This is a genomic window from Pseudazoarcus sp. NS34 (assembly GCF_059703725.1).
The window spans coordinates 612862-669637 of sequence record NZ_BAAKIZ010000002.1 but is presented as its reverse complement, the minus strand read 5'-3'; the positions used below and the strand labels follow the sequence as shown (position 1 = coordinate 669637).

51 protein-coding genes and 1 tRNA gene (2 of these 52 running past the window's edge) are annotated in these 56776 nt (G+C 63.2%); 26 read left to right on the top strand and 26 right to left on the bottom strand.

Features of this window, described 5'->3' with window-relative positions:
* The 7 genes from flhA to AC6H0N_RS09665 form a co-directional block, all read left to right on the top strand.
* Window positions 1-259, top strand: the end of a protein-coding gene (flhA, locus tag AC6H0N_RS09695; protein ID WP_497573890.1) for a flagellar biosynthesis protein FlhA. 1844 nt of this gene lie to the left of the window's left edge; 259 of the gene's 2103 nt are visible here — the last part of the coding sequence; its start codon lies beyond the left edge, outside the window; the stop codon is at window positions 257-259.
* 123 nt (window positions 260-382) lie between these two features.
* On the top strand, window positions 383-1843 hold the full coding sequence (gene flhF / locus AC6H0N_RS09690; protein WP_497573889.1) for a flagellar biosynthesis GTPase FlhF: 1461 nt from the start codon (window positions 383-385) through the stop codon (window positions 1841-1843).
* A gap of 13 nt (window positions 1844-1856) precedes the next feature.
* Entirely contained in the window at window positions 1857-2660 is an 804-nt protein-coding gene (locus AC6H0N_RS09685; RefSeq protein ID WP_497573888.1) for a MinD/ParA family ATP-binding protein, read from the top strand.
* A gap of 124 nt (window positions 2661-2784) precedes the next feature.
* Entirely contained in the window at window positions 2785-3549 is a 765-nt protein-coding gene (locus AC6H0N_RS09680) for an RNA polymerase sigma factor FliA (RefSeq protein ID WP_497573887.1), read from the top strand.
* 11 nt (window positions 3550-3560) lie between these two features.
* Window positions 3561-4301: a flagellar motor protein gene (locus AC6H0N_RS09675; protein ID WP_497573886.1), complete on the top strand. Its 741-nt coding sequence runs from the start codon at window positions 3561-3563 to the stop codon at window positions 4299-4301.
* A gap of 7 nt (window positions 4302-4308) precedes the next feature.
* Window positions 4309-5130 (top strand): flagellar motor protein MotD, encoded by an 822-nt coding sequence (gene motD, locus AC6H0N_RS09670; RefSeq protein WP_497573885.1) that lies wholly within the window; start codon window positions 4309-4311, stop codon window positions 5128-5130.
* Between the two features lie 134 nt (window positions 5131-5264).
* Entirely contained in the window at window positions 5265-5996 is a 732-nt protein-coding gene (locus tag AC6H0N_RS09665) for a MauE/DoxX family redox-associated membrane protein (RefSeq protein ID WP_497573884.1), read from the top strand.
* Window positions 5997-6033: 37 nt separating this feature from the next.
* Here AC6H0N_RS09665 and AC6H0N_RS09660 read toward each other — a convergent pair whose 3' ends face one another.
* Entirely contained in the window at window positions 6034-6576 is a 543-nt protein-coding gene (locus AC6H0N_RS09660) for a peroxiredoxin-like family protein (RefSeq protein ID WP_497573883.1), read from the bottom strand.
* Window positions 6577-6661: 85 nt separating this feature from the next.
* Between AC6H0N_RS09660 and AC6H0N_RS09655 the strand changes: the two genes are divergently transcribed.
* Entirely contained in the window at window positions 6662-7519 is an 858-nt protein-coding gene (locus AC6H0N_RS09655; protein ID WP_497573882.1) for a helix-turn-helix domain-containing protein, read from the top strand.
* Here AC6H0N_RS09655 and acdA read toward each other — a convergent pair.
* The 4 genes from acdA to AC6H0N_RS09635 all read right to left on the bottom strand — a co-directional run bounded on the left by acdA (window position 7483) and on the right by AC6H0N_RS09635 (window position 10042).
* Window positions 7483-8691, bottom strand: a complete 1209-nt coding sequence (acdA, locus tag AC6H0N_RS09650; protein WP_497573881.1) for a 3-sulfinopropanoyl-CoA desulfinase — start codon at window positions 8689-8691, stop codon at window positions 7483-7485. The two genes, AC6H0N_RS09655 and acdA, sit on opposite strands and share 37 nt — an antisense overlap.
* Before the next feature lie 231 nt (window positions 8692-8922).
* A complete protein-coding gene (locus tag AC6H0N_RS09645; RefSeq protein ID WP_497573880.1) occupies window positions 8923-9462 on the bottom strand; it encodes a uracil-DNA glycosylase in 540 nt (179 codons plus the stop codon).
* A 73-nt stretch (window positions 9463-9535) separates the two neighbouring features.
* Entirely contained in the window at window positions 9536-9883 is a 348-nt protein-coding gene (locus AC6H0N_RS09640; RefSeq protein ID WP_497573879.1) for a YggL 50S ribosome-binding family protein, read from the bottom strand.
* Window positions 9884-9898: 15 nt separating this feature from the next.
* Window positions 9899-10042: a hypothetical protein gene (locus AC6H0N_RS09635; RefSeq protein WP_497573878.1), complete on the bottom strand. Its 144-nt coding sequence runs from the start codon at window positions 10040-10042 to the stop codon at window positions 9899-9901.
* A gap of 133 nt (window positions 10043-10175) precedes the next feature.
* Here AC6H0N_RS09635 and AC6H0N_RS09630 point away from each other — a divergent pair, with 133 nt between their 5' ends.
* Entirely contained in the window at window positions 10176-11213 is a 1038-nt protein-coding gene (locus tag AC6H0N_RS09630; protein ID WP_497573877.1) for a T6SS phospholipase effector Tle1-like catalytic domain-containing protein, read from the top strand.
* 122 nt (window positions 11214-11335) lie between these two features.
* Here AC6H0N_RS09630 and AC6H0N_RS09625 read toward each other — a convergent pair whose 3' ends face one another.
* Window positions 11336-12451: an LLM class oxidoreductase gene (locus AC6H0N_RS09625; RefSeq protein WP_497573876.1), complete on the bottom strand. Its 1116-nt coding sequence runs from the start codon at window positions 12449-12451 to the stop codon at window positions 11336-11338.
* Between the two features lie 185 nt (window positions 12452-12636).
* On the opposite strand from AC6H0N_RS09625, the gene AC6H0N_RS09620 reads away from it, so the two are divergent.
* From AC6H0N_RS09620 to AC6H0N_RS09600, 5 genes are all read left to right on the top strand, one after another.
* A complete protein-coding gene (locus AC6H0N_RS09620; protein ID WP_497573875.1) occupies window positions 12637-13737 on the top strand; it encodes an alkene reductase in 1101 nt (366 codons plus the stop codon).
* A 118-nt stretch (window positions 13738-13855) separates the two neighbouring features.
* Window positions 13856-15868, top strand: a complete 2013-nt coding sequence (locus tag AC6H0N_RS09615) for a hypothetical protein (protein WP_497573874.1) — start codon at window positions 13856-13858, stop codon at window positions 15866-15868.
* 342 nt (window positions 15869-16210) lie between these two features.
* On the top strand, window positions 16211-17434 hold the full coding sequence (locus AC6H0N_RS09610; protein WP_497573873.1) for an ATP-grasp domain-containing protein: 1224 nt from the start codon (window positions 16211-16213) through the stop codon (window positions 17432-17434).
* Window positions 17435-17651: 217 nt separating this feature from the next.
* On the top strand, window positions 17652-20972 hold the full coding sequence (locus AC6H0N_RS09605; RefSeq protein WP_497573872.1) for a PAS domain S-box protein: 3321 nt from the start codon (window positions 17652-17654) through the stop codon (window positions 20970-20972).
* Window positions 20969-21967: an HD-GYP domain-containing protein gene (locus AC6H0N_RS09600; protein WP_497573871.1), complete on the top strand. Its 999-nt coding sequence runs from the start codon at window positions 20969-20971 to the stop codon at window positions 21965-21967. The genes AC6H0N_RS09605 and AC6H0N_RS09600 overlap by 4 nt, the downstream gene beginning before the upstream one ends.
* Window positions 21968-22042: 75 nt before the next feature.
* On the opposite strand, the gene msrB is transcribed toward AC6H0N_RS09600, so the two are convergent.
* From msrB to gcl, 7 genes are all read right to left on the bottom strand, one after another.
* Window positions 22043-22525: a peptide-methionine (R)-S-oxide reductase MsrB gene (gene msrB, locus AC6H0N_RS09595; RefSeq protein WP_497573870.1), complete on the bottom strand. Its 483-nt coding sequence runs from the start codon at window positions 22523-22525 to the stop codon at window positions 22043-22045.
* Between the two features lie 16 nt (window positions 22526-22541).
* The gene (msrA, locus tag AC6H0N_RS09590) at window positions 22542-23168 is read right to left on the bottom strand and encodes a peptide-methionine (S)-S-oxide reductase MsrA (RefSeq protein WP_497573869.1); all 627 of its coding nucleotides are present in this window, start codon (window positions 23166-23168) and stop codon (window positions 22542-22544) included.
* A gap of 286 nt (window positions 23169-23454) precedes the next feature.
* Entirely contained in the window at window positions 23455-24315 is an 861-nt protein-coding gene (locus AC6H0N_RS09585) for an HDOD domain-containing protein (protein WP_497573868.1), read from the bottom strand.
* A 42-nt stretch (window positions 24316-24357) separates the two neighbouring features.
* Window positions 24358-24771, bottom strand: a complete 414-nt coding sequence (locus tag AC6H0N_RS09580) for a GlcG/HbpS family heme-binding protein (RefSeq protein WP_497573867.1) — start codon at window positions 24769-24771, stop codon at window positions 24358-24360.
* Window positions 24772-24792: 21 nt separating this feature from the next.
* On the bottom strand, window positions 24793-26052 hold the full coding sequence (locus AC6H0N_RS09575) for a glycerate kinase type-2 family protein (RefSeq protein ID WP_497573866.1): 1260 nt from the start codon (window positions 26050-26052) through the stop codon (window positions 24793-24795).
* A gap of 111 nt (window positions 26053-26163) precedes the next feature.
* The gene (gene hyi / locus AC6H0N_RS09570; RefSeq protein ID WP_497573865.1) at window positions 26164-26943 is read right to left on the bottom strand and encodes a hydroxypyruvate isomerase; all 780 of its coding nucleotides are present in this window, start codon (window positions 26941-26943) and stop codon (window positions 26164-26166) included.
* A gap of 125 nt (window positions 26944-27068) precedes the next feature.
* A complete protein-coding gene (gcl, locus tag AC6H0N_RS09565; RefSeq protein ID WP_497573864.1) occupies window positions 27069-28841 on the bottom strand; it encodes a glyoxylate carboligase in 1773 nt (590 codons plus the stop codon).
* A gap of 129 nt (window positions 28842-28970) precedes the next feature.
* Between gcl and AC6H0N_RS09560 the strand changes: the two genes are divergently transcribed.
* Window positions 28971-29891 carry a LysR family transcriptional regulator gene (locus AC6H0N_RS09560; protein ID WP_497573863.1) on the top strand — a complete coding sequence of 307 codons (921 nt, stop codon included), beginning with the start codon at window positions 28971-28973 and terminating at the stop codon, window positions 29889-29891.
* A complete protein-coding gene (locus AC6H0N_RS09555; protein WP_497573862.1) occupies window positions 29888-30091 on the top strand; it encodes a hypothetical protein in 204 nt (67 codons plus the stop codon). The genes AC6H0N_RS09560 and AC6H0N_RS09555 overlap by 4 nt, the downstream gene beginning before the upstream one ends.
* Here AC6H0N_RS09555 and AC6H0N_RS09550 read toward each other — a convergent pair whose 3' ends face one another.
* A complete protein-coding gene (locus AC6H0N_RS09550; protein WP_497573861.1) occupies window positions 30092-30559 on the bottom strand; it encodes a tellurite resistance TerB family protein in 468 nt (155 codons plus the stop codon).
* A 38-nt stretch (window positions 30560-30597) separates the two neighbouring features.
* Between AC6H0N_RS09550 and AC6H0N_RS09545 the strand changes: the two genes are divergently transcribed.
* Both AC6H0N_RS09545 and AC6H0N_RS09540 read left to right on the top strand, forming a co-directional pair.
* A complete protein-coding gene (locus tag AC6H0N_RS09545; RefSeq protein WP_497573860.1) occupies window positions 30598-31482 on the top strand; it encodes a DMT family transporter in 885 nt (294 codons plus the stop codon).
* A complete protein-coding gene (locus AC6H0N_RS09540; RefSeq protein WP_497573859.1) occupies window positions 31479-32408 on the top strand; it encodes a bile acid:sodium symporter family protein in 930 nt (309 codons plus the stop codon). Before AC6H0N_RS09545 ends, AC6H0N_RS09540 begins: the two co-directional genes overlap by 4 nt.
* Window positions 32409-32738: 330 nt before the next feature.
* Here the strand turns inward: AC6H0N_RS09540 and AC6H0N_RS09535 are convergent, their stop codons facing one another.
* Complete coding sequence (locus tag AC6H0N_RS09535) at window positions 32739-33680, bottom strand: competence protein CoiA family protein (protein ID WP_497573858.1); 942 nt, start codon at window positions 33678-33680, stop codon at window positions 32739-32741.
* 25 nt (window positions 33681-33705) lie between these two features.
* On the opposite strand from AC6H0N_RS09535, the gene AC6H0N_RS09530 reads away from it, so the two are divergent.
* Window positions 33706-34794, top strand: coding sequence for a hypothetical protein (locus AC6H0N_RS09530; protein WP_497573857.1), 1089 nt, complete (start codon window positions 33706-33708; stop codon window positions 34792-34794).
* Between the two features lie 79 nt (window positions 34795-34873).
* Here the strand turns inward: AC6H0N_RS09530 and gapS1 are convergent, their stop codons facing one another.
* The 9 genes from gapS1 to AC6H0N_RS09485 all read right to left on the bottom strand — a co-directional run bounded on the left by gapS1 (window position 34874) and on the right by AC6H0N_RS09485 (window position 47410).
* Window positions 34874-36394, bottom strand: a complete 1521-nt coding sequence (gapS1, locus tag AC6H0N_RS09525; RefSeq protein ID WP_497573856.1) for a GapS1 family protein — start codon at window positions 36392-36394, stop codon at window positions 34874-34876.
* Between the two features lie 32 nt (window positions 36395-36426).
* Complete coding sequence (locus AC6H0N_RS09520; RefSeq protein ID WP_497573855.1) at window positions 36427-37122, bottom strand: M48 family metallopeptidase; 696 nt, start codon at window positions 37120-37122, stop codon at window positions 36427-36429.
* Entirely contained in the window at window positions 37119-40442 is a 3324-nt protein-coding gene (locus AC6H0N_RS09515; RefSeq protein ID WP_497573854.1) for a type I restriction endonuclease subunit R, read from the bottom strand. Before AC6H0N_RS09515 ends, AC6H0N_RS09520 begins: the two co-directional genes overlap by 4 nt.
* 3 nt (window positions 40443-40445) lie before the next feature.
* Window positions 40446-41726 (bottom strand): restriction endonuclease subunit S, encoded by a 1281-nt coding sequence (locus tag AC6H0N_RS09510; protein WP_497573853.1) that lies wholly within the window; start codon window positions 41724-41726, stop codon window positions 40446-40448.
* Complete coding sequence (locus AC6H0N_RS09505; RefSeq protein ID WP_497573852.1) at window positions 41719-44127, bottom strand: type I restriction-modification system subunit M; 2409 nt, start codon at window positions 44125-44127, stop codon at window positions 41719-41721. The genes AC6H0N_RS09510 and AC6H0N_RS09505 overlap by 8 nt, the downstream gene beginning before the upstream one ends.
* Window positions 44128-44303: 176 nt before the next feature.
* Entirely contained in the window at window positions 44304-44723 is a 420-nt protein-coding gene (locus AC6H0N_RS09500) for a hypothetical protein (protein WP_497573851.1), read from the bottom strand.
* A 105-nt stretch (window positions 44724-44828) separates the two neighbouring features.
* On the bottom strand, window positions 44829-45512 hold the full coding sequence (locus tag AC6H0N_RS09495) for a hypothetical protein (RefSeq protein ID WP_497573850.1): 684 nt from the start codon (window positions 45510-45512) through the stop codon (window positions 44829-44831).
* A 328-nt stretch (window positions 45513-45840) separates the two neighbouring features.
* Entirely contained in the window at window positions 45841-47169 is a 1329-nt protein-coding gene (locus AC6H0N_RS09490; RefSeq protein ID WP_497573849.1) for a type II toxin-antitoxin system HipA family toxin, read from the bottom strand.
* Window position 47170: 1 nt separating this feature from the next.
* Window positions 47171-47410, bottom strand: a complete 240-nt coding sequence (locus AC6H0N_RS09485; protein WP_497573848.1) for a helix-turn-helix domain-containing protein — start codon at window positions 47408-47410, stop codon at window positions 47171-47173.
* A gap of 697 nt (window positions 47411-48107) precedes the next feature.
* Here AC6H0N_RS09485 and AC6H0N_RS09480 point away from each other — a divergent pair.
* Entirely contained in the window at window positions 48108-48518 is a 411-nt protein-coding gene (locus AC6H0N_RS09480; protein WP_497573847.1) for a hypothetical protein, read from the top strand.
* Between the two features lie 690 nt (window positions 48519-49208).
* On the opposite strand, the gene AC6H0N_RS09475 is transcribed toward AC6H0N_RS09480, so the two are convergent.
* Window positions 49209-50621, bottom strand: a complete 1413-nt coding sequence (locus AC6H0N_RS09475; RefSeq protein ID WP_497573846.1) for a DUF6538 domain-containing protein — start codon at window positions 50619-50621, stop codon at window positions 49209-49211.
* Window positions 50622-50706: 85 nt separating this feature from the next.
* A tRNA-Met gene (locus AC6H0N_RS09470) sits at window positions 50707-50783 on the bottom strand.
* Window positions 50784-50841: 58 nt separating this feature from the next.
* Between AC6H0N_RS09470 and miaB the strand changes: the two genes are divergently transcribed.
* The 6 genes from miaB to glyQ all read left to right on the top strand — a co-directional run.
* Window positions 50842-52179, top strand: a complete 1338-nt coding sequence (gene miaB, locus AC6H0N_RS09465; protein WP_497573845.1) for a tRNA (N6-isopentenyl adenosine(37)-C2)-methylthiotransferase MiaB — start codon at window positions 50842-50844, stop codon at window positions 52177-52179.
* Window positions 52179-53150 carry a PhoH family protein gene (locus tag AC6H0N_RS09460; protein ID WP_497573844.1) on the top strand — a complete coding sequence of 324 codons (972 nt, stop codon included), beginning with the start codon at window positions 52179-52181 and terminating at the stop codon, window positions 53148-53150. The genes miaB and AC6H0N_RS09460 overlap by 1 nt, the downstream gene beginning before the upstream one ends.
* Window positions 53151-53191: 41 nt before the next feature.
* Complete coding sequence (ybeY, locus tag AC6H0N_RS09455; RefSeq protein ID WP_497573843.1) at window positions 53192-53632, top strand: rRNA maturation RNase YbeY; 441 nt, start codon at window positions 53192-53194, stop codon at window positions 53630-53632.
* 65 nt (window positions 53633-53697) lie between these two features.
* Window positions 53698-54549 carry a CorC family transporter gene (locus AC6H0N_RS09450; RefSeq protein WP_497573842.1) on the top strand — a complete coding sequence of 284 codons (852 nt, stop codon included), beginning with the start codon at window positions 53698-53700 and terminating at the stop codon, window positions 54547-54549.
* Entirely contained in the window at window positions 54549-56039 is a 1491-nt protein-coding gene (lnt, locus tag AC6H0N_RS09445; RefSeq protein ID WP_497573841.1) for an apolipoprotein N-acyltransferase, read from the top strand. Before AC6H0N_RS09450 ends, lnt begins: the two co-directional genes overlap by 1 nt.
* A gap of 71 nt (window positions 56040-56110) precedes the next feature.
* On the top strand, window positions 56111-56776 hold the 5' portion of the coding sequence (gene glyQ / locus AC6H0N_RS09440; protein ID WP_497573840.1) for a glycine--tRNA ligase subunit alpha. Its footprint extends 261 nt past the window's final position; the window shows 666 of its 927 coding nt (coding positions 1-666); the start codon lies at window positions 56111-56113; its stop codon lies beyond the right edge, outside the window.

Here is a 56776-nt window from a genome sequence, read left to right as displayed (position 1 = left end):
GGCCATGGGCGCTGCCGGCGGCGATGGGGGTGCAATCGAGCCGGGCCTGGCCGACAACATGCTGCGTCAGACCGCCGAAGCCGCTCAACGCATGGAAGACGCCGGCCTGCCGCCGGTGCTGCTGGTGCCGCCGCAACTGCGTTTGCTGCTGTCGCGCTTCCTGCGCCGCGCCGTGCCGTCGCTCAAGGTCGTGGCCAATACCGAAGTGCCTGAATCGCGCACCGTGCGCGTCACCGCCATGGTCGGCGGGGCGGCCTGAGTCGCGAATTGAAGAACGGAATAAGCGGGAACATCCCCGTTTATTCCGCCCTCGCCACGACGGGAGGCGCGGGAATAATGGGCTCATGCTGCGCTACAGGCGCGGAAAGTCTGGAGAACCGGTATGAACGTCAAGCGCTACTTTGCCGCCACCGCCCGTGAGGCCCTGCGTGCCCTCAAGGCCGAACTCGGCGCCGACGCCATCGTGCTGTCGAACCGCGCCGTTGAAGGCGGCGTCGAGATCCTGGCCCTGCCGGCTGATGCCGTCGGTGCCGTATCGACCCCGCCGCGCCGCGCGCCTGCGCCCGTTACGCCGGTATCCGAGCACGAAGACGAGGATTGCCGGGTGAGCCTCGGCAGTACCCGGCCGCAGCAGGCTGAAAAGCCCGCGCAGCACATCCGCGCCTTCGAGCCGCCGCGCATGGAAACGCCCGACTACATCATCCGCAAGCGCGGCTACGAAGACGTCGCGCCAGCGCCGCGTCCTGCGCCGGCCCGTCCGGCCCCGGTGGCCGAGCGCCCCGCGGCGCCGATCGAGCGCGTCGAGCCGGAGATCAGGCAAGAGCTGGCACCGGTTGCCGAAACCGTCTCGCGTCATCTGGGCGAAAAGGCCGCGGCGCCTGCCGCCGACCCGCGCATCACCGAATTGCAGGACGCCAACGCGCGCCTGATGTCTGAGCTGGGCGGCATTCGCGGCATGATCGAACGCCAGCTCGCGGCCTTTGCCTGGGGCGATACGCGCCGCAATGCGCCGGGCGCCGCCGAGGTGCTGGGCGAATTGCTCGACGCCGGCTTCCCCACGCGCCTTGCACGCAAGCTCGTTGAATCTGTCGATGAGGCGCACAGCGCCGACGAAGCCCGCAACGTCGTGCGCAACACGCTCGGCCGCGACCTGCGCGCCATGTCGTCGGACGCCGACCTGATCGACCGTGGCGGTGTGTACGCGCTGGTCGGCCCGACCGGCGTCGGCAAGACCACCACCACCGCCAAGATCGCCGCGCGCTGTGTGATGCGCCACGGCGCCGACAAGATCGCGCTGATCACCACCGATGGGTACCGCATCGGCGCGCAGGAACAACTGCGCATCTACGGCCGCATCCTCGGCGTGCCGGTGTTTCCGGTGCGCGACGCCTCCGACTTGCGCCAGACCATTGCCGAACTGCGCGGCAAACACATGATCCTGATCGACACCGTCGGCATGAGCCAGCGCGACGAGATGGTCATGAAGCAGGCCGCCATGCTGTCCGGCGCCGGTAACGTGCATCGCCTGTTGCTGCTCAACGCCACGGCCAGCGGCGAGACCCTGGACGACGTCATCGACGCCTGGAAGGGCCCCGATCTGGCCGGCTGCGTGCTGACCAAGGTGGACGAGGCCGTGTCGCTGGCGCCTGCCGTCGGCGCCGCGATCTCGAACGGACTGGAAGTGTTCTACGTCACCAACGGCCAGCGTGTGCCCGAAGACCTGCACCTGCCGAACCGCGCCTATCTGCTGCACCGCAGCCTCAACGCCCGCGTGCGTGACCCGGCCTGGAAGCTCGACGCTGACGAAGCCGCCCTGAAGTTTGCCGCTGGTGCCGGTGCTTGAGCGGAGACCCGACATGATCGACAGCCACGAAGATCAGGCAGCCGGTCTGCGCCGGCTGTTCCGCCGCGCGCCGCCGACGGTGGTGGCGCTGTACACCACCGGCCGCGAACGCACGACGACCGCCGTACGCACGGCCTTCCGCCTTGCCGCGCGCGCCGAGCGCGTGCTGATTCTGGATGAGGCGCGCGGCGAACATTCACTGGCACCCGCGCTGGGTGTCGCCGATGGCAGCGACCTGCTCGGCGTGCTGGGCGGTCAGCTCGATGCCGCTTCGCTGGTTCAGCCCGTGCCGGGCCTGGTCGGCCGCGTGCCGGTCAGTGCCGCCGCGCTGGCGCTGCCGCTGCTCGACGAGGAGCGGCGCATGTGCTTGATCGACGCGTTGCGTGCCCTGCACCGTTACGCCGGTGTTGTGCTGGTGCATGCGGACAGCGAAGAGGCGGCAGACCCGTCGCCCTTCGTGTTCGCCGCGCCGCGCCGGCTGCTGGTAGCCGAGGCCAGTCGCAGCGGTGCAATCGAAGCCTATGCCGTCATCAAGGCGCTGGCTGCGGCCGGCGCTGGGTCCCTGCACGTGGCGGTTTCCGCCGCCCGCACGCGGAACGAGGCGCACGCCTTCTTCGCCAGCCTCGACACGCTGGTGCGCAACCACGTCGGCGTGCCGTTGGCCTGGCTCGGTGAAATCGAGCGTGACGATCTGGCCGGCGGGTTGACGGCCGACGTGGTCGAGTCTTCGCCGCGCGAACCCGAAGCGGCCTTCCTGCGTCGTCTGGCAGCGCTCGGTGGTGCGCGTCGCGCGGGCCCGCGCAGCGCGGCGTTGTGAGGATTAGACCTTCATGCTGACCACTGCCCGAAAAGTCGCTGCACCCATCGGTCAATCCCGCGCTCCCGGCGTGCATAATGTCGGCAAAGGGCGCGTTGCGCCCCGTAATACCCGGGCACTGTGGATGTACGATTCAGAAGGCAATCCTGACAAGGCGCAACTCGTCGAACTGTACGCACCGCTGGTCAAGCGCATCGCCTATCACCTGATGGCGAAGCTGCCAGCCAGTGTGCAGGTCGACGACGTCATGCAGAACGGCATGATCGGTCTGCTCGATGCCGTCTCGCGCTACGAAGACGGCCTCGGCGCGCAGTTCGAAACCTACGCCGCTCAGCGCATTCGTGGCGCCATGCTCGATGGCCTGCGCGAGGACGACTGGATGCCGCGCAGCCTGCGCCGCGACATGCGTCGCGTGGAATCCGCCGTGCAGACGCTGGAGCAACGCCTCGGCCGTCCGCCATCCGAGACCGAACTGGCCGATGAAGTCGGCGTGCCGCTGCCCGAATACCAGCAGATCCTGCAGGAAGCGCGTGGCCACCAACTGGTGTATTTCGAGGATTTTGGCGGCGGCGACGATGAAGACTTCCTCGAACGCCACATCGTTGATCAGGACGCCAATCCGCTCGGCATGCTCGAAGATGCCGATTTGCGCCGCAGTCTGGTCAAGGCCATCGAGAATCTGCCCGAACGCGAACAGATGGTGATGAGCCTGTACTACGAAGAAGAACTCAACCTGCGCGAAATCGGTGAAGTGCTGGGCGTCACCGAGTCGCGCGTGTGCCAGTTGCACAGCCAGGCCGTGGCCCGTGTGCGCGCGCACATCTTCTCTGACGGCGCGCCCCTGGCGCCGGCCAAGCGCCGCGGTCGTCCGCCGCGCGCCAAGAGCTGAGCAGGCAGGCGATGGATCGCATCAGCCTGTTCGGCCTCGTTCTCGGCATTGCCGCGATTGTTGTCGGGCAGGTGCTGGAGGGCGGCCATATTGCTTCCCTGTTCCAGCCCACGGCCTTGCTCATCGTCATCGGTGGCACGCTTGGCGCGGTGATGCTGCAGAGCCCGCTGAAGGTGTTTGTCGAGGGCGCGCGCATGACCCGCTGGGTGTTCGTGCCGCCGCCCGAACGCGGTGAAGAACTGATCGGACTGGTCACACAATGGGGCACCATCGCCCGGCGTGACGGCCTGCTGGCGCTGGAATCGCGCATCGAGCAGCAGGACGATCCGTTCCTGCGCCGTGGCCTGCAGTTCCTGGTCGATGGTGTCGATCCGCAGCGTTTGCGCGAGCTGATGAATGTCGAAATCGACGCCTCCGAAGCCCAGATGAAACTCGGTGCCCGCGTGTGGGAGGCGGCCGGCGGCTACTCCCCGACCATCGGCATTCTCGGTGCAGTGCTGGGCCTGATCCACGTCATGGAAAACCTCTCCGAGCCTTCGCGGCTCGGCGCCGGCATTGCCGTGGCCTTTGTCGCCACCATCTATGGCGTGGGCTTTGCCAACCTCGTTTTCCTGCCCTTTGCCAAGAAGCTGATGGCGCACATCGGGCGCATCTCGGCCGAGCGCGAGATGATCGTCGATGCGCTGGTCGGTATCGGCAATGGCGAAAACCCGCGCATCATCGAAGCCCGCATGCGCGGCTATCTGGTGTGAGGGCGCCATGCCCCGCCAGCGCCAGCGCCGCCAGCACGACGAGCACCCCGAGAACCACGACCGCTGGCTGGTCTCCTACGCCGACTTCATCACGCTGCTGTTTGCCTTCTTTGTCGTGATGTACTCGCTGTCCTCGGTCAACGAGGGCAAGTACCGCATTCTGTCGAACTCCCTTCTCACGGCCTTTCGCAGCGTCTCCGTCAACCAGCCCAGCGAGCAGGTGGTGGTCGCGCCCTTCGTGGTGCCTGCGCGGCCACAGCCGCCGACGAGCCGCAGCGATCGCGAACCGGCCAGCGGGCAGGGCGACCACGTCGAGCACATCCGTCGCATGGGCGAGAGCATCCGCCGCGCGCTCGAACCGCTCACACGCACCGGGCAGGTGAACATTTCCGAAGGCGCCCACGGCATCACCGTCGAAGTGAATGCCAGCCTGCTGTTCCCGGCCGGTGAAACCAGTTTGCAGTCCGGTGCGCAGGCGCCGCTGCGTGCAATCGCTGAGGTCTTTGTCGGGGGCGATTACCCGGTCACCATCGAAGGCCACACCGATGATTCGCCGATCAACTCCGCGCGCTTTCCGTCCAACTGGGAACTGTCTTCGGTACGTGCCTCGTCAGTAGTGCGTTTGTTCGCCGACGCGGGCATCGATCCCTCGCGCTTGTCCGCCATCGGTTACGCCGACCAGCGGCCGATCTCGGAAAACCTCACCGAAGAGGGCCGCGCCCGCAATCGCCGCGTCACCATCCGGCTCGACGCCATGTACAACGACCCGCCCCCGCAATCGCCGGGCACCATCCGGGCCGACGACCCGATGCGCGCGCTGCTGCCCTGAGAGTTTCGGCGCGCCTTTCCGGCTCACGCCGGAGTCTCTTGCCACCGATGAGCACCACGTCCCGCAGGGGAACCTCCGTCGCGCGACGCTGACCACACACCTGTGGAGTCGCCCAACGAAAGGAGGACCCAGGCATGCCCGAATCCGCCAGGCTGTATCGCATGGACACGCCCGAGCACCGTTGCCCCTTCGGCCTAAAGTCGCTGCATCTGCTGCGGCGTCGGGGATACGAGGTTGAGGATCACCGCTTCCGCTCGCGCGAAGAAGTCGATGCCTTCAAGCGCGAGCACGACGTCGAAACGACACCGCAGACCTTCATCGGTAGCGAGCGCATCGGCGGTTACGACGAGCTGCGCGAGCATTTCGGCCTGCCCGAGGAAGGCCAGTCCGGCACAACCTACACTCCGGTCGTCGCCATCTTCGCGAGCGCATTCGCGATGGCTCTCGCCGCGGCGTGGGGCATCGAGGGCAGCGTGTTGTCGGCGCGTGTCATCGAGTGGTTCGTGGCCATTGCGATGTGCGTGCTGGCAATCCAGAAACTGCAGGATCTCGCGTCGTTTTCGAACCAGTTCATCGTCTACGACCTGGTCGCGATGCGTGACGTGCGCTACGCGTACGTCTATCCGTTCGTCGAGCTGTGGGCCGGCATTGGCATGCTGGGCGCGCTGAATGCGTGGCTGGTGTCACCGTTCGTGCTGTTCATCGGCACGGTCGGCGCGGTGTCGGTGTTCAAGGCGGTATATGTCGAAAGGCGCGAACTGAAATGCGCCTGTGTCGGTGGCGATAGCAGCGTGCCGCTCGGCTTCATTTCGCTGACCGAAAACCTGTTCATGATCTTCGCCGCGTTCTGGATGTGGGCAAGGTGAGCCGCCCGACGGCCGCGCCGCCGGGCGGTGTGCAGGTTTACACCTCGCCGGTGTATTCGCCGCGCGCCGGGTAGTCCTTGTCGATGGCGAAGTCGATCGCCAGCAGAAGGTCCTGGAACGGCGGGCGCGAGAACGGCATGGTCTGCACGGCGCCGTAGTACAGCGTGCCGTCCGGCCGCACCAGGAACACGCCCGGCTCGCTGAACAGATCGGGCTCCTCGATGCCGATGGAAGTCTTGCCGCGCCCGGCGCTGGTGTACAGCCCCCACTTGCGCGCGTCCGGCAGCGAGAGATCGTAGGCGAACTTCACGTGGTCGGCCTTGACCTTGTCGGCCATCTGCTTCGCGCGCTCTTCGCCGTCGTTGCTGATGGCGATGAGTTTCACGCCGCGCTTGGCGTATTCCTCGCCGAGGCGTTCGAGCTCAAGCAGATATTTGGCGCACAGCGGGCAGTGCAGGCCGCGGTAGAACACCAGCAGATCGAAGTTCTCGCCCGGCGCGGTGCCGAGGGTGTAGCGGCCACCGCCGACCAGCGGCAGATCAAGGGCGGGGACAGCCTGGCGGGGAATCAACGGGGTCATGCGGGTCTCCTGAGTGTGTGACTACGTTGCCAGTGTGGCGTACGATGCGCAACTCATCGGACTAAAAACATTGCATTCCGTACATATGAACACACCCGCCCGACTGGATCGCCTGTCCGCCCTGTTGCAGGGGCTCGCCCCGCAGTTCGAGGTCGCCTGCGCGGCGCGGGAGGCAGTCACGCCGCTCGATGCTTCGGACGAGCAGGCCTTGCTGCTGTATCTGTTGACCGACGGCACGGCGCAAGTTGTGGCGCCGGGCAGGGTGGAGGAATGCATCGTCGGCCCGGCCGTGGTGGTGTGTCGCCCGTATCCGCAGACCGTGGTGGAACCGCTCGATGCCGCTGCGCATGCCGGTCTGGCCTGCATCCGCGCGCGGTTTGCCGGCCCCGTCGGGCCGCTGTTGCTGGAGGAATTCGGCGCCGCCCTGGTCGTGCCGCTGGCGGGCTGCGACGGTGCGCTGCAGACCATCGTGCAACTCATTGCCGCCGAGATTGCCGCGCCGCGCTGCGGTCAGCCGGTGCTGCTTGAACGCGCTGGAGACATCCTGTTCATCGGCCTGCTGCGCCACCTGATCGCGCATCCGGGCACCGACGGCGGGCTGTTCAGCGGCCTCGCTGACGTGCGCATCGCCCGCGCACTGGTCGCCATGCACGCTGCGCCAGAACAGGGCTGGACGCTGGAACGCCTGGCCGACGAAGCCGGCATGTCGCGCACCGCGTTTGCCAACCGTTTCCGCGATCTGCTGCATTGCCCGCCGGGTGCGTACCTGAACCGCCTGCGGCTGGCGATTGCGCGCCGCGCCATCGAAGGCGGGGCCGGGCTCAAGCGTGCCGCGGGTCTGTCCGGCTATTCCGGCGCCGCTACCCTGTCGCGCGCACTGGCCCAGGCTGCGCGGCGTGTATCCGCTCAGGCGCCGCCCTTGTCCTCGGCCAGCCCAACGTAACCATCGCGCGTCTGCGGCAGCCGCATGCCCAGCACCTGAGCCGCGATCTGCGTGCGCAGGATTTGCGCCGTGCCGCCGGCAATCGTGAACATGCGCGCGTCGCGCACATGGCGCTCCATCGGCTGATCGCGCCCGTAGCCGGACGAGCCGAAGAACTGCAGCGCGTCATTCACCACCTTGTTGGCCGTCTCCGCCGCAAACAGCTTGGCGCGCGCCGCGCGGTCGAGATCGGGGAACTGCTCGCCGCTGGTGGCCGCGTCGTGCAGCAGCAGACGCGCGGCTTCCAGTTGCGTCGACATATCGGCCGCCATCCACTGCAGGCCCTGGAATTCCGCAATTGGCCGGCCGAACTGCTCGCGCGTCTTCAGATACGCCACACCTTCCTCGAACGCGCGCTGCGCAATGCCCAGCGCCACCGTACCGGCGCCCACCCGCTGCGCGTTGTAGGCCGTCATCAGCGACGCAAAACCGCGTTTGAGCCCGCCCGGCGGCACGACCATCATCGACTTGTGAATCTTGAGGTCGCGGAACTCCAGATAGGTCTCCGGGATGCCGCGCACACCCATCGCGTACAGCCGCCGGCCCACGATCAGCCCCTCCGGCCCCTTGTCGTCGCGTACGCAGATGAAGGCACCAATGCCTTGCTCCATGCCGTCGTCAAACACCCGCGCAAAGATCAGATGCAGCCGCGACACGCCGCCGCCGGTGATCCAGTATTTCTCGCCGTTGAGCACGTAGTGGTCGCCACGGCGGTCGGCACGCGTCGTCATCTGGCTCGCCGCACTGCCGGCCTTCGGCTCGGTAATGCAGATCGCCGGCTTGTCACCTTCCAGCACCAGCCCGGCCGCGAGCTTGGCCTGCTCTGGCGTGCCGTAACGCACGATGGCGCCGATCGCGCCCATATTGGTCTCGACCGTGATGCGCCCCATGGTCGCGCAGGCCTTGGCCATCTCCTCGATCACGATCACCGCGTCCAGATAACTGCGCCCCTGACCGCCCAGCTCACGCGGCAGCGTCATGCCGACAAAGCCCGCGTCGCGCAGCAGCGCGATGTTGTCCCATGGGTATTCCTCGGTGAGGTCGGTCTCGGCGGCGGTGGGGGCGAAACGGCTCTGCGCGAGCTCACGCGCGCGGGTCTGCAGCTCAAGCTGATCGGCGGTCAGGCGGGTCATGGCAGCTCCTCTCGATGACGTAGCCGCAACCATAGCGCGAGCGTGCCAAGCGCGCAGTTGCGCCTTTTACGGAGGCGGACGCCTCATGCTTGGGCAGCCGGCACGGGTGATGCCCCATCAAGGGCTTGCGGCGTTTGCTCAGGGGCTGTCCCCAGGGCTATCCACAGGGATTGTGGATAGATGGGGTGGTAGTGCGGATCGCAGGCGTAACGTATGCCCGCCCTTTCGCTATTAACTTCGGCCGTGCATGGCCATGTGGCGAAACACCTCGATGTTCTCCGCCACTGCGCGGGGATTGGTGTTCTGAACGCGCGGCGATGGGTGGTGGCAGCTGAGAATTCGGGCCGTGGTTCTGCTTGAAAGGTGGATATGTGCTTGTCGCGCGGCGCCACCAACGAGCACGATGAATTCGAGAGCGGTCATCATCGCGACGGCCTCTGAAAGATAGGCAAGTCCTTGTTGTACATCAGAAGAGTTCGCGCTGCGGATTCGTGTCTTGTCGGCGTTTCCCAGATACCACGGCACGACATTCCAGAGCGCTATGGCCCTCGCATTGATGCCAGCCGCCTCCAATTGATTGCGCAGATTCCTTGCCGTCTGGTCGTTGTTGTTCAACGAAACAAAGCCGCTCGCGACCGCTTGCGGGCCCGGCGCCTCCAGCACGAACAGAAAACGCGCACACTCGTTGCCATTGGATGGATCGGCGTCCGGCACTTCGCAGGTCAGGTTCTGCTCGGTTCGGATGCGTTGTATCAGCGTCGAGAGTGACATGTTGTGTGCAGCGAGTTCTTGGCGACGAGGGTGAACCCCCGAAGTGGCTTGCCTCGGGTCACTTTGGCTACGCTCAGGCCGTTTTTTTCGTGGAGTACCAGACGTCTCTCAGCTCGCCTACGCTCACAGACTCTGCCGGAAGATTCGCCCGCAACCATTCGCCGACCGCCGTGCGATCTTCGTCTGTGGCGGACCTCCGCTCGAAATAGCACACAAAGCCGCCGGACAGCCCGCCGCCGAGGGCAAGGTCTCTCGCATCAATAACTTCATCAAGGAAGCGGTCGAATAACGTGCCTTCCTGTTCCGGCGTGAGTTCGGCATTGAGGCGGACTTCATAGTCGAAGCCGTATTCCTTGAATTCGTCGACATGCATCTTCTTGCGAAGACGGCGGCTGCGTGGCTTGTTGGGTGGGGGTGTCATAGGGAGTTGTGTGGTCTAGTGGTTAAGTTGAGGCTCAATCATCGCCGCAAAGTGGCCAAGTAACGTAGCCATATCTTTGCCGCCGAGAGTTGCTGCTTCATCTAAAGTCACGCCTTCCGCCTGTACCTTGGCCAAGGTGCTCAGGATGAGGTTGCGCAACCCCCTCTCTTGACCGACTGACTCGTGGCACACACGGTCTGGGCTGCAGCGCTGGCGTTGCGCGGGTTTTGCTACCTCGTGTTCCGGGTGCTATCACTCCTTGATGATCACGTCATGAACAGGAGTGCAAGCCATGGCCAACCTCGTCATCTGTGCCGACGGCACCTGGAACCGCCCGGAGGAAGACCTCGCGAAGGAGTACCCCACCAACGTGCTGAGGCTGGCGCGGGCGATTGATCCGGTGGGGGGCGGGGCGAAGCAGCATGTGTTCTACGACTGGGGTATCGGCTCGTATCACGATGCGGCGATTGCGGGTGCGACGGGGCAGGGGCTGCACAAGAACATTCTGGATGGCTATCTCTACCTCGTGCAGAACTACGCCGAGGGCGACCGGATTTATCTGTTCGGTTTCAGTCGCGGGGCCTATACGGTGCGGGCGCTGTGTGGGCTGATCAACAACTGTGGAATCCTGAGGCGAGTGGATGCGCGGCTGATTGTCGAGGCGTGGAAGATCTACAAGAACCCGAACAATGACTTCCACCCGGACGGTGTGAGGTCGGTGGAGTTTCGCGCGAAGCACAGCTATGCCTCGCGCGAGGTGCATTTCGTGGGCGTGTGGGACACGGTGGGCGCGCTGGGTATTCCGTTCTCGCTGATGGGGCTCTTTGAGGGGCGGGACGAGTTCTACGACACCAAGATGGGGGCCAACGTGAAGTTCGCGCGCCATGCGCTGGCGATTGACGAGCGGCGGCAGGATTTCGAGCCGACGGTGTGGACGCCGCGGACGGAGGTGAATCTGAAGCAGGTGTGGTTTGCCGGCGTGCATTCGGACGTGGGCGGTTCCTACCCGCCGGACAAGGACACGGGTTGCTTTGCGTCCGACGTGCCGCTGGGCTGGATGCTGGACGAGGCCGAGCAGGCGGGGCTGGGCGTGGAGCCGCATCTGCGCGCTTCGCTCTCCGACGGCACGCTGGCCGGCACGCACAAGTCGCGGCGCCACATCTACCGCTTCAAGAGCCCGCTCGACCGGCCGCTGATTGTGGAGGGCAAGCCGACGCGCATTCACCCGAGTGTGAAGCGGCGCTATGAAGCGGATGAGGCCTACCGCCCGCCGCAATTGAAGGCGCTGGTCGAGTCGGTGGGTTGGGCGGGGCTGGATGTGCGGGTGTGAGCTGCGGCGCCGGACGGGCAAGTGCGTCATTGCGAGAAGCGCAGCGACGAAGCAATCTCGTAGTGCTGTGAAGTTTCGGCGTTCGGAGATTGCTTCGCTGCGCTCGCAATGACAGGGCGGAGTCAGTCGCTCGTGGTGTGGCTGGGAAACAGCGGCAGTACTTCCTGGCCGACTTCTTCCATGACTTCGGCGGCGGGGCGTTGGCCGCGTTTGAAGTTGAACATGACGTGGTTCACGCCCACGCCGCGCAGTTCTTCCAATAGCTCGACGAGCAGGTTGCGTCCGAGCCGAAAGCCGGCGCGCAGCGGCTTCTGCTTTTCATTCGGATCGTCGGCGAGGTCAATGTGCAACGGCTGAGCGAAGGGCTTGAAGTCCACGCCGCTGTTGCGCACGGCGTCACGCCAGGTGCGCATGACGATCTGCTGCGTGCTCGGGCTGTTGGCGTACATGATCCAGGCGTCGCAGTGCGCGGCGATCCAGTCGGGGTCTTGCCGGCAGTGGCCGGTGATGCCGACGGGAATGCGGTTGAAGCGCGCCTTGGGGATGAGGTCGGCCTTTTCGAGCTTGCCCAGCGGGGAGTCGATGCGCGGGAAGCTCTCGTAGAGCAGGCGGTTGAAGTACAGCAGCGATTCGCGGAAGACGTCGCCACGTTGCTCGATCTCCAGCCCGAAAGCCGGAAATTCCACGGCGCGGTCGCCGGATGCGATGCCGAGAAACAGGCGCCCGCCGGAGAGCTGGTCGACCGAGGCGGCCGCCTTGGCCAGCGTGATCGGGTGCGATAGCGGAAACACGATGGAGCCGGTGGCCAGCGTGATGTTGCGCGTGGCGCCAGTGATCAGCCCCAGCCACACCCACGGATCGTAGATTTGCCCGACGTCGCCGAAGCTCGGGTCGCGCAGCGGCACGTCGCGCGTCCACAACGCGGCAAAGCCGAGATCGTCAGCGCGCTTGGCCAGCTCCACCTGACGGCTCATGTCGGGCAGGTCGGCGTCGTAGTTGTCGATGGCGAAGAACAGGCCGAGCGTGAGCTGGTCGCGCGCGAACATGCGGCGGAAGCCAGGTGAATCGGGCGGCACGTAGGGCGCGGGCGGCACTTCGTCAGCCTTGCTGCCGAACAGCTTGAGCCCCCGTTTGGGCGCGACGAAGGGTTTGCGGCCGATATGGTCTTCGGGCGAGGGGCCGAGGATCAGCGTGCGCAGCTTCTTGCGCCAGGGCGGGGCGGACGAATCGGACGGCAAGCGGGGCTCCGGAGCGTGATGTGGCAGGCGTCCGATTCTAGCCTGAGGCATGGGTTCCCGATCCTGCTGTGGACGTCGAGAATGAGCGCGAGCGTCGAAGGTGACAGCGGCTCGCTGGAGTGAGCGAACGATTTCACCGCGCCGCGCTCCAACCGGCCTCGATCAACAGCAGTACAAGGAAGCACATGAGCACGCTGTTCGACCCCCTCCGCATCGGCGACATCGAGCTCGCCAACCGTATCGTGATGGCGCCGCTGACGCGCAACCGCGCGCGCAACTGCGTGCCCGATGACATGACTGTCGAGTACTACCGCCAGCGCGCCAGCGCCGGCCTGATCATCACCGAAGCCAGCCAGATCAGCCCGATGGGGCAGGGCTATATCGACACGCCGGGCATTTACAGCGCCGAGCAGGTGGCGGCGTGGAAGAAGGTTACCGATGCCGTGCACGCCGAGGGCGGGCGCATCGTCATCCAGTTGTGGCACGTCGGCCGCATCTCGCACACCTCGCTGCTGCCGGACGGCGCACAGCCGGTGTCGTCCACCAGCCAGGCGGCCAACGCCAAGACCGTCACGCGTGAGGGATTCGTCCCGACCTCCACGCCGCGGGCGCTGCGCGACGACGAAATCCCGGCGCTGATCGACGATTACCGCCGTGCGGCGCGCAACGCCATCGCAGCCGGTTTCGACGGCATCGAGGTGCACGCGGCCAACACCTATCTGCTCGAGCAGTTCCTGCGTGACAGCGTGAACGACCGCAGCGGCCCCTACGGCGGCAGCATCGAGAACCGCGCGCGCCTGCTCATCGAGGTGGTGCGCGCGGTGGCCGACGAGATCGGCGCCGGTTGTTGCGGCCTGCGCCTGAGCCCGATGACCACCTTCAACGACACGCCGCGCGACAGCGACCCGCAGGCGCTGTATGGCTACGTCGTGCGTGCGCTGGCGCCGCTCGGGCTGGCCTATATGCACGTCGTCGAAGGCGAGACGGGCGGGGTGCGCGAGCCCGATGGCGCAGGTCAGGCCTTTGACTACGCCGCGCTGCGCAAATCCTTTCCCGGGGCGTGGATCGTGAACAACGGCTACGACCGCGCGCTGGCCATGCAGACCGTGGAATCCGGCGACGCGGACCTGGTGGCCTTCGGCGTGCCCTTCCTCGCCAACCCCGATCTGGTGCGGCGCTTGCGCGAGGATGCGCCGCTCAACACTCCGCGGCGCAAGCTGTTCTACGGTGGTGGGGCCGAGGGGTATATCGACTATCCCACGCTCGAAGATCGCGTCGCCGGTTGAGGGCGCGCTGCGGGACGCCGGCGGCACGGCAGGTGCCGCTGGTGTATGGTGGACGCCGTTATGCCGCTTTGCTTGCCTTGCAAATGCCGAAGCGGCAGCCCGCCGTCCCGTCCCGCAGATGTCAGATATCCCCCTTCCTACAGATTCCTCCGATCGCCTGCAGCTTGCCGTTTCGCGTTTCGAGCGTTGCTTTTCGCGCCTCGAACAGGCGAGTCGCGTCGCCAAGGCAGCGCTTGCCATCGAGACGATCGACGCCGCCAGCCGCTTGCTCGCGTTGCCCGGTGGCGTCGAGGTGCTGGCCGAATGTGCCGGCCGCTTCCAGGACGCGGGCGTGTTCGACGGCAGTGACTGGGCCGAGCCTGGCAGCCTGCAGGCGCAACTGATTCCCTCGACGTTGCAGTTCGGCGAGGAGCGCACCGTTGCGGTCGAATGCCTGAGCCTGCTGCGCTGGCTGGCGCTGGCCGAAGGGCGTGCGCGCCACCCGGGTATCGCCTCCGAGCAGGCCGTGCGTTTCCTGCGCGAGGCGCTGGCGGTCAATCTGGACTACGTCTTCGACCGCGCCACCGAGGCCGCGCGCGAGCGCCGCACCGTCGCGGCACGCCAGGTCTTTGCCTTCATCGCGGAGCGCATCGGCTACGACTCGATGCTCGAACAGCTTGTCGACGAGGTGTGGCGCACCCTGCGTCAGCGCCCGGTCAAGGTCGATGGCGCGAAGACCATGATCACCAAGCTGGCCGTCGTGCTGGCCGACCCCGAAACCGACGTCAACAGCCTGCGCGGCGCGGATCGGCTGACCAGCGCGCTGTTCGGCCCGACCCAGGCCACGCAATACGATCCGGGCCTGGAGGCCTACCGTGAGGCGCTGTCGCACATGGATGCGCAGACGCTCAAGCAGGAGGCCGGCGGCTTTGCGCGCTCGATGGCCGATACCGGGCTGGTGTCGGTCTATCACGCGGCGCTGGTGCGTTGGCTGCTCGAACAGCAGCCCGATCTGCTGCCGACCGCGCTGGGTCTGAGCGCGACCGGCACCGACACCTTGCTGACCTACGTCGAGCTGATCCGCGCGCTGATCGACGAGGCTGTTTATCCGGAAACCTGTCAGGCGATCTACGGCCTGTCCTGCCTGCTCGAACGCGGCATCCTGTTCTCGCCGCCGGTCGCGCCAGCCTTGTGGCGGCAGATTCGCCTGCCGCTGCATGCCAAAACGGCCGCGCTGATTGCCGGCGTGTTCGGCACGACGGTGGCGCCCAAGGTGCATCTGCTGGCGGGTCTGCTCAATGTGCTGGGCCAGCCTTTCGGCGTGGGCCAGGGCCACAACCCGACCTGCCAGAGCGCCCGCGCGATTTCGATGTGGGCCTACAACGACCCGGATTACCTGATGCAGCTGCTGGCCTGGGCGGCACGTGACGACGCGATCACCATGCATTTCGAAGGCTCGCCGCTGGATTCGTCGGAATTGCCGGCTGGGCTGGTGGACGCGATGCACCTCGATCTCGATGCCGTGTCGCTGGTGCTGGTGCCGCACCTGGATCGCATCTATCTAGGCATGGGGCGGCTCGCGGTGGCGCGTGCCGAGGATCCGCACAAGTGGATCAACCCCGAGTTTCACGGCTGGTGGGTGGGCCGCGGCTTCGCCATTGCGGTGGACGTGGCGAGCGGGCGGCTGGCCGATTACGACGGCTTCGTGCGTGCCTTCCATGCGTCCTACCATCCGTACTACAACGGCAATCAGCCGCAGATCCACCTGCAGCCGGCCGGTGTGGCCGTTACGGATTCGAGCGGGCGTTTCGTCGGCTGGCATGCCATTACGCTGATTCGCAGCGCGCTCGACATGCGCGGCGAGATGCGCGCCTATTTCTACAACCCCAACAACGATGGCGGACAGGACTGGGGCTGCGGCGTGGTGGTGTCGACCGAAGGCAACGGCGAGTACTTCGGCGAGTCGTCCTTGCCCTTTGCGCAACTGGCTTCACGCTTGTACATCTTCCACTACGACCCGCTCGAACCGGGCCATGCCGACAGCGTTCCGGCCGAGGCTGTGGCCGAGGTGCGGCGCATGGCTGAAGAGAGCTGGGCGCGTGATCGCATCGAGCCGGATACGGACAGACTGCAGGCTGCCGGGCCCGTCTGAACCCGCACTTTCCGGGCCGGCCGTCGGTTGACGAGGGCGGCAGGGCAGGGCATTTTAAAGAGCCCGAGGAAGTCGGCTTGACGCGCTGAGCGTCGATTGCACTTTCCCCACGCTTCACCATGCCGGCAGTTGCCGGCGTCCATATTCCGGCTTCGGTCGGTCTCTGCAGCACCCCCGGTCGCGGCCAGCCATTGCGCCGCATTGCCGACTCACTTCGTTGTCCGCCACGAGCGGCCCGACGACAACCTGCATCCCACCGATGCATTCGCTCGCTTGAGGCGACCAGGGGCCAACCGCCCCGCAGCGTCCCGCTTGCCGCGACGAAACGACAAGGAACCGAACATGCAAAAGAATCCCGAGAAAGGCTATGTGGCCCTGCTGGGCTGGAGTCTCAACGCCGTCGATGCGCTGGAACGTTTCGACCGCCGCTACGTCGTGGTCGCGCCGCCGTGGGCCGAGGAATACTGCACCCAGCATGACATTCCCTATGTTTCCTGGGATTTCGAGCGCATCAACGACCGTTCCATGGAAATCGCGCAGCAGCTCAAGGACATGGGCGTGGATGTGGCCATCCCGCTGTTTGAGGAAACCGTGGAGTGGGCCGGCGCGATCAACTCGGTGCTGATGAACAATCCGCGGCTGTTCGGCCAATCCATCCTGTTCCGCGACAAGGCGCTGATGAAGCGGCGCGCCCAGCTCGGCGGCATCCGCGTGGGCATCTTCGAGGAGGCGCACGACAAGAGCGATGTGATCCGCTTTCTCAAGCGCGTGAACCAGACCCTGCTCAAGCTCGATGGTGACCCCAACGATCCGATCCACCTCAAGGCCTTCGACAAGGCCGGCTGCCTGGGTCACCGCGTGATCCGCACGCCGGACGAAATCGATGCGATTCCGGACGAGGAATTTCCGGTGCTGATGGAAAGCCATCTCGATGGCTGGGAATTTGCGGTCGAGGCCTGGGTGCACAAGGGCAAGATCATGTTCCTGAACCTGTCCGAGTACGTGACGCTGGGCTATTCGGTGTTCGTGCCGGGCACGCCCGAGCTGGAGAAGCTGCGCCCGCTGGTCGAGAAGCAGATCGAGAAGCTGATCAAGACCTTCGACATCGACTTCGGCTTCATCCACCCGGAGTACTTCGTGACCAGCGACAACGAGATGTACCTCGGCGAGGTGGCCTATCGCCCGCCCGGCTTCAAGGTCTTCGAGCTGCTCGAGCGCGCCTATGGTTTCAACGCCTATCAGGGCCTGGTGCTGGCCTTCGACCCGAAGACCAGCGACGAGGAAATCAAGGCCTTCTTCCCGCGCGAGGTGGTCGATGCCAAAGGCCATGCCGGCTGCTTCGGCGTGTATCCGCGTCGTCGTGTCGTGAGCAAGCTGGAAATTCCGGCCGAGACCGAAGAGCACGCGTACTTCGAGTCGCACGAGCTGACGCCGCCGGTCGAGGAGATTGTGACCAAACGTACGGCTTTCGGCACTCATTGGGGCCTGGTGTACTTCTTCGGGCCCGATCCGTACGAGATCCGGGATCTGCTCAAGAAGCAGGAGTCGCTCGACTTTTACGTCTGATCGACGCCGCTTCGGGCTGATTGGCGGCCGGCTTGTCACTGTTGTGGCAGCCGGCCGTCGGCGTATGGCCTGCGCCGCCTTTGCTGTAGGATTCCTCCGACGGTCGCAGCCTGAGAATGGTCGCGGCATCCGCTGACTGGATGAGCATGAATCCTTCCGCCCACGCCTCGCATGCCGGGGCCCGTCCGTGTGCTGTGGCAACCGCCGGCCGTAACGGATGCTGAACCACATCTTCCTGCTGGCCGGGCAGCATGACCCTGCGCTGGTGCTGCACTCCCACCATGCGGGCTGGATGGTCGGCCTGTCCTTGCTGATCGCCATTGCCGCCTCATGCATGGCGCTTCAGGTCGGCGGGCTGGCGCGACGTGCGCCAGCCGGTATCCACCGTCATTTTGCCGTGTTCTCCGGCGCCGCTGCCCTGGGCGGCGGCATCTGGGCCATGCACTTCGTCGGCATGCTCGCGATGGATGTCGGCATCGTCGTGCGCTACGCGCCGGACATCACTGCACTGTCTCTTTTGCCGGCCTTTTTTGCGTCGTGGATTGCGCTGCGCATTTTTGCGCGCGGACGTGTGACGCCGCGCGAACTGATCATCGCCGGCGTATGCGTGGGCCTGGGTATAGGCGTCATGCACTACACCGGCATGGCGGCCATTCGCATGGACGCCGATCTGCGGCTCGACCCGTGGTGGTTTCTGGCATCGCTGGTGGTGGCCGTGGTGATGGCCATCGGCGCGCTGTGGATTCGTTTCGGTGTGCAGCGCGCTTCGGCCAAGGGCGAATGGCGTGCAACGCTGGCCGGCGGGACGGTAATGGGGCTGGCGATTGCCTCGATGCACTACACCGGCATGGCGGCGGCGGTGTTCATCGGGCGTGGTGACGTCCCCGCGCCCGCCGATTCCGACGTCAACTCAGGGCTGGCGCTGTGGATTGCGCTGTTGAGTTTCGGCCTGATGATGCTGGTGGCGCTGGCCAATGCCGTCGTGCGCTTCATGCTGCTGTACCGCCGTGTTCAGGACGAGGAGGCGCACCTGCGCGCCGTCGTCGATACGGCGGTGGACGGCATCGTCACCATTGATGAAGGCGGACGCATCATCAGCTTCAACACCTCGGCCGAACGCCTCTTCGGCTGGCAGGCTTCCGAGGTGATCGGGCGCAACGTGAGCATGTTGATGCCCGAGCCCGACGCAGGTGCGCACGACGCGTATCTGGCGCATTTCCGGCTCACCGGCGAGAAACGCATCATTGGCTCCGCGCGCGAGGTCACCGGCCTGCGCAAGGACGGCAGCCTGATGCCGATGCGTCTGGCTGTAGGCGAAGCGCAGACCGTGGAGGGGGCGCTCTACGTCGGGTTCATCACCGACATCTCCGAGCGCCAGGCGATGGAGCAATCGCTGCGCGAGCGTGAAGAGCAGTACGCCTCGCTGATCCGCAACATCCCCGGTGTCGCCTTCCGTGCGCTGCCTACCCGTGACTGGGAAGTCCTGTTCATCAGTAACGCGGTCGAAGCGCTGTCGGGCTGGCCGGCAGCAGATTTCATCAGTGGTGAAAAATGCCTCGCCCAGATCATGCACGAGGAGGATCGCGCTCCGGTTTATGACTGCATCACGGATGCGCTGGCGCAGGGCTCCGGCTACGTCACCGAATACCGCGTGGTGCATCGCGATGGCCGGGTGCGCTGGGTTTGGGAGAGTGCCAGCGGCGTGTTCGACGACGACGGCACGGCGCGCTGGATCGACGGCGTGATCCTCGACATCACCGCGCGCCGCGAAATGGAAATGGATCTGCGTCTGGCCAAGGAACGGGCCGAGCGCGCGGCCGAGGTCAAGAGCACCTTCCTGGCCAACATGAGCCATGAGATCCGCACGCCGATGAACGCCATCATCGGCTTCTCGGAGCTGCTGCTCGACACCTCGCTACGCGAAGACCAGCGCCGCTATCTGGGCACCGTGCATGGCGCGGCGCGTTCGCTGCTCGGGCTGCTCAACGATGTGCTCGACACGGCAAAGCTGGAGAAAGGTGCGATCGAGCTCGAAAGCGAGGATTTCTCGCTGCGCGAGTTGTGCCAGCAGGTCGTCGAGATGTTTGCCCTGCAGGCGCAGCGCAAGGGGCTGAAGCTGGCGCTGAACTATGACTCGCCGCTGCTGTTCTATCGCGGTGACGCGCTGCGCATCCGTCAGGTGCTCACCAATCTGCTCGGCAATGCGGTGAAATTCACGGAGCATGGCAGCGTCACGCTGGGAGTCGAGCAACAGGCTGGTGGCGTGTATTTCGCCATCGCCGACACCGGCATCGGCATTGCCGAAGAGCGCCTCGCACTGATCTTCGATCCCTTCGTACAGGCCGATGTGTCGATGAGCCGGCGCTTCGGCGGCACCGGCCTGGGCACCACTATTGCGCGTCAGCTCGTTGATCTGATGGGCGGGCGCATTGATGTGCATAGCGTGCTTGGCGAAGGCACGACCTTCGGCGTGTTCGTCCCGCTGCCCGAGGGCAGCGCCCGCAGTGCGGTAGGCATTGCCGCAACGGTGCTGCCGCCGCTGCGGTTGCTGGTTGCCGATGATGTTGCCGAGAACCTTGAGCTGCTGCGGGTGGCGTTGGGCAATGCCGGCCATACCGTGCATTCAGCGGTTGACGGTGAAGAGGCCTTCCGTCTGTTCTGCCGTGGTGAATACGACCTGGTGCTGATGGACATGCAGATGCCGGGTGTGGACGGTCTGGAGGCGACCGCCATGATCCGGGACTACGAGCGCAGCGCGGCCCGCAGCGCCACGCCCATCATCGCGCTGACCGCCAGCGTGCTCGACAAGGATCGTGCCGCAGCACGCGAGGCCGGCATGGACGGCTTTGCCTCTAAGCCCATCGAGTGGCCGGTACTGCAGCGCGAGATGGCGCGGGTGCTGGGTCTGCATGTCGGTGCCGAAGGCGGAGTCACGAGCGCGTCGCCGCTCAAGGGCGCCGGTCAGGAGAGCATCGACTGGGTCGAGGGGGAGCGGCGCTGGGGTAGCGCGGCAGCGCTGGCCGCGCCGTTGCAGCGCTTTTTTGCGCGCGCCGAAGCGACGCTGGGCAAGGCGCGATCAGCGTTGGCGCGTGGTGAGCGCAGCGACGTTGCCGCGGCCATGCATCGCTTGCGCGGTGGTGCGGCGAATCTTGCGCTGCCGCGGGTGCGGCGCGTGGCGACCGAAGTCGAGGCTGCGTTGGCCGACGGCGGCGCGACGGAATGTGTCGCCGCCCGTCTCGACGACCTGGCCGAGGCCCTGGCCGAGGCCGTCGCGGCGCTGGCGCAGCAGCATGACGCGGGCGCCGCCCGTGTTGAGCGCAGCGACGACCAGACCCGGCTGCTTGAGCATGCGCGGGCGCTGCTGGCCTTGCTGCGGCGTGGCAGCGTGGACGCAGCGCATGTGGATGCGCTGGCGGCGCTGCTGCCTCCCGAGCGCTTTCGCAACCTGCGTGCCGCCATTGATGATTTCGATTTTGACCTTGCAGTGTTGTGCCTCGAATCCGAGATCGATGGTGCAACCGACCCGGAGCAAGCATGAGCCAAGCTTCCACTACCGATGAGCGACCGCGCCTGTTGCTGGTTGACGATGAGCCGGCCAACCTGCATGTGCTGCGCGAGATCCTGCAGGCGGACTATCAGTTGCAGTTCGCGCGCGACGGCCGGCGCGCGCTGGAACTGGTGGCGGACGAGCGCCCCGATCTGATCCTGCTCGACGTGATGATGCCGGGGCTGACGGGCTTCGAGGTGTGCGAAGCCCTGCAGGCGGCACCCGTCACGGCGTCCATTCCGGTGATCTTCGTGACCGCGCTGGGTGACGCGGTGGACGAGGCGCGTGGTTTCGAAGCCGGCGGTGTGGACTACATCACCAAGCCGGTGAGCCCGCCGGTGGTGCGTGCCCGCGTGCGCAACCACCTGCGTCTGGTGCGCGTCGAGGAACTGGTCGAGACGCGTTTGCGCATCGTGCAGTGTCTGGGTGTGGCGGCAGAATACAAGGACGACGAGACCGGTCAGCACGTCATCCGCATGAGCCATTACTCACGCGCACTGGCCTTGGCGGCCGGGCTGGGAGAGGTGATGGCGGATGCCATCCTCAACGCCGCGCCGATGCACGACGTGGGCAAGATCGGCATTCCCGACGCCATCTTGCGCAAGCCGGGCAAGCTCGATGCCGACGAATGGAAGGTGATGGCCAGTCACGTCGAAATCGGCGTCCGCATCATCGGCGAGCACGACACCGGTCTGCTGGCGATGGCGCGTCGCATTGCCATGTGCCACCACGAAAAGTGGGACGGCTCGGGGTATCCGAAGGGGCTTTCGGGCGAGGACATTCCGATTGAGGCGCGCATTGTTGCCATCGCCGACGTGTTTGATGCGCTTACCAGCGAGCGCCCCTACAAGCACGCCTGGCCAGTGGAAGAAGCGGTTGAGCTGCTGCAGCGCGAGCGCGGCCGACACTTCGATCCGCGCCTGATCGACCTGTTCATCGAGCGCTTGCCGGACATCCTCGAAATTCGCGGCTGCTGGACGGATTGATCCGCTCGGTGAACTACGCCGCGGGAAAGGCGCAATGCAGCGCCTTTCCCGCGGCGTAGTTCATTCAGCGTTCCCTCAGGCCTCGTCCGGCACGAAGCGCAGCGCCACTCCGTTGTTGCACCAGCGCTGGCCCGTCGGCTTGGGGCCGTCGTTGAAGACGTGGCCGTGGTGACCGCCGCAGCGCGCGCAGTGGTATTCCGTGCGCGGGAAAATAAGCTTGAAGTCGCGACTGGTGCCGAACGCCCCCGGAAGGTGGGTGTAGAAGCTCGGCCAGCCGGTGCCGGATTCGTACTTCATTTCCGACGTGAACAGCGCCAGGCCGCAGCCGACACATTCGTAAATGCCTTTGCGCTTCTCGCCGTTGAGCGGGCTGGTGTGCGGGCGTTCGGTGGCCTCGCGGCGCAGTATGGCGAACTGTTCGGACGTGAGCAGCTTCTTCCATTCCTCTTCGCTGCGCACCAGCTTCTCGATGGCGGGCGTTTCGCTCTGGGGTGCCGCGGCGAACACGGGGGTGGCGGCCAATGTGGCCAGACTGCCTAGAAAAGTGCGTCGTTGCATGGTCGGTTCCTCCGGATCAGGGCTTGCTGCTGCCCCAGAGTTGATACAGGCGCTTGTCGCGGCCGCAGGACGAGCGATAGAAGTTGTAGCGCACCGGATTCTTCACGTAGTAGTCCTGGTGATACTCCTCGGCCGGGTAGAAGGTGCTGGCGGCCACGATCGGGGTGTTGATGTCCTGTTTGAACGTCTTGGTCTTTTCCAGCTCGGCCTTCGAGCGCTCGGCCACTTCGCGCTGAGCTTCGTCGTGATAGAACAGCGTCGGTCGATAGTGCGCGCCGCGATCGCAGAACTGGCCCTTCACGTCGGTGGGATCGATGTTCTTCCAGAAGACCTCCACCAATTGCTCGAAGCTGATCTTGTTCGGGTCGTAGACGACCTGCATCGCCTCGGTGTGACCGGTGCGCCCGCTGGAAACCAGGCTGTAGGTCGGGTTCGGAGTGCGCCCATCGGTGTAGCCCGAGGTCGTCGAGATGACTCCGTCGAGCTTGTCGTAGGGCGGTTCCATGCACCAGAAGCAGCCGCCGGCAAAGGTGGCGACAGCGTGGCCGTCACTGCGGGGCTCTTCGGCATGCAGGCTCAGCGCGGTGAGCGCAGTGACCGCGCCGAGCAGGGCGCGGGTCAGATGTGAAGCCGTTCGGGACATGATGAACTCCTCGGAATGTAGGGGCTTGGAGCGCGCCTGCCGGCGCGAGTTCGCGGCGACCAGCGCGCCGATGTGAGGCTTGGTCGTGCGACGGCGGCAGTACTTACAGCCAGCGGCCGTACATTGTTCGATGGAGCAGGGAAGGGATGGTTGTGCACGCGGCGTGAATGCGCGCGGCGTGCAAGCACAGGTGCCGGCAGCAGCTTGAAGTTGCGCCTGATCGGCGTGCGGCGAAGATCGCGTGGAACGGGTTACGGAGTCGCGCCGGAGCCCGCGCGACGACGCATCACCCGCACAGTGATGAGATGAGCTGGCGCCGGCCGTTCTGCACCGAGTCCACCATTTCCTGCAACTCCGATGCGTCGATGTTGCTGGCGGCCATGGCGTCTGAGAGGTTGGGTGCGTTCTGGCCGAGCAGATTCTCGAAGGGGTTGGGCGATTCGGTAAGGATGCGCGCGAGTTTGAGTGTCTCGGTGAGGTTGCGCGGCGGCCACGCCTTGATCTCGGGCGAGGTGTCGCGGTAGGCGTCGAGAATGCTCTCGGGCAGGCCGAATACCTCGAGGATGACGCGCCCGACCGGGGCGTTCCAGGTGCTGACGAACTGGGCGAAGCGATCCATGTCCTGTTCAAGCGCTGGATATTCGGCGGCGCGCGAAAGCAGGAAGAACTGGCCGATGTCGACCATCATGCCGGCGAACATCGCGGCGTCCGCGTTGGCCGAGCGCGTTTCGCGCGCGATGACATTGGCCCAGCAGGCGATGTCGACGGTGTGCATCCACAAGCCGGTGGCGATGAGCTTGAGCGTGTGGGAGCGGAAATCCTGCGCGACCTGCTCGGCCGCCACGGCGAAGGCCAGACTGCGCAGCGAATCGAGGCCGATGCGGCGGACGGCATCACCGACGTTGGTGACCGGAGCGCCATACGGGTTCATCTGCACCGCATTGGCCAAGCGCACGGCCTTGGCCGACAGCACCGGCTCGGCGCGGGCGATGGCGGCAATGTCGTCGAGCGAGGAATCCGGGTCGTCGGCGACGGTCTTGATGCGCAGCGACAGGTCGAGCACGGTAGGGAAGTTCAGACGGCCTTCGACCATCTCTTTCTCAATGCGCTCGCCAAAGGCCTTGAGCTGCTGGTCGAAGTCCGTCATGTGTTGCTCCGTTGGCGGCCCGCAGACCGCGCGCCGAAATGCCTAGAGGGTGCAGCTTGCACCGATTGCGGCGATGCCGGCACGCGCAACCTGCGCGTCTTCGTGCGGTTTGACACCGGACACACCGACTGCGCCGAGAATCTCGCCATCAACGACGATCAGCTCGCCGCCTTCGATGCATTGCACCGGCAGATGCAGACCGGCCAGCCGGCCGCCGTTGACCATGTCTTCGAGCGCCTTGCTGGGGCGACGCGCCAGCACGCTGGCACGCGCCTTCTCGGGCGCGACTTCGACGCTCATCAACTGGGCGCCATCGAGGCGCTGCAGCCACATCAGGTGGCCCCCTTCGTCACACACGGCGATGACGACTTTCCAGCCGTTGTTCAGCGCTTCGGCTTCAGCGGCTGCGGCAATCTTGCGGGCGTCGTCGAGGGTCATGACCTGGCGTGTGCGCATCGAGGGGCTCCTTGGGTGGTTTTACGGCAGCAGAATGGCGCGGAAGTCGTTGACGTTGGTGAGCGTCGGGCCGGTGATGACGGAGTCGCCGATCTTCTCGAAGAAGCCGTGACCGTCGTTTTCGGCCAGCGCGTCGCGCGGACGGATGCCGGCGGCCCAGGCGCGGTCGAGCGTGTCCGGCGTGATGACGGCGCCGGCGATTTCTTCGAGTCCGTCTACGCCGTCGGTGTCACCGGCCAGCGCCCACACGCCTTCCTTGCCGTTGAGCTCGATGGCGAGCGACAGCAGGAATTCGACGTTGCGACCGCCACGGCCTTCGCCCTTGACGGTGACGGTGGTCTCGCCGCCGGAGAGCAGCACGCAGGGGCGCGGGAAGGGGTGGCCGCGCGTGGCAATCTGGTGCGTGATGCCGGCGAAGACCTTGCCGACGTCCTTGGCCTCGCCTTCGATCGTGTCGCCCAGCATGACCGGCGTAACGCCGGCAGCGCGGGCCACTTCGGCAGCGGCTTCGAGCGCCATCTGCGGCGTGGCGATCAGATGCGTTTCCAGACCGGCCAGACGCGCGTCTTGCGGTTTGACGCTCTCACCGTCGTCGGATTCGAGGAAAGCGCGCGCGGCCGTCGGCAGTTCGATGCCGTAGCGGCGCAGGATGTCGAGCGCGTCCTGGCGGGTCGTCGGGTCCGGCACGGTCGGGCCGGAGGCGATGTCCATCGGGTTGTCGCCCGGCACGTCGGAAATCAGCAGGTTCACGACGCGCGCCGGGTGGCAGGCTGCCGCAAGGCGGCCGCCCTTGATGCGTGAGAGGTGGCGGCGCACGCAGTTCATCTCGGAGATGTTGGCGCCCGAGCGCAGCAGCGCGCGGTTGATGCCCTGCTTGTCTTCGAGCGTGATGCCTTCGCCCGGCAGCGGCAGCAGCGCCGAGCCGCCGCCCGAAATCAGGCAGATCACGAGGTCGTCTTCGGTCAGGCCCTGCACGGTGGCGAGAATGCGCTCCGCGGCGTCGAGCCCGGCCTGATCTGGCACCGGGTGGGCCGCTTCGAGGATTTCGATGCGCTCGCACGGCACGGCGTAGCCGTAGCGGGTGACGACCACGCCGCTCAGTTCGCCAGGCCAGTGCTTCTCGAGTGCGCGCGCCATTTCAGCCGAGGCCTTGCCGGCACCGATAACGATGGTGCGGCCCTTGGGCGGCGTCGGCATGAAGCGCGGAATGCAGTGTTCCGGCTGGGCGGCGAGGACGGCGGCGTCGAACATCTGGCGCAGCAATTCACGGGGAGCGGGCATGTCGCTAATTCCTGGATACGTTAGACGTGCGACACGCGCCGGCCTTGGGGCGCGGCGCGTGTCGGGATTGTTGCACGGCATCATCGGCGCGTGTGCGCCGACGTGTCGCTATTACTTGGTGAGCGCTTCGCGCCAGCCCAGACCAGCCGAGGTGTTGCCGGCAGGCTTGTACTCGCAGCCGATCCAGCCGTCGTAGCCGGCGCCGTCGAGGTACTTGAACATGAACGCGTAGTTGATCTCGCCCGTGCCCGGCTCGTTGCGGCCCGGGTTGTCGGCGAGCTGCACGTGGGCGATGCGCGCCTGATTGGCTTTGAACGTGTTGGCCAGTTCGCCTTCCATGCGCTGGGCATGGTAGATGTCGTACTGGATGAACAGGTTGTCGGAGCCGACTTCGTCGAGGATCGCTGCGGCCTGAGCGGTGTAGTTCAGGAAGAAGCCCGGGATGTCGAAGGTGTTGATCGGCTCGATCAGCAGCGGAATGCCTGCGGCCTTCAGCTTCTCGGCGGCGTACTTGAGGTTGGCCACGAAGGTGGCGTGAGCCTGTTCCTTCGTCACACCTGCCGGGACCTTGCCGGCCAGGCAGTTGATCTGCTTGGTGCCGAGGGCCTTGCCGTATTCGATGGCTTGATCGACGCCCTTCTTGAATTCTTCAACGCGCGACGGATCGACAGCGATACCGCGCTCGCCCGCAGCCCAGTCACCGGCCGGCAGGTTGTGCAGCACCTGGGTCAGACCGAATTCATTCAGCTTGGCAGCCAGATCAGCGGCCGGGTAGGCGTACGGGAAGAGGTACTCGACGCCCGTGAAACCGTCGTCGGCAGCGGCCTTGAAGCGATCCATGAAATCGACTTCGTTGTAGAGCATGGTGAGGTTGGCGGCGAATTTCGGCATTGCGGTTCTCCGTAAGCTTGTTCGTTGCAGGAAAGTCAAAAGGATGGAGCACCGTTGTTACGCGGAGTCCATCCTCTTGTCGCCCTTGCGGGCGAAGCGCCCCGCCGAAGCGGGGCGCAGGGGCGTTACGCGTTGGCGGTCGGCGCGTCTTCGGCCTTCTCGGCAACCGGCTCGAACTCATTGACGGCGTCGATTTCGAGGCCCATCGGGATGTTCGTCACGCGCTCGAGGATGACCTCGATGACGACCGGCACCTGGAACTCGGTCATCCACTTGCGGGCCTGTTCGACGGCCGGTCCGAATTCCTTCGGCTCACGCACACGGATGGCCTTGGCGCCCAGACCTTCGACGACGGCAACGTGATCAACACCGTAACCGGCAAGTTCCGGCGCGTTGATGTTGTCGAAGGACAGCTGCACGCAGAAGTCCATCTCGAAACCACGCTGCGCCTGACGGATCAGGCCGAGGTAGGAGTTGTTCACCAGCACGTGGATGTACGGCAGCTTGAACTGCGCGCCGACGGCCAGTTCTTCGATCAGGAACTGGAAGTCGTAGTCGCCGGAGATGGCGACGACTTCACGGCTGGCGTCGGCAGCAACCACGCCGAGAGCGGCCGGAATGGTCCAGCCCAGCGGGCCCGCCTGACCGCAGTTGATCCAGTGACGCGGCTTGTACACGTGCAGGTGCTGGGCAGCGGCGATCTGCGACAGACCGATGGTGGTCACGTAGCAGGTGTTCTTGCCGAAGGCCTTGTTCATTTCTTCGTAGACGCGCTGCGGCTTCATCGGCACTTCGTCGAAGTGCGTCTTGCGTTGCATGGCAACGTCCAGCTTGCGGTCGAGGCACTCTTTGGCCCAGGCGGCACGATCTTTCAGCTTGCCAGCGGCCTTCATTTCCTTGGCGACGGCGATGAACTGCTGCAGCGCGGTCTTGGCGCACGACGGGATGCCGAGATCCGGACCGAACACGCGGCCGATCTGGGTCGGCTCGACGTCAACGTGGATGAACTTGCGGCCTTTGGTGAAGACCGGGATCGAGCCCGTGTGACGGTTGGCCCAGCGGTTGCCGATACCGAACACGAAGTCCGAAGCCAGCATCGAGGCGTTGCCGTAGCGGTGCGAGGTCTGCAGACCGACCATGCCGGCCATCAGCTTGTGGTCGTCGGGGATCGTGCCCCAGCCCATCAACGTCGGCACGACCGGAATGCCGGTCAGCTCGGCGAACTCGACCAGCAGATCGGAGGCGTCGGCGTTGATCACGCCACCACCGGAAACGATCAGCGGGCGCTCGGATTCGTTGAGCATCGCCAGGGCCTTCTCGGCTTGCGTGCGCGTGCATGCAGGCTTGTAGACCGGCAGCGGCTCGTAGCTGTCGATGTCGAATTCGATTTCGGCCATCTGCACGTCGATCGGCAGATCGATCAGCACCGGACCCGGGCGGCCCGAACGCATGACGTGGAAAGCTTGCTGGAACACACGCGGCACCAGCGCGGCTTCACGCACGGTGACGGCCCACTTGGTGACCGGCTTGGCGATGGACTCGATGTCCACGGCCTGGAAGTCTTCCTTGTACAGACGGGCCAGCGGAGCCTGACCGGTGATGCACAGGATCGGCAGCGAGTCGGCGGAAGCCGAGTACAGGCCGGTGATCATGTCGGTGCCGGCGGGGCCCGACGTGCCGATGCACACGCCGATGTTGCCCGGGTTGGCGCGGGTGTAACCCTCGGCCATGTGCGAAGCGGCTTCGACGTGACGGCCGAGGATGTGGCGGATGCTGCCATCCTTGCGCATGGCGGAGTAGAACGGGTTGATTGCTGCGCCGGGAATACCGAACGCGGTGTCGATGCCTTCCTTGCGCAAAACGGCAATAGCGGCATCTACGGCTCTCATGCGGGCCATGACGAACTCCTTGAATGGAAATGTAGGAAAAACGGCGGAAATTTCGCGTAATTGGCGGCAAGCATAAGGGCTTGGGGTACGCCCCGCAACTGCCGCATAATTCAAGACTGTCGATATCAGGAGTATCGAGTGGATCGCTATACCGAGTTCCGGAGCTTCGTTCTGGTCGCCGAGAAGGGAACCTTCGCTGCCGCGTCGATGATTGAAGGGGTGACTCCAGTGGTCATGGGGCGTCGGCTGGATGCGCTGGAACGTCGGCTGGGCGTGAAGCTGATGCACCGCTCCACGCGCGGTTTGTCGCTGACCGACCTCGGCGAGCAGTTTCTGGAGCGGGCGCGCACCCTGCTGCGCGAGTTCGATGAAGCCGAGGCGAGCATTACGGCTGATCGCAAGACCGTGCGGGGTCACCTTGTGGTGTCGGCGCCGGCGGCCTTCGGGCGACGCCATGTCGCGCCGCATGCGCCGGCTTTTCGCGCGCTGCACCCGGATCTCAAGCTGTCATTCAACTTGACCGACAGCGTGGTCGATCTGGTGCGCGAAGGCTACGACATGGCGATCCGCATCGGCGAAGTGACGGACCCCAACTATGTGGCGATGCGCCTGTTCCCGAACCGCCGCGTAATCTGCGCGACGCCGGAGTACTTTGCGCGCCATGGCGAGCCGAAAGCGGTAGAAGACCTGACGCATCACAATTGTCTTGCCTTCAACCTGCAGGGCGGCCAGCAACGTGGCTGGACCTTTCTGCGTGACGGCAAGCTGGTGGCGGTAAAGGTCTCGGGCGATCTCGACTGCAACGACGGCGAACTGCTGTTCAACTGGGTCAAGCAAGGGCTTGGCGTGGGCTGGCGTTCGATGTGGGAGATCCAGGCCGAACTCAAGCGCGGGGAGCTGGTGACGGTGCTCGACGAGTACGCCATGCCGAACTACGACATCCAGGCCGTGTATCCGCAGCAACGCTATCTGCCCGCCAAGGTGCGCCTGTTCATCGACCACCTGCGCGAGATCTACAACGCGCCCGGCTATTGGGAAGGGGAGGCGAGCCTGCCGTGAGGCTGTCACGCATCGTGCGTCCCCGTCATCCGCTGTTCTGGTTGCTGGTGGCCCTGCAGGGGCTGTCCACGGTCTTCCTGCACGTGCTCGTGCAGCGTGATCCGGTGGTGCTGCTGGCCTTCGTGCTGAGCGCGCTGGTGATCATCAACGCGACCGCAAGTGCGCTGATCATCTGGCGTTTGCTGCGTGAACCGGACTGATCAGGCTTGTCCGGCGGCCTGCCGAGCACGCGCCTTGGCGGCCACGTAGTCACCGTGCGAGATGTAGAGCAAGTCCGATATCTTGCGCATCAGGTGGTTCTCGTGAGCGCACAGCTTGCCGTCGGCCAGCGCCACCTGCCACATGTATTCAATGATGCGGATGCGACGCGACATGTCGCAGCGGCGGTTGATCTCGGAGGTGAAACGGTGGAAATCGTAGGCCTCTTCGGCGGTCGTGGTGGCCAGTTCCAGCAGTCGTGCGACTTCGTCCTCGGCCAGACCGAACTTCTCGCGCAGCGCGTCGATGGCGATGTTGCGCTCGGCCTCGCCGATGTCGGTGTCGGCGCGCATCACTTCCACCAGCAACACCGCGGTGGCAAGCTGCAGGCTGTGTTCGCCCGTGCTGCTGGGCAGATTCATGCCGGGGTTGAGGGCATTGTCGAACAGGTCTTTCAGGGTTTTGAGCATGTTGGTTTTGAATTGCAGGTATTGCGGATGAATTTGAAATGAGCGGTCAGCGTCCCATGTGGCCGGCAGCCCTGGCGCTGATCGCGCTGTCCTTGATCTGGGGCTACAACTGGGTCGTGATGAAGCAGGTCCTGGTGTTTGCCGACCCGGTGGACTTTACCGCGCTGCGCGTACTGTTCGGCACGCTGTGCCTGTTCGTTGTGATGGCTCTGATGGGCAAATCGTTCCGCCTGGCCGCGCCGGGGCCGACCATTTTGCTCGGTGTGCTGCAGTGTGGGGCGTTCAGTACCTTGATCCAGCTCGCGCTGGTGCAGGGCGGAGCGGGCAAGACAGCGGTGCTGGTATATGTCATGCCGTTCTGGCTGTTGCCGCTGGCCTGGCTGCTACTCGGCGAGCGCATCCGTGAGCTGCAGTGGGCGGCCATCGCGATCGGAGCGGCGGGGTTGATGCTTGTGCTGGAGCCTTGGAACTTCGAGGCCTCCATCCTGAGCAGCGGCATTGCCCTGTTGGCCAGTCTGGTGTGGGCGGGCGCAGCGGTGTATGCCAAGCGTCTGCGCAACCGTCTGCAGCTCGACCTGCTGTCCCTCACCGCCTGGCAGATGCTGTTCGGCTCCATCGTGGTGTGTGCTGCGGCCTGGATGCTGCCTTCACGCGAGATCGAGCCCAGTCTGTATTTTTTCGGGGCGCTGGCCTACAACGCCGTGCTTGCGACTGCTCTTGCGTGGCTGTTGTGGCTGTTTGTGCTCGACCGCCTGCCGGCCGGCGTCGCGGGGCTGGCGTCGCTTGCCGTTCCGGCCATCGGCGTGCTGGCGGCCTGGCTTGAGCTGGGCGAGCGCCCGAGTCTGGCTGAGGCTGCGGGCATGCTGCTGATCGCTTTGGCGCTTGGGGCGCTGATGTGGGTCGCCGGGCGGAGGCGGGGATGAGTAGCGTGGCCGGCCTGTTCGCACGGCTGTTTCCGCTGTGGGCGGTGCTGGCTTCCGCCTTTGCCTGGGTACGCCCGGAGGCTTTGGCAGGGCTGGGCGGATGGATCGTGCCCTTGCTTATGCTGATCATGTTCGGCATGGGCATGACGCTCACGCCCGATGATTTCCGCCGCGTGCTGCGCCGGCCGCTGGCAATTGCCATCGGCGTCGGGCTGCAGTTCATCATCATGCCGCTGGCGGCGCTGCTCGTCGGACGTTTGCTGGGCTTGCCCGAGGCCTTGCTGATCGGGCTGGTGGTGGTCGGGTGCAGCCCTGGCGGCACGGCCTCGAACGTGATCGCCTATCTCGCCCGCGCGGATGTCGCGCTGTCGATCAGCCTCACTTTCGTGACCACCTTTCTTGCGGTGCTGCTGACCCCGATGCTGATCTGGCTGTATCTGGGCGAGAGCGTGCCGGTGCCGGTATCCAGCATGCTGCGCAGCCTGATCGAGATCGTCTTTTTGCCGGTTGCGGTCGGCGTGGCGCTGAATACGCTGGTTGGCCGCTTCATCGCGCCAGCCAAGGAATTGTTCCCGTTGTTGTCGGTTGGCGCAATCGTGCTCGTGATCGCCATCATCGTTGCCCTCAACCATGCGCGCATCGCCGACAGTGGTGCGCTGGCGGCGCTGGCGGTGGTATTGCACAACCTGGTCGGGCTGGGGCTGGGTTACGTCTGTGCGCGCCTGCTGCGGTTGCCCGCGATCACTGCGCGCACCATCGCAATCGAAGTCGGCATGCAGAATTCGGGCCTCGGCGTGGCGCTGGCGCTGCAGTATTTCTCTGCACTTTCTGCGCTGCCGGGCGCGCTCTTCAGCATCTGGCACAACCTGTCGGGGTCGCTGTTGGCATGGTGGTGGCGCCAACGCGTGCCGCGCACTCCGGACTGATGGGCTATACCGCCAGATAAACCGTGCAGATACGAAAAAGCCGCCGGTTCCAGGAACCGGCGGCCAATCGAATTCTGGTGGTGATGGGCGGAATCGAACCCGCGGTTCACCAGACGGCTTCAAAGCCCAGTTTCTGCAGGGGTTCCAGGAACCCGAGGTGGTGGTTGAACGTGAATGTGACCCACCTTTGTGACCCACCTGTAGGCGCAGTATAGCGCTGCCTAGATAAGGTGTTTGTCTGGTCCACCGATTGATGAGCGGCTGGAAGGCCGGCCTGCATCATGGAAGGTGCAGCTCGGGTGTCCGTTTGTGCTCCGGCCTAAGTTCGGGCTATCTGCGCGACTCATGATTTTCGATGGTTGAAATGAGTCGATCCGTCTCCGCTTTTGGGAACAGCCAGTTGCGGTAGCTCGGCTGCCACTTGCCATCGAGTCTCTTCGCCCAGCTCTTTATGACCTCGTTGAAGTTGATGTCGTATGGCGCCCACAGCGTCGTGCCAAAGGGATATCGCCGAATTAGCACGGATCGTCCGTCTATGCGGTATCTCTCTCTCGGGGCTGGTGCTGTGCGCGGAGATGCTGGGGTTGGTAACGGCTGCGCCAATGCGCTCTCACGAGCGAGTTGCAGCGCTTCAGCCTCCAATCTTTCGCGCTCGGGGAAGACCAGCCATTGTTTGTTTGAAACGTCACCGACGATTGCCGCCTCAAGCGTTTCCCAGTCCCAGGCTTCTCGATGCCATGCGCTCAGATCAATTTCGATGGCAGGTAGGTTGAACGCTTTCAATTTGAGCAGCTTGTCGAAGTCCACGAAGTGCGTGACAGCGACTTCGATCAGAAATGCTCTGCCATCGCTGTAGCCGACCACGTCTGGCTGCATGTGCTCCGGGTGGCCTGGAACGTCCAGTCGGACTTCAACTTGCAGGTTGTCGAGGGCGATCCATTGGGCGTCTTGGCGCGCATTGCCCTCCCCGTAGCGGCCATCGGTGTGGCGATACGTCCTGCGTATCTCCATGCGCGGAATCTGAAGACCTCCAGCGCGTTCGAGCACGGTTTTCGCTGCGTGGTGCAGGGCGCTTTCCGCGCCGTGCTCGCAGTCGGTTCCGGGTGCGTGTGCAAAATGCCAGACCCGAACATCGCCCTGCTTTGCGATTAGGGGAAGGTGGCACGATGGGCATGTGCAATCGCAAGCTAGGCCGCGCTCGACTTCCGTGACGGACGCGATAGATCCGTTCTTGGCAATCCCAAATGATTGAAGCAGACTCTTCGACTCCATGACGTAACTCCTAAGATAGATGACGATGACAGGTCGAATTTCTGCGCATCCTAAGCAAGTCGAACACCCGGAAAAGGGGGTTGAAATGGGGTTGGGCCGTACCCCGGATGCGGCTGAAGCAGGCCGTGTCTTTGCGGAGTTGGCGTCTGGGTGGCGTGAAGCCAATCGCCTTGATGTGCTGTGCTTGCGAGCGCTGATTTCGCTGTCGCTGCAGCAGCCGGAGCGTGCAGGTGAGGGCTTCGATGCCTGGGAGGTCGCTGCAGAGGTCGGGAACCTCACTGGCCGAAATTGGGGCGCAGGTGATACCCGAGAGGGGGTTGCTGGCAAGGTCCGCGACAACTGGAAGCGGCTCACCGAAGAGGTGTGGCCGGTCAAGTTGGAGGGCGTTCGACAAGCATTCTCAAGCCGTTCCCTGAGTTGCGTGCCGGTTCTAGAGCGGGTGGTGGGCGGTGGTCAAGGGAACCCGACCAGGTACATGATTCTCTTCACAGCATCGCGGGGGGATGACGTATGCCGCAATGCGCAGACCGCCGAGCGTTCGTCGGAACCGAAGCTTCACAACGAGCAGCAGGGGGTTGCTGTTCGCTACATATGCGAGGACGTAACCGACGCGAACTGGCTGGCTAACCTCTTCGGCCGTGGATTTACGTTAGAAGGAGTGCGGGTCGTCGCGCTCAGAGCAATCTTGATCGCCGGTATCTTGGCGGTAACGCTGATGGCCCTACTCGTTCCACTGTCGATGATTGGTGCGAAATCGATGCAGCCGGTCTTTTATGCTGCTCTGACGGCGGCTCTGTGCGCTTACGCGTTCTGGGCAAATCTTGGATGCATTTTCGTGTTGCGCGAGCGCAGGGTGGCGCTTGCGCCCTGGTGGATGCAGTCCATGGACGATGACCGCCTGCTTGAGTGGAGAGGCCCGCCGAGGTATCCGGTGAAGTCGATCAAGGCGGTTCGATACACCGCTAGTTGCCCCTTGTGCGGTGGAAAGGTGGTCGTTCGGTCGGGTGGCTTCCGCCGATTGTGGGCTTTAGTAGGCCGTTGCGAAGAGGCGCCCGACGCTCACGTTTTTTCGTTTGATCACGTGTTGCGTTTGGGCGAACGAAAGATTCCGTAGTTGTGCAGTCGTCGAAGATTTTGGACGAAGCCGTCAGATAAAGTCACGACTTCATTTATCCAAAGACGTTGGAGTCAATTCAGTCAAATATCACAGGCCCTCCTATTGCCTTTTCGAGCCGATGGGCGCTTTGGTCGAGCGCTTCACTCACGACTTTTGAGACTAACGTCGGCGCATTTTTGCGGTCGAGATGCTGTTCGAAGTAGTAACAAGCCGTCCTTGGATCTGAATCCAGAGTTACGCACTCTTCAAGAAAAGCTGGAACATCCAGAAAGTTGTTCTGGGTGCACGAAGAAAATCTCTCAAAGTCTTCGACCGATAACACATAGATGTTTTTTAAGGGTAGCGCCCTCGCTGATAATTCGTCTGGAGGTGCGAGCGTGCCCGTAGGGTACATGCGTTCGAGAAGGGTAGCTCTACCCGCGCTTAGTTCCCTGTTCGTCACGATGAGAAGGTAGTCAGTATGGGCGTTACGCACGTTGTCAGGCGTGCTCTCGCCTTTGCGCATTCCTGTCGAAACGGCCCATCCCTGATGGATCGCATCGCGTAACGCCCCCGTCATGTTGGAAAATGTTTCGGCATGGCTAACCGACATCACAGAGTGATCAAACATCCCTGCTTTCGACTCGATAAGCAGATTCACATCGCGGAATGAGAGAAGCCCGTCTGTCACTTTTGATTCTCTGGGAAGCCAGGAGGCGATCGTTTTCTCATCATAGAAATCTGCTTCAATCTTTGCGGCCTCCGAAACTACGTGGCGCTCAAATATTTTGCTAAATAAATCCATATAGCGCTGACCGTACTCACTTAATATCGTATGAACGTAGTCTTCTGTCCCTCTGTAAAACACATGCTCATCCCAGCATTCCAAAGTTTTTCCCGTGCGCAGGAATGGGTACCGTTTCAAGAGAGGAAATTGGTTGATCTCCGATGCATATTTTTGTTTCGAAGCAGGTAACGACCGACAGAAGGTTTTTAGCTCTTCTATGGATCTTGAGAAAGAGCTGACGTAGTTTTCGATAGTCCCCTTCGAGTATGTTTTTTCCAGCGGAGCGAACCAATCCTGTCGAAAAAGTTTTTTTCCAGATCGAAGAGCGCAGTGAGTTGCGAGTGTGAGGTCAATGTAGTCTGTAAGGCGAAACCCTGTGGATTCCTTGAACATAACTCGAAGCGGGTGGTCGCGCTGAAGCTGGAGGAGTATTGAAGCTTCGCGGGCAAATCCAGCCGTTAGTCTTCGTTGAAATGCGGCCTGAGGGTTAAGTATTTGCCTGATAAATAATTGAATATGTTCGTGTTCGATCCTGCTGGTGTCCAGCTTCTCCGGGATAGACCAAATTTCCTGACGGATTTCGTCAAAGGTTTTTCGGTCGATATCGGGGGCGGTCTCGCTTGCATGAGGGTCTTGGCAGACCCATTTGACGAGAAGCATGATTTGCCAAGGCGCGCGGCGGAGGTAATCGATTTTGCTGGCGGCTGGATCATGCAACTCCGCCATGGCATGTCTAACGATAGATGTTGGATTGTAGCGACGGGTGCGATTTCGGATGGTTTTAAAGACCGTGTAGAAATCTGTTGGTTGGGTTCCGTAGTAGCTTGACAATTTTTTGTGTGAGGCTTGCTAGAGGCGAGGTGTCAGTACGAGTCTGTATTTCGGCCAAAGGCGAGTAGGCTGTTTATCTTGCATTGAAAATCCGGGAGAGTGCGGGCCAATCGCTTCCAGAACGCTGGCGTGTGATGCGCTTCATGCAGATGCACCAGCTCATGCACCGCCACATACTCGGCAATCGGTCGGGGCAGCAGGATGGTCTTCCAGTGGAAATACACCCGGTTTCCCTTGCCGCATGATCCCCAGCGGTAGCCAAGTTCCTGCACGCGCACCTCGGCGGGTGACACCTCCATGCGCTCGGCGTGTTCGCGCACCTTTGCGGTGAGCCAGTCGCGGCCGCGCTCGGTGTACCAGCGGATAAAGGTTTCGCGGGCGTTGGGTAGGACGTCTTTGCGTAGGCAGAAGCGCCCGGCGATGAGCTTGAGCGGTTCGTCTTGGCCCTCGACGATCTTCAGCCGGTAGCTGCGCCCGAGGTACAGAAAGCCCTCGCCGTTTACGAATTCCTTGCGCGGCACCACGCGCTGCATTTCGGCTTTCTCGGCGAGCTTCTTGTAGATCCAGAACTGTTTTTCACGCACGAAGGCGGTCAGGCGATCTGATTCGACTCCGGTGGGCGCGATCACGAGCAGGCTGCCGTCGCGATCCACGGTGATCTGCATGCTCTTGCGGCGGCTGCTGTGCCGCACGGCAAGGGTGAGGTCATCGACGACCAGCGTGCTCATAGCCGCATCAAGCGCTCGTGATTGGCGCGGGCAAGTTCCAGCAGCTTGTCCACGGCGGCTTCGCCTTTCGCGGCGCCGAGCAGCTTGCTACCGAACAGTTCCTCGAAGAGCCGGCCCTGCAGCCGTTCCTGGTCGGAGATGCGGGCGGGCTTCCAGAAACCGGGAATCTTCGCTTCATCGAGGATGATCTCGACGATCTCGTGCGTGGTGTTCATCAGCCTCGTCTGCATCGCCTTATCGGGCGCGGCGTCCTTGCCCAGCACTTCCTCAGTGAGCAGGCGCAGGAAGGGCAGGCAGTGCTCCGGCATGTCGGGCAGCACTTCACCCTCGACCGCCTTGTTGGCCTGGCATTGCTCGATCAAGCCCTTGAGCGCTTCTTGCTGCGCGGCCCACTGACCGTCGAGCTTGTGCAGGATCTCTTCGAGTTTCTGGCTGAGCTTGGCGTACTTCACCGGGTCTTCGTCCATGTGCTTGCGCACATGTGAGCGGATGGCGTGTTCCATCTCGCTGGCCTTGGCTCGGTCACCCACCGCGCGTCCGACATGTTCATCGAAGCCCTCGTCGGACAGCTCGACCGGCGGAATTTTCGGGTTGATGCCGAGCGAGATCACGTACTCGTCGATCAGGCGCCGTACCTTCGCGCCCACGTCCTTGCCCAGCTCGGGCAGGTCTTTGTATCGGTTGCGGGCCAGTGCATGGATGTAGGCGAGCTGCTTCGAGTCGTTCACAAACTCCAGCCCCTCGGGGCGCGGCAGCACTTCATCCAGACACCGGGCAAATTCCTTGAGTTTCACCACGAACTCGGCCCGCACACGTTCTTCGGCGAGCACCTTCAGCGCTTCTTCGACTTCGCCCAGGCTCTCGACCCCGCGTGAGCGAAACACATCGACCACCCGCAGGTGGCGATCACGCAGCAGCGGGATCTCGTCCTTGAGACTGCGCAGCGCCCCTTCGATGTCTTCATCGGAGTAGGCGGCCAGTGCCTCCTTGAGGTGGTGAGCAACGCCGAAGTAATCGACCACGAAGCCGCGCTGCTTGCCAAAGCCAGTGCGATTGACCCGCGCCACTGCCTGCAGTAGCTCCGCCTCGCGGATCGGGCGGTCTAGGTACATCACACCCTCGATGGGCGCGTCAAAGCCCGTCAGCAGCATGGATTTGACGATGAGGAAGGCAAGCGGGTCGCGCTTGTTCGCGTCATCGTGCTGCAGCGGCTTCTTGAAGCGTTTGATGTGTGTATCGACCGCGGCCGAGTCGCTCCACTCTGCCCAAGTGCCGTCGTCGTTGTTCCCGCTGCTAATCACCACAGCAAACTCGATCTCGGCCAGCAGTTCGCGATAGCGCCATGCCTGCACCGCTGCCCGAATCTTGGGTGGGCGCAGGATCAGCGTGGTGTCGTCGAGCGCCTTGTCAGCGGGGGAGAGCGCATTCGCCCCAGCCAGCAGGCCATCGCGTGCTGCGTTGAATGCCTCGCAATACCGCACCGCCGCCCGCCGGCTGTAGGCCACCACCTGCGCCTTGAAGCCATTGGGCAGGATGTTGGTGACGTAGTGGCGCAGCATGTCGGCCGCTTTCTCCTCGATGAGCCGGGGCGCCTCGAAGATCTGGCCCTTGGTCGCGTACTTCTTCTTGATGAGTTCGAGTTCTTCCACGCTGCGCTCGCGGAACAGATCCTCGAACAGCTCATCAAGGTTGGCGCCGTCCTTCACTGCCCCCTTGGCCGTGCGGCCTTCGTACAGGATCGGCACGATGGCGCCGTCGTCCTCGGCTTCCTTGAGCGTGTAGCGGTCGATGTAGTCGCCGAAGATCTCGTGGGTGCGCTTCTTGTCACCCATGATGATCGGCGTGCCAGTGAAGCCAATGCGCGCCGCGTTGGGCAGAGCACGCAGCAGGTTCGCGTGCAGGTCGCCCGCCTGCGTGCGGTGCGCTTCGTCGATCATGATCAGAATGTCGGGGCTTTCGTTGAGCCGCTCGAAAGGCACGCTCGGGCGCGGTGGGCGTGGCAGCGCTTTGCCGCCTGCGGCGTCTTCGCTCTCGTTGTCCTCACCCTCGGGCGCATAGGCCGGGCTGCCGGGTTCGGCGTCGCGGTATTTCTGGATGGTGCCGAACACCAGTCCGGGGCCGGGGCGGGCGATCAGGTTCTTGAGCTTGCTGGTGTTGTTCGCCACATGCACCGTCTCCCCGGTCAGGTCTGCGGTGCCGGAGAGCTGGGTCTGCAGGTCGTTGCGGTCGGTGATGATCACCACCTTGAAGCGGCGCAGCTCGGGGTCGGTGCGTAGTTTGCGCACCAGAAACACCATGGTCAGGCTTTTGCCGCTGCCTTGCGTGTGCCAGATGATGCCGCCGCGTCGGTCGTGCTCCCCGTCGTCCTCGCGCGTCTTGCCGGTCTTGAGGCGATGCACCGCGTTGGTTACCGCACGGAACTGCTGATAGCGGCACACCAGTTTGATCGTCTGTCCGCCCACGTTCATGAACAGCGTGTAGTGGCGCACGATGTCGAGCAGGTTGCGTGGTGCCAGCATGCCCGCGACCAGGCGCTGCTGCGAGGACAGCGTTTGCACCCCGAGCGATGCGGCCACCTCGGCCTCGGTCTGCGGAGCGAGCGTCTTCCAGTTCAGGTAGTGCTCGAACCCCGCCCCGATGGTGCCCACCCGCGCATCGTCGAAGTTGGTCGCAATCAGAAACTGGTTGGTGTGAAACAGCGCAGGCACGCCCTCGTGCGCTTCGACTTCAAAATCGAGCATGCGCTGGTCGTGGTAGCGGCGCAGTTGGTCCACCGCGTCCTGCAGCCCATCGGGCACCGTGCGGCCCTTGCACTCGACCACCACCAGCGGGATGCCGTTCACGAACAGCACCAGATCGGGAATCACATGCTGCTTGTTCGCGCTCTCGTGCCCCGGCGGGCACTTGATCTTGAACTGGTTGATGACCGTGAAGGTGTTGTTCTCGGGCGTATCCCAGTCGATGAAGCGGATCGTCTGCCCACGCCCACCGTCCCAGTCCTGCAAACCATCTACCACCAGCCCCTTGAGCAGCAGCTCGGTGGCGCTCTGGTTGGCTTCCATAACTTTGGCGGCAGCAATGCGGGTGATTGCCGATACGGCCTGGTTGATGCGCGTCTCGTCCAGCCACGCAGCGCCGTCGCGCAGGTTGATGGGGGAGAGCCGTTCGCGCAGCAGCGGTTCCAGCACCACCTGTGCGAAGCGTTCGCGGTGCGTCACACCCGGATCGTCGAGCGACCCCTCGATGTACGTCCAGCCCAGCCCCTGAAGCTGCTCGATCAGCGGGCGTTCAACGTCGAGGTACTCGGGGCCGGTTGCCATCGCTCAGGTCGCCTCTGCGGGTTCGCAGTCGAGTAGAGGGGTGACACGGACGCGGCCGGTGAGGAGGTCGTCCATGAGGCCGGACTTTTCAGCGGCTAGCATTCGTTGGAGGATTCTCTCTTTAGCGATACGCGCCAAGATCGATTCATATCGCGTTGAAATCATCAGCTGCTCCTGCATCGGTGGTAGCGGAACGAGGAAGTTCAACACGTCGAGCTTGGTAATGTTCGGATCCTTCCGAGTGCTCGCAGCAACTTGTTTCCAGCGAATTCGTCCGTGCTGAAGTGCATAGAGAAGGAAAGTGCTTTGAGGTCGGCCGGCAGATTTCGGGATAAGTGCCGAAATCGCTTGATTGCATGCACCAGCCATCCCAAGCAGTCCGGTACGACCGATTTGCTCCCAACCTCCATACATTGCTACAAGGACGGTGCCAGCCGGAAGCAGAGCGCAAGAGGAGTCTTTAAGGCCCGCATGAGTGATCTGTTCGTCGGTTTTTGAGATGGTCTGCTCATTCAGATCGAGCGTCTTTACCCAGTGGATGCCGTTCCCACCTGTCGTGAAGTAGCGATCCAGTTGGGTTCGAGATGGAGTGCCTCCTGATAAAACGTCTGCAAAATTATCAATCCGCTGAACTTCCCAATCCCTCGGAATCGACCCCAGCGCCGACTCTTTGTACAACTCCGGCGCATCCTCCGCGCTCGGGCGCAGTTCGCCGTTCTCATCGACGCCACGGGTCAGCAGGTCGTGCAGCAGCCCTTCCTTGACCCGTTCGAGCTTGGCGATTAGGGCCTGGGTTTTCTCGATCTGGGTGTCGAGGGTGTCGAGGACGCGTGCGATGGCGGACTGTTCGGCTGGATGTGCAGGAACCATAAGCGAGTATTCGGCCAATTCGCCTCGCTTGATGTGCTTCATCGTGCTGCCATGTGCGCGCTTATCCATTTCTTGGACGGCGTGCTGCAGGACATGGAAGAGGTAATTCCGATTAACTTGCTCCGCAGGAATCACGCGGAACAGATGCTGGTTTAACCACGCTGGGCCGCCATGCCAGCGAACGACAGCCAGAGTGCCGCTCCAAGAGAAAACGATGTCGTTGTCCGCGAGCTTGAAGTCTTCACCCAGCGTTCTGTCGAAGTAATCGCAGCCGTCCGCCGAGCCGGTGATCTGAGCGATACGCACGATGGGAAGTCCAGTGGTTTTCCAATCACTCGGCTTGAAAGCGTAGCCATTGATGTAGGAGCCAAGAGAAACGAGGCTTCGGCTTTCCCAGCCTGCGGGTTCAGACATACCCCAGCGCCCCCATGAACTCCCGCAACTGCCTCGCCGCCGCATCCCGCTCGGCCTCAATGTCGGTCAGCGTCACGCGGTACTTGTCCCACCAGGTCTCGAAGGCGGCGATGATCTGCTGGCGTTGCTGGCGCACGTAGCGCTCCAGCAGGTCGGAGAGGTCGTTGTGCAGGATGGTCAGTACCAGATCGACGGCGGATTCCTGATCGAGCGAATCGACCGCTTCGTTCAGGTGCGCCTCGAAGCTCGCGCGCTGCTCCTTCAACTGTTTGTTGATCTTCTTGCGCTCAGCATTCCAGCCCTTGATTTGTTCGGGCGTGGGGGCGTCTTCATCGGCCTCAGCGGCTTCTTCGTCATCCTCGGGCGTGCCTTCGGCGGCTTTGATCTGCGCGTCCAGCTCGGCCTTGCGGGCCTGCAGCTCTTCGAGCGCTGCCACGTAGTCGGCCAACAGAAAGCCCACCAGCTTGTGATCGAGCGGGTTGGCCTTGCTCTGTTCGTCTTCGAGCAGGGTGATGATGCTGGTGCGCCAGGCATCGACTACGCCCGTGACGCCCCGCGCCTGCAGGGTGCGGAACTCGTTCTTATTCTGCTCCCAGAAGCCCGCGATGATGCCGCGCACCGCGAAGGGATCGAGCATGGCGAGCGGCTCCAACGCAGCGGTGAAGCTGGTGAGCAGGTCTTTGCGTAGCTGGGTGAGGTTCTTGCCGTTGCCGGTGAGCGCAGTGATGTGCGGGCCGTGCTCACGCCACCATGCCTCGAAGGCATCACGCAGGCGGGCCTCCTTGGCTTGCAGGCCGGGGTTGGCCTCGATGACGGGTTTGAGGTCTGCGCGCTCGTTCAGCCCCTCGGCGAAATCGATGTAGGCCGTGTCCGAGGCCCGCGCCTTGAACAGCGCCATCGGATCAAAACCGTGGGCGTCGAATAGCGCATGCTTGGCGCGCACTTCCTTGACCGGTACGCCGCCCACCAGATGCGCCCGCACGTCTTGGGGTTCGGGATCGGGGGTGTTGTCGGCGTAGCGGCGGATGTTGAGGTTGTAGTCGTTCTCGCGCAGCTCTTCGATGCCCACGATGCGCGAGAAGCCGGGTTCGTCCTTGAACGCCTCGTAGGTGGAGACGATTTTCTCGATGTGCTCGGGCAGCAGGTAGTTTTGCGCACGACCCTCGTAGAACTCGCGGTCGGCGTTGATGAAGAGCACCTTGCCGCGCCGGTTGGCCGGCTTGGCGCCCTTGTTGCGCAGCACCAGGATGGCGGCGGGGATGCCCGTGCCATAGAAGAGGTTGGGCGCGAGGCCAATGACCGCCTCGACCAGATCGTCATCGAGCATGCCGGCACGGATGCGCTTTTCGTCCCCACCCCGGAACAGCACGCCGTGCGGCATGACCGTGGCGAGCAAGCCGTCGGACTTGAGGCAGGCGACCATGTGCTGCAGGAACATCAGGTCGGCCTTCTTCGCGCCCTCGGGCACCGCGCCGTAGCGGAAGCGCTCGGGGAAGTGCTGCGTGGGCGTGTAGCCGATGGAGAAGGGCGGATTGGTGAGGATGCGGTCAAAGCGCATCAGCTCGCCGCCTTCGACGTGCTGCGGGTCGGTGAGGGTGTCTTCGTTGCGCAGATCGGCGCTGTTGATGCCGTGCAGCAGCATGTTCATCTTGGCAATCGCCCACACCGAGCCGGATGCTTCCTGCCCGTAGAGCGAGAGCAGGCGTGAGTCGCCGCCGTGCTCGTCCAGATACTCCTTGGACAGGATCAACATACCGCCCGAGCCGCAGCAGGGGTCATACACGCTGTGACCTTCCTGCGGGCGGATGAGCCGCACCATCATGCGCACGACCGAGCGCGGGGTGTAGAACTCGCCGCCTTTCTTGCCGGCGGAGTCAGCGAAGTCGGCGATGAGGTATTCGTAGGCGGCGCCGAGCAGATCCGGGAACTCGAAGTCGTCGTTGCGCAGCCGGAACTGGCTGAAGTGCTCGATCAGATCGCGCAGCTTCTTGTCGGGCAGGGTAGTGGAGCCGACCTTCTTGGTGAAGTCGATGTGCTCCAGCACCCCGGCAAGACTCGCGTTGTGCTCTTCCAGCCCGGCAAGTGCCTTGTTCAGATAGTTGCCGACGCCCTGATGGGCTTCGTTGAGCAGAAAGTCCCAGCGCGAATGCTCCGGCACGAAGAAGCCCGCCTTGTACCAGGCCCGTGTCTCGGCCGTCTGCAGCGCGCTGGCGCGGTCATCCCCGTCATTGACCAGCTTGGCGACCACCTCCTGCTGCCGCTCGTCGAACACGTCCGAGCAGCGCTTGAGGAACAGCATGCCGAAGATGTACTCCTTGAACTCCGAGGCATCCATTTTGCCGCGCAGGATGTCGGCGGCTTTGAAGAGGTGGCGTTCGAGCTGGCTGAGCGTCAGCGGCATGTGATGCGGTTCCTGGCTGGTGGTGTATCCCGCTCGGATGGTAAGCGAGGGCGGTGAATGCGCCAACCGCTATGGCTGCGGCTGGGAGCGGGGCCGAGGCGGCGGATGTGTATATGGAAACTGAGCCGAGGATGGATTCCGCGGGCGGACGTGTTCATGCGCCTGCTGGTGGATCGTCAGCGCTTCGTTTCGAGCTTGATGCAGATTTCACGACCGACGCGCCAGCGAGCTTCGTCACTACGGGCAATGTACAGATCACGAGCATACGGAATCATGGCGTGCACTACGCCTTGCACAGCCTGGGGCGTCTCGTGGTACTCGGCGCCTGCTTTGAGCATGTGCGGATACACATCAGTCTCAGATTCCTTCCAGTTCTCGGGCGTGTCGTGCTTGCCGCCGATCTCGACGCCCGTACCGAAGGTGAAGCGTGCCAGCTTCAGCAGATCCTCTTTCATCCCGTCGCAGCGCAGCTCCGCACGCATGAGTCGGTCGGCACGCTCGGCCGCTTGGGCTTGCATGCGGGTATAGCCTACATAACTGCCGATGATTGCGATGCCCAGACCCGCTGCTATCCCCAGTACCGCTTTGTTATTCATCCACTTCGTCCTGCTGGTTAAAAGTCGGTTTGACTTGTTGAGGTGCAAAAAGGGTGGCTGCACAGAATGATCTATGCAGCCACCCCAAGCGGTTTCAATGTCGGGCTATGAGTGCTCGATAGTAGTGATCTCACCACGGTCTTCGATGGCTTCACTGAGGCTGTCGTATTTCACATCGATGACGCTACTCAGAGTCACTCGGACTGTGCCGTCACCAAACAGGGTGTAATTGCCGCCTTGAGTGCCGATCTTGCCTTTTGCGACGACCGTGGTGCCGGGCTTGCCGGCCTCTTGAGCTGAGGTCAGGGCGTCGAGCAACACCTGCTGGAGTCGTTCGCCATCGTTTGAACTGATCGCGCTCATGGCGGCAAGTCGAGCGGCTTCTTCGTCTTCCTGATGTGCGATGGTGAGAGCTTCATCGAGGGTCTCGAACAGGCGCGTGTCCTGCACGGAATACTTGCCCAGGGTGTCGTTCTTTTCGATCTGAAATTTGCGTACTAGATAGAGCTGGTACGCGCCGGACGACAGGTCGCGTTCTTGATCGAACGCCCCTATCGCCGCGCCAGATGGCTTCGGGGCTGTTTGTGATGTTGCCCGTGAAGCAAAACCCAGCAGGATTACGCCGACAATCGCGATGGCGGCGCCGAGGATGAGGTAGTTTCTTTGCGCAGCCATGAGGCCAAGGTTGTGGACCCTGCCGAACCCCGATGAGACGGACGTATCCATCGACAGTGCAAAAAGGGCGATTACCGCCCCAATGATCAGCGCCACGATTCCGATTGATTTCACACTGCGCTCCGATCGAGTAATTGGGCCGAAAACTGTTTTTGCGACTCAGCTTCGTCGAGCGGGGTGTGGCGTTGCCGCGCGGCGTTGTCCCAGAGCAGAAACCGCTCAGTGGCTAGGATGATGTGAATAATCCGAGAGCATGTCACACGCGCTGTGTTGCGGTCTAGTGCTTGTTTTGGACGATTTTGTGTTGCGATGGTGAACAGTTGTCGAAGTGCGTTCGGATGCGAAGGGGGTAAGGATTGGATCTAGCTCGCCCGTTCGCGTCTTCACGATTGCCTTCTGGCTTCGTGCCTGCTCTAAGAGCTTCCCCTTTTTTGCAGTCGAGCTACGGGTCGAGCCGCTCGAACGATTCGGTCAGCCCCTTGGCGACTGCGTTGAATACGTCCTCGGGGAAGTCAGTCGGCAGTCGCGCTTCGATCTCGTGCAGCACGGCTGCGCAACGCCCAGAGCAGTCGATGATGATTTGATCCATGTCGCCCCCGAATCCGCACTTCGCTGCCGACTCGATGAAGTGTCGTCGTTGGATGTCACGGAGTCGGTAATGCGCGTTCTTGCCCCGCACGGCCATGGCGAGCTTGAGCTTCTGTTGGTCGAGCAGATTTCCGCCGGCACCTGTGACGGGCCAGGCTGAGAGCACGTCGTACAACGGGGTAAGGCGATAGCGACCGCCCGCAAGCAGGAAGATCGAGAAGTTCTTGGCATGCCCGTCGGTCCCCGCGAGCGTCCAGAACAGCAGTTGCGCGGTGAGTAGGGTGCGCAGGTCATCGTCACGCGCTTCTGAGTTCTGCAGGATGCGGGCGATGTCGAGTAGGCCGGGGCCACCATCTGCTTCGTACTTCAGGCGGGGCGGCCGCCCGGTGGCTTGGCAGAAGTCCTCTTGGGGTAGGCGTAGCCAGTATTGCCCGTTGTCGGTGAGCCTGCGGTCGAAGCGCTCGACGATCAGCACCTTCTGGTTGCCGAACTCGGCGATCTCGCACGGTGCAACGGGCAGGCCGAAGCCGGCAAGGATCTGTGCGCATAACCATTCGTTTTCGACCGAGGCCCGCATGTCGGCCTGCAGATTGCCCACCAGGCCCAGCGGCAGCTTGAAAATGTGCGTGGTGGGCGTCGAACCATGCGGGCGGCACCAGCGCTCCCCGTGGAAGGTGAGGGCGGTCTTTTCCTGCGCGCCCGCAATAGAGATGCGGAAGTCTTCGTCATCACGGATATTGAGTGCCGACGTGCTGGATACGGTCGCTGTCAGAATGCGTTCAATTTCGCCTTCGTCGAGAGGGTCCGCATGAATCTCAAACACATCTACCGGCTCTTGATCGGGCGGTAGAAGCTGCACCGCACCCACGCAGTCGCGCCCGATGGCTTCGAGCAGATCAAAGGCGTCTTTACTGTCGGTGCGAAACCTTGATTGCAGCCGTGCGCGAATGTTGTCGCTGTCTGGGAGCAGGTTGTCGAAGTAGTTGCGAACCGCGTCGCCCTTCAGGGGCACCGGGTCGAGCGTGAGCGGCAACGAAAGGGATAGGGGGCGGGCTTCGGGTGCGCGCTTCCAGGCATCGTCATACAGGAACTCCATCGGCCCTCGGGTGGGTAGCCGCCACTGGCCGACAAGCTTGCCGTTCATCCAGGCGTTGAGGGCGCGAGCGTGTGATCGACGACCCATCTCACCACTCGCTCGCTTGGGACGACGAAGACTTCTCTCGTATTGCGAACTCAAGCCCCAGCACCGACGACATCGCGATCAGCCGCTCTAGCGTGATGCGCTCGGGGGCTGCTTCGATTTCGGAGTAGCGGCTCTGGCTGATGCCCAGGTGACGTGCCATGTCGGCTTGGGAGAGACCGAGGGTCTTGCGGCGGGCGATGAGAATCTGGCTGGCCTGCTCAGGGGTGGCTAGAGCGTTCATTTGTGTGTGACCGGAAATGTCGATAAATGAACTATATCGGAAAAGCCGTTAAACGCAAGAAATCGGGGAATCCGATACGGTTCGTCCGTCGAGGTCGTGTGCGCCGCGATCGCGAAGAGCTGAGCTCCGAGGGGGTAAGGATTGGATCTGGCGCCGTCGTTTTCAACGTCACCACCGCCTTCCCGGATCGTTCCTGTTCTAAGACCTTGCGGTTTCCGTGTGTTCGATTGGTTTGCGTCTGAACGGTGTGGCGCACACGTTGCGGAGATAAGTGACAATTCGGTGCGGGCTAAATAGCGGGCTTCTGACGGGCTTTCAGGGCGTCAATATGGGTTTGCTGCTCTCGGAGGAATTGGCCTGTCTGGGGCCGATTGCGAGGCTTGTAGCTGGTGTGTCAGGTGGTTCGATCTGGTGTGATGTGGTGCGGTCTCATACGAGATCGAATCGTCTGCGATCAGCCCGCACGATGTGATCTTGCATGGTGTGGTATCACACCGCGAATTCGCCTGAATCCCAGGCTGGGCGTGGGTTTGCGGGGAATGATGCGACTGTAGCTCCGAAAATACGTGTTTTTCGGTTGCATCCCAGTTGCGTTTCAGTTGCATCCCGGTCGCCTACGACCTGCCAAAGTGCTTTTCCCACAATGGTTTATGCGTTACCAACCGGTGACGCTCTAACCAGCCTTTGGGGAGTTCGCATGAACAACAAGCAAGCCGTCGATCCGCTGACCGTAGCCGGTTACCTTCGCAAGTGCATCATTGCCTCGGGCAAGACCATGGCAGAAATCGAGCATGAAATGGGCGCGAGGCATCCGGTACGCCTGCAGCTCGTTCTCGACGGAAAGATCAAGCTGCATCTGCCCGTGGTGCACCGGTTGGCTCAGGTCTTGGGTATCGATCCCCTCATGCTGCTGAGGGTCTACGTCCATGACTACATGCCCGAGATGGAAGAAGCGCTCTTCGATACCGGCAGCCTGTCTGTACTGACCGCGAACGAGAGGAGGATCATCGAGGCGTACCGCGCGAGGGTGCGGGACGACGACCTGGAACTGATGACCTTCGAGGACCCGAACTTCGTGATGCTGGTGGTCAGGAGGCCGAAGCCTTGATCTGACGACGAGGTCTTTGCCGGGATTCCCCAATGCGAAGCGTGCCCCTAGGAGAATAAAGGGGCGTGCCCCTTTGCGTATATTTTTGCAAGCCCCTGTATTTTATGAAGAATGTTATTCACTCGTGAATGATCATGTGGTATAAATCTTCCTGCGCTGATCAGGGTAATGATCTGGGTGGAGGAAGCAGGGACAACCAGCGGCGGCCTCCCAGATTTGATCAACGAAACCGATCCAAGCCGGAAGTCACGGGATCGTGGGCGGGGCGAGATGTTAGCACCCAGACTTGGCGCCATGCATGGCGAAAGGCTGACACGGTCGGATGAACTCGGGGCATGCATAGCACCCGGACCTATTCATACTGAGGCTATAGCCAGCGTATGACACGACGAGCCGAACCTGAATCTGTTGATTTGGGTTTGGGGAACCGTGCCTCACCTGAGGCACAATAAATTCAAAAACAACTTAAATCATTAAGTTAGTTAGATTTAAATTTTTACCCGCACCCGCACCCGCACCCGCACCCGCACCCGCACCCGCACCCGCACCCGCACCCGCACCCGCACCCGCACGTTTAGATCTTCAAGGGCGGACTGATTGATCGGCCATCACAGCTTCAACAATCTCTGCGAGCCTTGTCTGTCCAAGCTCAGCACCCTTCCGAGATATCAGCACCGGCTCGGGTAGCTTCTACGGCGCAGGTCGTTCACGGTTGGCGCTGAAATCTACATCGAATACGACACATTCGATGTCGGCCTTCAAAGTGCGGAAGTCAAACATCGTGAGCACATCGCCGCCGTGGTAGTTCCTGTCCTGGGTGTCGTCATACTCATGGCCTGCAAGTCGAGTTCTCCTGTCCTTCGGGACTCCAGCCTTGCGCAGGGCGCTAATGAGGGTCGAGCGAAAGCTGTGGAACGCCTTGTTACTGCGCTTCTCGGTGTCTCCGACGCCCTGCTTCCGTCGGTAGGCGGTGAAAAGCTCAGTGGGCTTTGCTGCGAAGTTGCCCGGCCTCGCCGGGTCCTCGGGTAGCTCCGGGAATATCCGGCCGGCGTTGATGGTGGAGACGTAGTCGAGGAAGCCCAGCGCGATGAGTTTGGAGTGGATCGGAATGACTCGCCGAGACGCTGTCGTCTTGAGACGCTTGCCGATCTCTCCGTCTAGGATGCTGATGGTCTCGATCCCGTCATGCATGCCGATGTCGCTTGCGATGAGCTGGCACAACTCGTTTAGGCGTGCGCCGGTGTAGAGACCAAGGACCGGAAGCCAGAATTCGGACGGTGTCTTGAATGTCCGGCCCCTATAGTCCGCTGACTCGAATAACGCCTTCAGGTCGTTCAGATCGAAGGCCACGTATGGGTTCTCCTCGATCTTGCCTGGGTAGCGGAACAGCTCGGCGAAGTCGTCGCCGATGAGGCGCTTCTTCTTTGCCCAACGGAGCACCGCACCGGCGCGCGTAAGGCGCTTGTCGCGGTTCCGGGGTGTCCCGCCCTCGTGGTCGGTCAGTACGTGGTTCTGAAACCTGTTGATGTCGTCGGCGGTGATGGCGGTGAGGAGCTTGTCGCCGACGACTCCAATCAACTTGCGGACGTGGGGCCAGTGATCGTACTTGGCCGTGTCCTCGCCGTCTCGCCAAGCCTTGGCGGCGATCTTCTCCGCCTTATAGCCCTCCCATGCCTGCAAGAGCGTCTTGTCTTCCTTCGACCCGCTTGAGCCTACCGCCGGGATCGATGCGGGCAAAGGGGCACCGTCCACGTGTGCCTGGAGCGCCGCGACGGCAACCGCCGCTGATACTTCCTCTCCGGGCTGCACATCCAGAGCGACGGCGCGCTTCTTGCCAGATGGTGAGATGTCGAGTGAAAGCGCGTAGTCGATCTGCAGTGCAGTTGAGGGGCGGGCTTTGCGTGGCATGGCGCGGAGGTCTGCGAAGAGGATGTCTGTCTTGGCTGCGAGCAGCCGGGCGCGCATGATAGCCTCACGACGGTCGCTTGTTTCAAGCGACTTGGTGAGATAGGGCTGACCGACGGTTTGGCGCAGTTCGTCGGGTACGCGGCGCCTGAAGTAGAAAGTTGTTCCGTGCCGGGAGCGCTTGAGATAGTTGGCCATGTGACCCACCTTTGTGACCCACCTTGGCTCCCTGCGGACGTGAAAAAGCCGCCAACCCTTGCAGGCTGGCGGCTTCTAGAATGTCTGGTGGTGATGGGCGGAATCGAACCGCCGACCTATGGGTTATGAATCCATCGCTCTAACCGTCTGAGCTACATCACCAACAAGCCTGCTAATATAGCCGCTCTCCAAATAAAGCGTCAAGCAACGGTTTCAATCGATGAAGAAGCTCTACATCCGCACATTCGGTTGCCAGATGAACGAGTACGACTCGGACAAGATGGCGGACGTGCTCGGGGCCGGTGAAGGTCTGGTCAAGACCGATAGCCCGGAAGACGCAGATGTGATCCTGTTCAACACTTGTTCCGTGCGTGAAAAGGCGCAGGAGCGGGTGTTTCACGATCTCGGGCGAGCGCGTCTGCTGAAGCTTGAAAAGCCCGATCTGATCATTGGTGTCGGTGGTTGTGTGGCCAGCCAGGAAGGCGAGGCCATCGTGGCGCGGGCGCCGTATGTGGACGTGGTGTTTGGTCCGCAGACTCTGCATCGGCTGCCGCAGCTGATTGCCGAGCGCCGTCGCAGTGGGCGCTCGCAGGTGGATATTTCCTTCCCCGAAATCGAGAAGTTCGACAATCTTCCGCCGGCGCGCGTCGAGGGTTCGAGCGCCTTTGTGTCGATCATGGAAGGCTGTTCCAAGTACTGCACTTTCTGTGTGGTGCCCTATACGCGCGGGGAAGAAGTCTCGCGTCCGCTCGACGACATCCTGGCCGAGGTGGCCGGGTTGGCGCAGCAGGGCGTGAAAGAGGTGACGCTGCTTGGCCAGAACGTTAATGCCTGGCGCGGGCCGATGACCAAGGATAGTGACGAAATCGGTGATTTCGCCCTGCTGCTCGAATGCGTGGCCGAGGTGCCGGGTATTGAGCGCATGCGCTACACGACCTCGCATCCGCGCGAGATGACGCAGCGGGTGATCGACGCCTACGCGAAAATCCCGAAGCTGGTCAGTCACTTGCACCTTCCGGTGCAGGCTGGCTCCGACCGCGTTCTGGCGGCGATGAAGCGCGGCTACACGACGCTGGAATTCAAGGCGCTGGTGCGCAAGTTGCGCGCGGTGCGGCCGGATCTGTCGCTGTCGTCGGATTTCATTGTTGGCTTCCCCGGCGAGACCGAAGAGGACTTCGAGAAGACCATGAAACTGATCGAGGACGTCGGTTTCGACGCTTCGTTCAGCTTTGTGTACAGCGCGCGTCCCGGCACGCCGGCGGCGGACCTGGAAGATTCGGTGCCGCAGACGACCAAGCTGAAATGGCTCGCACGCCTGCAAAAGCGCATCGAGCAGCAGTCGCAGGTGATCAGCGAAGCCATGGTGGGCAGTCAGCAGCGCATCCTCGTCGAAGGCCCTGCCAAGAAGGGCGTGGGTGAGTTGGCCGGGCGTACCGCCAACAACCGCGTTGTGAATTTCCCGGGCAATGAGCGCCTCATCGGTCAGTTTGTCGATGTGGCGATTGTTTCGGCAATGCCGCACAGTCTGCGCGGCGAAATCGTCGTGCGGGAGTCCTGATGGGCGACATCGTGGAAGTGGTTTTCGAGCCGGTCGACAACCTGCGGCTGGCAAATCTGTGTGGCGCGCTGGACGAGAACCTGCGCCAGATCGAGTCGGCGTTCGACGTCGGCATCGTGCGTCGCGGTGAGCGCTTCAGTCTGTCCGGCGAACAGTCGCGACTGGCGGCAAACGCCTTGCAGCGGTTTTACGACAGCGCTGAGGAGCATCTGAGCCTGGACGACATTCAGCTCGGACTGGTTGAGGCTTCTGCTCCCAGTGAGCCGCAGATCGCGTCGCCGAAGCTGCTGACGCGCAAGACCGAACTGCACGGGCGCACGCCGCGTCAGGTCGAGTATCTGACCAACATCCAGGCGCACGACATCACCTTCGGTATCGGCCCGGCCGGGACCGGCAAGACCTACCTCGCAGTGGCCAGTGCCGTGGACGCTTTCGAGCGCGAATTGGTCGAGCGCATCATCCTGACGCGCCCGGCGGTCGAGGCTGGCGAGCGACTTGGCTTCCTGCCCGGTGATCTGGCGCAGAAGGTTGATCCTTACCTGCGCCCGCTGTACGACGCCCTGTATGACCTGATGGGTTTTGATCGTGTGGCCAAACTGTTCGAGCGCGGCAGCATCGAGATTGCGCCACTGGCCTTCATGCGCGGGCGCACGCTCAATCACGCTTTCATCATTCTGGATGAGGCGCAGAACACTACGCCCGAGCAGATGAAAATGTTCCTTACGCGCATCGGCATCGGCGGCAAGGCGGTCGTTACCGGCGATCTGACCCAGGTCGACCTGCAGCGCCACCAGAAGAGTGGCTTGCGCGAGTCGGCAGACATTCTCGCCGGAGTTCGCGGGATTGCCTTTACCCGTTTCGGTAAGGAAGACGTGGTGCGTCATCCCTTGGTCGCGCGCATCGTCGAGGCCTACGATCGGGCCGATGCCGAACGCGAAGCCGCCAAGGCCCGCCGCGAGGGCGAAGCGTGAGCGCTGTAACGTCAGCGCAAATCGCGCGGCCCAAACTGTCGATGAATGTGCAGCGCGCGCTCAAGGCCAGTGAACGGGAGCACGCACCCAAAGCGGCTGATTTGCGGCGCTGGGCAAGCGCCGGGCTGCTTGAACGTGATGTGGAAGTTGCGGTGCGACTGGTCGGCGAGGACGAGGGCTTGGCGCTGAACCGTGACTACCGCGGCCGCGAGTACGCCACCAACGTGCTGACTTTTGTGTACGACGAGGTCAGCGTTTCGGGCATGCCGCTGTGCGGCGACATCGTGTTGTGCGTGCCGGTGGTGGTGCGAGAGGCGAAGGATCAGGGCAAGGCTCCGGCGGCCCACTTCGCCCACCTGATGGTGCATGGTATGCTGCATTTGCAGGGTTTCGACCACGAAACCTCGCAGGAAGCCGAGGTCATGGAGGCGCTTGAGACACAGATTCTCGCGCGTCTGGATATCGGAAATCCGTACGCATGACGTGGTGAAGGCCGAGGATTTGGGTTCGATGGACCCAAATCCTCGTTCTTCACTCAAGCAGGAAAATGGACAGTCCATCAGACAGACCCTCCTTACTGGAGCGACTTTCGGCCCTTCTTTCGCGCGAGCCGGAAGATCGCGACGACCTTCTTGCGCGACTGCGTTCTGCCTGCGATCGCAATCTGATCGACGCTGACGCGCTCACCATCATCGAAGGCGCCCTGCAAATGTCCGACATGCAGGTGCGCGAAGTGATGATTCCGCGTGCACAGATGGACGTGGTCCATCTCGAAGACCCGATCGACAAGATCGCCAATTTCGTCATCGACACCGCCCATTCGCGCTTTCCGGCCGTTGGCGATAACAAAGACGATGTGGTCGGCATTCTGCTGGCCAAGGATCTGCTGCGTTTCTACGCCGGCCGCGAATTTGATCTGCGCGGCATGCTGCGCCCGGCCGTGTTCGTGCCGGAATCCAAGCGCCTCAACGTGCTGCTGCGCGAGTTCCGCGTCAGCCGCAATCACATGGCCATTGTCGTGGACGAGTACGGCGGCGTGGCGGGCGTGGTCACCATCGAAGACGTGCTGGAGCAGATCGTCGGTGACATCGAAGACGAGTACGACTTCGACGAAATCTCCGACAGCATCCGGCTCGACCAGAGTGGCCGCTATCGCGTCAAGGCAACGACCGAGATCGAGGACTTCAACCACGCCTTCGAGACCGCCTTCAGCGATGAAGAGGTCGACACCATCGGTGGTCTGGTCATTCGTCATCTGGGGCGTCTGCCCCAGCGTGGCGAGGTCATAGAGCTCGATAGCCTGCGCATTCAGGTGATGCGCGCCGACAGCCGACGGGTCTACACCCTGCTGGTCGAGCGACTCGCCCCGCCGGCGACATCCGCCGTCGAAGCGGAGTGATGGCCTCGCGCCGGCTTCACGGCGGCATGGCCCTGCTGGTCGCGCTGCTCGCCGGTGCTGCAGCGGTGTTTTCGTTCGCGCCGTTTGGCATGTACTTTGTCGCGCCGCTGAGTCTGGCGGCGCTGGCTTGGCTGCTGGCGCGTGCCGAGCGCGGGCGTGACGGCTTTCTGCTCGGGTTTGCATGGGGCTTCGGTGCATTCGCGGCCGGCATTTCGTGGCTGTTCGTCGCCCTCAACCGCTACGGCGGCATGCCTGCGCCGCTGGCTGCGCTGGCCATCGCACTGTTCTGTGTCTATCTCGCCCTATATCCGGCGTTGGCCGGAGCGCTGTTCGTGCGCTTGCGCACCGGTGGCGTGCTATTGCGCGCCGCATTGTTTGCGGCCTTGTGGATCGCTGCCGAAGGGCTTCGTGGCTGGATGTTTACGGGCTTCCCATGGCTTTCCATCGGCTATTCGCAGACCCCGCCCAGCCCGCTGGCGGGTTGGCTTCCACTGCTAGGTGTATACGGCGTCGGCGGGCTGCTGGCGTTCATGGCCGGGCTCGCGGCGTTCGCGCCGTGGCGCAGCCTGCGCGATGCCGCTCCGGCCGCAGCGCTGATTGCAGTCTTGATGCTTGCGGGCTTTGGGCTGGGGCGTGTGGCCTGGACCCATCCGGAAGGTGAGCCACTGCGCGTGGCCCTGGTGCAGACCAATATCGCGCAGGAACTGAAGTGGCGACCCGAGCACGTGAGCGACTGGCTGGAGCTGAACCTGCGCATGTCGGATGTGCCGGATGCCGATCTGGTGGTGTTACCGGAATCGACCTTGCCGATGTTGGCCGACAACCTGCCGCCGGGCTACGTTGAAACGCTTGCCGCGCGCGCCGCCGCGAATGACGCCGATCTGCTGTTCGGCGTGTTCCTGCGCGATGCGCAAGGGCAGGTGTTCAACGCCACTGCCAGTCTGGGCGCTTCGCCGTCGCAGTCCTATGCCAAGCGCCATCTAGTGCCCTTCGGCGAATATTCACCGCCGCTGTTCGATTGGTTTTACGAGCTGGCGGCAATCCCGATGTCGGATCAGACGCCGGGCCCGGTCGGCCAACCGCCGCTTGCCTTGGGCGGGCAGCGCATCGCCCTGAACATCTGCTACGAAGACCTTTTCGGGCGCGAACTGCTGCACGCCTTGCCCGAGGCGAGCCTGATGCTCAACGTGTCGAACCTCGCCTGGTACGGGCATTCCTTTGCCCAGCCGCAGCACCTGCAGATTGCGCGTGTGCGCGCACTTGAAACGGGCCGCCCGATGCTGCGCGCAACCAACACCGGCATGACCGCCGTGGTCCAGCCGGACGGCACGGTCAGCGACGTGCTGCCGCAGTTTGAGCGTGGCGTGCTGCGCGCCGAAGTGACCGGCTTCTCCGGTATGACGCCATATGCGCGCTGGGGCGACTGGCTGGCCTTTGTGCTCGCGGCGTTCGGCCTGGCGATGGTGCTGATGGTGCGTCGTCGCGCTTGATTTGCGCTGCGCGTCGCCCGGCTGCCTGAAAGCCAGTAAAATCCCACCTTTTGCTTGGTGTCCCGCGGAGCATGTCTTTGAATAAACCGACCTTCCAGCAGATCATCCAGACGCTTGGCCAGTTCTGGGGCGAGCGCGGCTGCGCGCTGTTGCAGCCGCTCGACCTCGAAGTCGGCGCGGGCACCTCGCATCCGGCCACCTGTCTGCGCGCGCTCGGGCCCGAGCCGTGGAACGCCGCCTATGTGCAGCCTTCGCGTCGTCCCAAGGACGGCCGCTACGGCGAGAACCCGAACCGCCTGCAGCACTACTATCAGTATCAGGTCGTGCTCAAGCCCTCGCCGCCGGACATCCAGGAGCTGTACCTGGACAGTCTGCGCGCCTTGGGCATCGATCCGATGGAGCACGACATCCGCTTCGTCGAGGACGACTGGGAAAATCCGACGCTGGGTGCGTGGGGCCTGGGTTGGGAGGTCTGGCTGGACGGCATGGAGGTGACGCAGTTCACCTATTTCCAGCAGGTCGGCGGCCTGGATTGCAAACCGGTGTTGGGCGAGATTACCTACGGCATCGAGCGGCTGGCGATGTATCTGCAGGGCGTCGAAAACGTCTATGACCTGGTGTGGACGGTGTATCCGAACGGCATGCCGGTGACTTACGGTGACGTCTACCACCAGAACGAGGTCGAGCAATCGCGCTACAACTTCGAGCACGCCAACGTCGACTTCCTGTTCTCGCTG

Coding starts and splice junctions, on each gene's coding strand:
- flhF (WP_497573889.1), top strand. CDS start 383: ATGAACGTCAAGCGCTACTTTGCCGCCACCGCCCGTGAGGCCCTGCGT.
- AC6H0N_RS09685 (WP_497573888.1), top strand. CDS start 1,857: ATGATCGACAGCCACGAAGATCAGGCAGCCGGTCTGCGCCGGCTGTTC.
- AC6H0N_RS09680 (WP_497573887.1), top strand. CDS start 2,785: ATGTACGATTCAGAAGGCAATCCTGACAAGGCGCAACTCGTCGAACTG.
- AC6H0N_RS09675 (WP_497573886.1), top strand. CDS start 3,561: ATGGATCGCATCAGCCTGTTCGGCCTCGTTCTCGGCATTGCCGCGATT.
- motD (WP_497573885.1), top strand. CDS start 4,309: ATGCCCCGCCAGCGCCAGCGCCGCCAGCACGACGAGCACCCCGAGAAC.
- AC6H0N_RS09665 (WP_497573884.1), top strand. CDS start 5,265: ATGCCCGAATCCGCCAGGCTGTATCGCATGGACACGCCCGAGCACCGT.
- AC6H0N_RS09660 (WP_497573883.1), bottom strand. CDS start 6,576: ATGACCCCGTTGATTCCCCGCCAGGCTGTCCCCGCCCTTGATCTGCCG.
- AC6H0N_RS09655 (WP_497573882.1), top strand. CDS start 6,662: ATGAACACACCCGCCCGACTGGATCGCCTGTCCGCCCTGTTGCAGGGG.
- acdA (WP_497573881.1), bottom strand. CDS start 8,691: ATGACCCGCCTGACCGCCGATCAGCTTGAGCTGCAGACCCGCGCGCGT.
- AC6H0N_RS09645 (WP_497573880.1), bottom strand. CDS start 9,462: ATGTCACTCTCGACGCTGATACAACGCATCCGAACCGAGCAGAACCTG.
- AC6H0N_RS09640 (WP_497573879.1), bottom strand. CDS start 9,883: ATGACACCCCCACCCAACAAGCCACGCAGCCGCCGTCTTCGCAAGAAG.
- AC6H0N_RS09630 (WP_497573877.1), top strand. CDS start 10,176: ATGGCCAACCTCGTCATCTGTGCCGACGGCACCTGGAACCGCCCGGAG.
- AC6H0N_RS09620 (WP_497573875.1), top strand. CDS start 12,637: ATGAGCACGCTGTTCGACCCCCTCCGCATCGGCGACATCGAGCTCGCC.
- AC6H0N_RS09615 (WP_497573874.1), top strand. CDS start 13,856: ATGTCAGATATCCCCCTTCCTACAGATTCCTCCGATCGCCTGCAGCTT.
- AC6H0N_RS09610 (WP_497573873.1), top strand. CDS start 16,211: ATGCAAAAGAATCCCGAGAAAGGCTATGTGGCCCTGCTGGGCTGGAGT.
- AC6H0N_RS09605 (WP_497573872.1), top strand. CDS start 17,652: ATGCTGAACCACATCTTCCTGCTGGCCGGGCAGCATGACCCTGCGCTG.
- AC6H0N_RS09600 (WP_497573871.1), top strand. CDS start 20,969: ATGAGCCAAGCTTCCACTACCGATGAGCGACCGCGCCTGTTGCTGGTT.
- msrB (WP_497573870.1), bottom strand. CDS start 22,525: ATGCAACGACGCACTTTTCTAGGCAGTCTGGCCACATTGGCCGCCACC.
- msrA (WP_497573869.1), bottom strand. CDS start 23,168: ATGTCCCGAACGGCTTCACATCTGACCCGCGCCCTGCTCGGCGCGGTC.
- AC6H0N_RS09585 (WP_497573868.1), bottom strand. CDS start 24,315: ATGACGGACTTCGACCAGCAGCTCAAGGCCTTTGGCGAGCGCATTGAG.
- AC6H0N_RS09580 (WP_497573867.1), bottom strand. CDS start 24,771: ATGCGCACACGCCAGGTCATGACCCTCGACGACGCCCGCAAGATTGCC.
- AC6H0N_RS09575 (WP_497573866.1), bottom strand. CDS start 26,052: ATGCCCGCTCCCCGTGAATTGCTGCGCCAGATGTTCGACGCCGCCGTC.
- hyi (WP_497573865.1), bottom strand. CDS start 26,943: ATGCCGAAATTCGCCGCCAACCTCACCATGCTCTACAACGAAGTCGAT.
- gcl (WP_497573864.1), bottom strand. CDS start 28,841: ATGGCCCGCATGAGAGCCGTAGATGCCGCTATTGCCGTTTTGCGCAAG.
- AC6H0N_RS09550 (WP_497573861.1), bottom strand. CDS start 30,559: ATGCTCAAAACCCTGAAAGACCTGTTCGACAATGCCCTCAACCCCGGC.
- AC6H0N_RS09545 (WP_497573860.1), top strand. CDS start 30,598: ATGAGCGGTCAGCGTCCCATGTGGCCGGCAGCCCTGGCGCTGATCGCG.
- AC6H0N_RS09540 (WP_497573859.1), top strand. CDS start 31,479: ATGAGTAGCGTGGCCGGCCTGTTCGCACGGCTGTTTCCGCTGTGGGCG.
- AC6H0N_RS09535 (WP_497573858.1), bottom strand. CDS start 33,680: ATGGAGTCGAAGAGTCTGCTTCAATCATTTGGGATTGCCAAGAACGGA.
- AC6H0N_RS09530 (WP_497573857.1), top strand. CDS start 33,706: ATGACAGGTCGAATTTCTGCGCATCCTAAGCAAGTCGAACACCCGGAA.
- AC6H0N_RS09520 (WP_497573855.1), bottom strand. CDS start 37,122: ATGAGCACGCTGGTCGTCGATGACCTCACCCTTGCCGTGCGGCACAGC.
- AC6H0N_RS09515 (WP_497573854.1), bottom strand. CDS start 40,442: ATGGCAACCGGCCCCGAGTACCTCGACGTTGAACGCCCGCTGATCGAG.
- AC6H0N_RS09510 (WP_497573853.1), bottom strand. CDS start 41,726: ATGTCTGAACCCGCAGGCTGGGAAAGCCGAAGCCTCGTTTCTCTTGGC.
- AC6H0N_RS09505 (WP_497573852.1), bottom strand. CDS start 44,127: ATGCCGCTGACGCTCAGCCAGCTCGAACGCCACCTCTTCAAAGCCGCC.
- AC6H0N_RS09500 (WP_497573851.1), bottom strand. CDS start 44,723: ATGAATAACAAAGCGGTACTGGGGATAGCAGCGGGTCTGGGCATCGCA.
- AC6H0N_RS09490 (WP_497573849.1), bottom strand. CDS start 47,169: ATGGGTCGTCGATCACACGCTCGCGCCCTCAACGCCTGGATGAACGGC.
- AC6H0N_RS09485 (WP_497573848.1), bottom strand. CDS start 47,410: ATGAACGCTCTAGCCACCCCTGAGCAGGCCAGCCAGATTCTCATCGCC.
- AC6H0N_RS09480 (WP_497573847.1), top strand. CDS start 48,108: ATGAACAACAAGCAAGCCGTCGATCCGCTGACCGTAGCCGGTTACCTT.
- AC6H0N_RS09475 (WP_497573846.1), bottom strand. CDS start 50,621: ATGGCCAACTATCTCAAGCGCTCCCGGCACGGAACAACTTTCTACTTC.
- miaB (WP_497573845.1), top strand. CDS start 50,842: ATGAAGAAGCTCTACATCCGCACATTCGGTTGCCAGATGAACGAGTAC.
- AC6H0N_RS09460 (WP_497573844.1), top strand. CDS start 52,179: ATGGGCGACATCGTGGAAGTGGTTTTCGAGCCGGTCGACAACCTGCGG.
- ybeY (WP_497573843.1), top strand. CDS start 53,192: ATGAATGTGCAGCGCGCGCTCAAGGCCAGTGAACGGGAGCACGCACCC.
- AC6H0N_RS09450 (WP_497573842.1), top strand. CDS start 53,698: ATGGACAGTCCATCAGACAGACCCTCCTTACTGGAGCGACTTTCGGCC.
- lnt (WP_497573841.1), top strand. CDS start 54,549: ATGGCCTCGCGCCGGCTTCACGGCGGCATGGCCCTGCTGGTCGCGCTG.